The organism is Nocardioides sp. NPDC057577 (assembly GCF_042801335.1).
Classification (GTDB): domain Bacteria; phylum Actinomycetota; class Actinomycetes; order Propionibacteriales; family Nocardioidaceae; genus Nocardioides.
Genome location: NZ_JBHVGB010000006.1, coordinates 1 through 57671 on the forward strand (window position 1 = coordinate 1; position 57671 = coordinate 57671).

Here is a 57671-nt window from a genome sequence, read left to right on the forward strand (position 1 = left end):
TGCCGGGCGGCGTACGTCCTTCTTCTGTTGGTTGATCGGCTACTGGTCGACGCCGACCTCACCCTCGGGGGCGAACGCGTCCTCGTCGAGCCGGGTCGAGCCCGGGCCCTCGCCCGGCTCCGGGGGCAGGCCGGTCGACGGCTTCTGCTCCGGGGCCTCGTCACCGCCGAAGGCGATCGCACCGATGGCGCCACCCAGAAGGAGGCCCAGCAGCAGAGCACCGGCGGCGACGATGATCAGAACCCGCTGGCTGTACGCCCGCGCATCCACCGGCGTTTCGGCCGGCTTCTCGGTCGTGGTCACGCGAGCACCCGGTACTGGATGCCGACCGAGTACTTCCACACGTCGTAGCGCGAGCTCGACTGGAGGCCCGAGACCCACCACAGCGACGGGCAGTACTGCGTCGACCGACGATCGGCGATCAGCCCGTTCGGCGTGGAGACCGATGCCATCGTCTTCCACTGCACGGAGTTGCCGAACTGGTGGCGCTGCGCCAGCGTCCAGTCGCCGGACGTCTGCGGCCTGTAGACGTGGGTCACGAGGTAGACGTTCTTGGTGTAGCCCTTCGGCCGTCCGCCGTAGTGCTTCAGCGAGAGGTTGCGGTAGTTCCCGTCGAACGACCTGGGCAGGCACGTGACGCTGTCGGTGATCACCCGCGACTTGGCGGTGTCGCCGCCTCGACACTTGACGTTGGAGCGGTAGCCGCGCGAGCCCGCCCAGTCGCTGCGCGCCGGCGCCTTGAGGGTCGAGCAGGAGCCGACGTACTTCTGATCCAGCGCATCCTTGGCGGTGACCTTCTTGTAGTAGGTCTTCCAGACCAGCTTCTTCCAGGAGACGACGACCGTGGTCGTCTTCGTGGTCGAGTTACCGACACCGTCCGTCACGGTCGCCTGGATCGTGTAGGTCCCAGCCGGGACTCGCCGGCCCGAGGCGTCCAAACCGTTCCAGTACACCGTCTTCTCGTACTCGACACCCTCGCGCCCGCTCCACTCGAGCTGGCCGGAGCCCATCGTCCTCAGCACTGCGCCGTCATGCCGAAGGACCTTCACGTTGTATCGGGGCGTGTGCGGCGCATAGATCACACGCTCATCGACACCGTAGATCCACACGCTGAAGCGGTCGCGATACCCATCCGTCGCCGGATAGAAGCCGCTGGCACTGCGCTTCCACAAGAACGTGGGCACAGTGTTGTCGAGGGTGAAGAAGGAATGGCCGCCTCCAGTGCCGAGCGCGCCATCCGAAAGGCGCTTCACTGTGACCTTCACGCTGTAGACACCGTCCGGGAGCGACGAGGGAGCCTCGAGAGCGAGGGTGGCCCTGCCCGTCCCGTCGAGCGTCGTCGCGATCGGATCCGACGGTTCACCGAGCGTGACCCGGTCGTAGTAGTCCCACCACTGCCACGACAGCTCCACGGATGCCGACGGGCTCTGGTCCACCTCCACCTCGACCGAGAAGGCATTCCCGGCGCGCATCACGCCGGCGCCGTTCAGGGTGCTTCGCACCGACAGTGTGGGTGCTGGTTCCGGGTCCAGAGCCGGCGTGTCGGTCTCCGTCGGGTCGCTGGTCGGGTCCGTGGGGTCCGTGGGGTCCGCCGGGTCCGTGGGGTCCGCCGGGTCCGTGGGTTGCGGGTCCGCCGCCGGATCGACGGTCGCAGTCGATGTGGGGTCGGGCTGCGGTTCGGTCGTGGCGAACGCCGGCACCGCCGGCACGATCAGGGCGACGGCAGCAGCCGCCACCAGTGCGCGGACGCGCATCTGTGGTTCCTCCGAGTCACTTACCCGAGATGGTCTTGGGGTCGCTTCGCTGCCAGAGAACGCGAGGCGGGCCGAGATGGCTGACGGAACCTATACCCCGGGGGCCACCCTCAGCACAGTTATTTACCGCCGTGTTACCGACCCGGCGACAGCGATGAGACATCTGGGCTAGCCTGATCGTAGGATTGTCTGACAATCAGATGATCCTGCTCAGATCACCGAGAACGCCCCACGAGATGGAGGAGTGCGATGACCCTGCTCAACGAGGCTCAGGCCACCGCTGCGACCAGCCTGACCCCCACCGCCTTCGCGGCCGCCGAGGCGCACTCCGCGCACAACTACCACCCCCTCGAGGTGGTGATCAGCCACGCCGAGGGCGCCTGGGTGACCGACGTCGACGGTCGCCGCTGCCTCGACATGCTGGCCGGCTACAGCGCGTTGAACTTCGGGCACGGCCACCCGGCTCTGCTGTCCGCGGCCCGTGAGCAGCTCGACAAGGTCACCCTGACCTCGCGTGCGTTCGTGCACGACCAGTTCGCCGAGTTCACCGCCCGCCTCGCCGCGATGTGCGGCAAGGACATGGTGCTGCCGATGAACACCGGCGCCGAGGCCGTCGAGACCGCGATCAAGGTCGCCCGCAAGTGGGGCTACGACGTCAAGGGTGTCCCCGCCGACCGAGCCGAGATCATCGTGATGGCCGGCAACTTCCACGGCCGCACCACCACGATCGTCGGCTTCTCCGACGACGCCGACGCGCGCGACGGCTTCGGCCCGTTCGCCCCCGGCTTCGTGATGGTCCCCTACGCCGACCTCGCCGCGATCGAGGCCGCCATCACCCCCAACACGGTGGCCGTCCTGGTCGAGCCGATCCAGGGCGAGTCCGGCGTCGTGATCCCCGGCGACGACTTCCTGATCGGGCTGCGCGAGGTCTGCACCCGCGAGAACGTGCTCTTCGCGGCCGATGAGATCCAGGCCGGCCTCGGCCGCACCGGCTACACCTTCGCCTGCGACCACGCCGGCGTGAAGCCGGACATGTACATCCTCGGCAAGGCGCTCGGCGGCGGCATCGTCCCGGTCTCGGCGGTCGTCGCCGACCGCGATGTGCTCGGCGTGATCGGCCCCGGTCAGCACGGCTCCACCTTCGGTGGCAACCCGCTCGCCTGCGCCGTCGGCACTGCAGTCATCGAGCTGCTCGAGACCGGCGAGTTCCAGGCCCGCGCCGAGGCGCTCGGCCAGGTCCTGCGCGACCGGCTCCTGGCGATGGTCGGCAAGGGCATCGTCGGCTTCCGCTCCCGCGGTCTGTGGGCCGGCGTCGACATCGACCCCGCCATCGGCACCGGTCGCGAGATCTGCGAGCGCCTCCTGGCCCGCGGCGTACTCGCCAAGGACACCCACGGCTCCACCATCCGCCTCGCGCCGCCGCTGGTGATCGCCGAGGACGACCTCCACTGGGCGCTCGACCAGCTCGAGGCCGCTGTCTCCGAGTAGGCCCCGGACTCCATGTAACACGTCGTTCGACGTACTGGTCGCCCTGATGAAACGACCGGAAAGTACGTCGAACGACGTGTTACTCGTCCGCTAGCCGTCGAGCGCGGCGAGGTCGTCGATGAGCTCGTTCGACGCGGCGGCGGACAGCTCCTGCAGCCCGCGGATCAGCTCGGTGCAGGACGCCGTATGTTGGTCCGGCGTCATCGTGACCCGGCTCAGGTTGCCCGTGATCAGGACCTGGTTGACCGCCCGTTGCGCGGGAATCCCGACGGCTCCGTCGGTGGCTGTGTTGATGGTGATCTGGTCGAGGGAGTCGCGCTGAGGTTCCGAGCTCGACGTGTAGAGCGCCGAGAGCGACAGGCGCCACTCAGCCTCGGCCCGAGCAAGCTCGGCGAACTCCTCCTTGCTGAGAGAATCCGCGTCCGCAGCGCCCGCATGCTGCATGGCCTCACGCTTGGCGAGTGCCGTCACCATGATGTTCCGCTGCGTGCCGAGTGTCCGGAAGGCGGGGCCCAGGTGACCGAGCGCCTCGATCTCGTCGTCGATCTCGGCGTCACCGACATACGGCACGAGCGTCGGGATCGCGAGGAGGTCGTTGGAGATTACCGACAAGGCCAGCACTCCCTGCAGCCGAGTCTCCTTCGTACGGGCCATGGATCGCGTCTCCGGTAGGGCGGCCAACGACTGCTGGATCTCGGAGGCGAGCTCAGCGAGCTCCTGGTCCCCGCCGTCGATCTGCTCCGCCTTCGCGGTCCAGGTCGAGATGGCCTCGTCGGTCGCCTCCTGCACCGGCTTCATCACCACGTCAGGGACGCCCGCGAGGATGGCGTCGCGCTCGAAGATCAGGTTGATCGCCAGGTCGAAAGTGCTCGGCAGCACCTGCGCGACCGACTCCGCCCGACCTACGGACGAGGTCGACGTCGCGGTCGGGGACTCCGCCGGATCGGTGGCCCGGTCCTCGACGAGGGGCCGCAGCGCCACCCCGGCGATGCCGATGATCCCGACCGCCAGAACTGTCCCAGCGGTGGCGACGAGGCGAGCTCTGAGCGCGCGGCGGCGGCCGCGGCGTACGTCCCCGGGGAGGTCCGGGCGCGGGACCGGAGCGGCGGCGCCGATGCGGTGGAGGCGATCGGCCAGCAAGGTGTCGTCATCGAAGGTGTTCATCGCCGGCCTCCTCGGGCAGCGTCGGTGGCAGCGTCGGGGGTGGAGCCGGGACGGAGGGCCAGGCGAAGATTGGCCAGAGCGACTGCCGTCTGGCTCTTGACCGTCCCCACGGCGATACCGAGGTCGGCGGCGGTCTCCTCGACCGACAGACCCCAGTAGTGTCGAAGCACCACAACCCTTCGCTGACCTGCCGGAAGGGATCGCAGCGCGGTCCAGAGCTCGTCGAGGTCCTCGGCACCGAGACCGACGGGCGCCGGTCGGTCCGAGACCTCGCCGGCGCGCTCGCGCCGCCACGGGCGGCGACCCTCGTCCAGATGGCTGTTGACCAGCACGCGGCGTACGTAGGCATCGACGCTGTCGGCCTTCCGCACCCGCCGCCACGCCGCGTACACCTTCGACAGCGTCAGCTGCACGATGTCCTCGGCGCGATGCTCGTCACCGCACAGCAGGTAGGCCGCGCGATAAAGGTGTGCGCGTCTCTCCCTGACGTAGGCGGTGAACTCCTCGTCCCTGCTCAACGTCTCTCCTCCTCCGGTTCCAACCCCCGACGCCCTACTGACGTAGTCGGTCGCCGATCGGTTGGGGTCGCGTGGATGTTCGCGGGTCGCCGTCAGAGACGCCTGACACTCAGCCCTGCGGCTGCCACCTTTGGTCGAGTACGAAGTCGATGGCGCGGTCGACCGAGATCGCGCCGTCGCCGTACACGCTGACGGTGTAGACAGGACCCTGGAAGACGACGAGGTTCACCGGATCAGCGGGCTTGCCCATCCAGCGGCGCTTCTTGCCGAGCCCGATGAAGACCTCGTTGCCGTCGACTGTGCGGATGATGCAGCGCTTGAAACTGTGGCGAAGGCACGCCTTGTCCGGCTGGATCGGGCTGATCGTCTCCTCCAACCGCACCTCGGCCACTCCCGGCTCCCCCATGGAGATACCTTCCAACGAGTCCTTCTTGATGTCGGTCAGCACGACGTACGACTCGTGGTCGAAGCGCATCGGCGTGCTGTTGTACGACTTCGCCGGGGTTCCGGGCGGGATCAGCGATTTCAGCGCTGTCCTGCCCAGCTCCTTCGCGTCGACCGCAGGCGGCAGATTCAGCTCCGGGACGACCAGCCGGGGGTCGGCTGCGGCCGCCATGACCTCCTTCTCCCCGAGGTCGACACCGGAGACGGGGATCGTCGAGTTGTTGCCGAACAGTGAGTCGAGCGTGATCGCGACGACCGTCCCATCGGACCGCTCGACGGCATAGGTGCGAGCGCCGTCGTGCGTCGCGATTCTCGCCACCTTCGCCCCTGGGTGGTTGACGTCCTCACAGGCCCAACCAGGGTCGCCGCACGGGAGGCCGACTCCATCCCAACCGGACCCGACGGACAGCTGAACCATCCCGAGACCGTCCTCGCCCTCGACGGTCCACCCCAGCTTCGTACCGATGGAGCGCCCACTGCCGGCGTGACCGCCCTGCATGTTGGAGACAGTCTTCTCGAGATGCTCGCCGCTGGGATCCAGGTGCTCGGCGAGGACGTCTCGGTACTTCTGAAGCACTGGGATGTCGCGAGCCCACGTGACTCCATGGCCGTTGAAGGCCGCCGGCCACAGCCCCGTGGCGTCGTCCCCGGGGGCCTTCACCGGCGCTACCACCCGGTCGGGCACCGGCGACGGCTTCCCCGAGGTCTCCCCTGGACCTGCGATCTGCTTGTCGCCCCTCAGCAACGGCGCTCCCTGGGCGACCACGACGCCACCGACCGCCATGACCCCCACCGCGGCGACAGCAGCGATGGGCACCATCCACTTCTTCGTACGACTCTCCCGGGAGATTGCCTGCATCAGCTCCGCCTCTCGCCGCGCCTTCACATGGGGGCGCAGACTGCGTTCAGGAATTCCGGTCATCACTTCTCCCCCTCATCCATCAGCGCGGCGACCCGCTTGCGTGCACGGGAGAGCCGGCTACGTACGGTCCCGACGGGGATGTCGAGAGCCTGGGCGACCTGCAGATACGTGAGCCCGTCCCAGGCGACGAGCATCAAGATCTGCCGATCCCGACGGCTGAGCCGGTCGACAGCCACGAGGAGCTCGGACATCCGGCTCTCCTCGTCGAGGCGTCGTGCGACTCCGTCCGCGTGGTCCTCAGCGTCGACGAGCCTCACGAGCTGCAGCCTGCCGGCCAGCGCTCGCTGCCGACGGGCGCCACGGGCGGCGTTGCGACAGACGTTCTCGGCGACCGTGTAGAGCCATGGCATCAGCGAGCCGCCGTACGCCACCGCCCGCTCGCGCGCCCGCCAGACCTCCAGGAACACCTGGGACATCACATCCTCGGCGAGATTCCACGAAGCCACACGACGGAAGCAGAAGTTGTAGACCGGGTCCGCATAGCGGCCGAACAGCTCTGCCATCGCCTCGTGGTCGCCCCGACGAAGACGCTCCGCCAGAACGGTGTCGTCCTCGGTCATCACGAGCCCGGAGCTCTGGACCTCACTACCCTTCACGCACCCTCTATGTCCGGTAGGCGGAGAGGAGTTCCCACTCCAAACGTGCCGCCGGAGCATAGCGAACACCTACCCGGGTGCGGACCAGGCTCGTGTAACACGTCGTTCGTAGCACTACTCGCCCTATCGGAACGACCGGATAGTCCTACGAACGACGTGTTACAGCTCCCCCGGGCCCAGCAGCCCCAGCAACTGCGGGAGCGATCCGGCCAACAGCCCCAGCAGGTTCTCGCGGCTCAACCCCGCGGGGTCGGCCTTCCACGAGAGCACCAGCTCCTCGGACATGGCCAGCCACCCCCTGACGATCAGCCGTGCGGCGGGCGTGTCCTCGACGAAGTCGGCGCCGGCGTCGAAGATCCGGAGCCCGAGCGCGCCGAAGGCCTCGTCGTAGATCTCGCGCAGGACCGGGTCGCTCGCGGCGCCGCGGACCATCGAGACGTACCCCTCGTAGTTGGCGTCGACGAAGTCCACATAGGCGGTCATCGACGCCAGCAGGCGCTCGACCGGCTCCCCCTTCGAGGGCGGGGCGGTCTGGGCGACGAGGGCGTCGGCGGCGCGGCGTACGACCGCCTCACGGAAGGCCATCTTGTCGCCGAAGTAGTGGTAGAGCAGCCCGCGCGAGATGCCGGCCTCACGTGCCACCACGTCGATGGAGATCTCGTCGAGGGAGTGGTGTGCGAAGAGGCGAATGCCCAGGTCGAGCAGCTGCTCGCGGCGCTGCTCGGGCGTCAGTCTCGTCCGTCGGCTCATGCCATCCATTCTATTGACACCTGTTCAATAGGCAAGCCATACTCGAAGTATGACCACTGCTGACCTCACCCATGTCGACCACCTGATCGTCGGTGCCGGCTTCGGAGGCCTGTGCGCGGCGATCAAGCTCGAGGAGGACGGCGAGCGCGACTTCGTCGTCATCGAGAAGGGCTCCGGCGTCGGCGGCACCTGGCGCGACAACACCTACCCCGGCGCCGCCTGCGACGTCCCCAGCCAGCTCTACAGCTACTCCTTCGCGCTCAACCCCGACTGGTCGATGAGCTTCTCGCCGCAGCCGGAGATCGAGGCGTACATCAAGAAGGTCGCCGAGAAGTCCGGCACCTTGGACCGCTTCGTCTTCGACACCGCGATGACCGCCGCGACCTGGGACGAGACCCAGCAGCGCTGGCTCGTCGAGACCGAGGGGATCAACGGCAGGAAGACGTACGCTGCGACCACCGTCATCGCCGGCCCCGGCGCGCTCTCCGAGCCCAAGCTCCCGGACATCGCGGGCATCGAAGGCTTCCAGGGCGAGATCTTCCACTCCGCGCAGTGGAACCACGACGTCGACCTCACCGGCAAGCGCGTCGCCGTGATCGGCACCGGTGCCAGCTCGATCCAGATCGTCCCGGAGATCCAGAAGAAGGCCGCTCGCCTCGACGTCTACCAGCGCACCGCGCCCTGGGTCCTCCCCCGCAACGAGCACCGCTACACCAAGCTCGAGAAAGCCGCCTTCCGCCACGTCCCCGGCGTCCAGCGGCTCGCCCGCGCGGCGGTCTACTGGGGCCTCGAGGTCCGCGTGCTCGGCCTCGCCGTGCAGCCCAAGCTCACCCTGGCCCACCAGTTGATGGCGCAGAACAACATCCGTCGCGGCATCAAGGACCCCGAGCTGCGCCGCAAGGTCACCCCGGACTACACGCTCGGCTGCAAGCGCACGCTGATCTCCAACGCCTACTACCCGGCGCTGGCCGCCGACAACGTCGACCTGATCACCGACGGCATCGCCCGGGTGAGCGAGAACGCGATCGTCGCCAAGGACGGCACCAGCCGCGAGATCGACGTCCTCGTCGTGGCGACCGGCTTCTACACCACCGACCTGCCGATCGCCCATGCCATCACGGGCAGCAAGGGCCGCAGCATGGCCGAGCGGTTCGCGGAGGTCGGGATGAGCGCCTACAAGGGCACCACGGTCCCGGAGTTCCCCAACCTCTTCTTCGTGGTCGGCCCGAACACCGGCCTGGGCCACTCCTCGATGGTCTACATGATCGAGTCGCAGGTGGCCTACATCCGCGACGCGATCCGCACCATGCGCACCAACTCCTACGCCACCGTCGAACCCACCGAGGACGCCACCTCCGCCTGGAACGACGACCTGCAGCGCAAGATGGACAACACCGTCTGGTCCGAGGGTGGATGCGCGTCGTGGTATCTCGACGAGCACGGTCGCAACACCACCCTGTGGCCGAGCTTCACGTTCCTTTTCCGCCACCTGACCAGCAAGTTCGACGTCGACAAGTACGCCGTCACCGCCGCCACGGCCCCGACCACGACCCAGGAGAGTGTCCCCGCATGAAGTCCTTCGACGACAAGGTAGTCGTACTCACCGGAGCCGGCTCCGGGATCGGCCGCGCCCTCGCGGTCAACCTCGCCGGCCGTAGCGCCCGGCTCGCGCTCTCCGACGTCAACGAGGCCGGTCTGGCCGAGACCGTCGAGCTCGCCAAGCAGGCCGGAGCCCGTGAGATCAAGTCGGACCTTCTCGACGTCGCCGACCGCGAGGCCTTCAAGACGTACGCCGAGGGCATCATCGCCCACTTCGGTCAGGTCAACCTGGTGATCAACAACGCCGGCGTCGCGCTGTCGGGTCGGGTCAACGACCTCGACTGGGAGGACATCGACTGGATCATGGGCATCGACTGGTGGGGCGTCGTGCACGGCACGAAGTTCTTCCTCCCGGCCCTGATCGAGTCCGGCGACGGGCACATCGTGAACATCTCCTCGCTCTTCGGGCTGGTCTCGATGCCCGACCAGGCCTTCTACAACGCTGCGAAGTACGCCGTGCGCGGCTTCACCGAGGCGCTGCGCGAGGAGATGCTGATCGACGGCCACAACGTCGGCGTCACCTCGGTCCACCCCGGCGGCATCAAGACCGCGGTCGCCCGCAGCGCTCGCGTCTCGGCCAAGGACGACCAGGCCGCGACCGCGAAGTTCTTCGACGAGAAGCTCGCCAAGATGGAGCCGGCGCGCGCCGCCGAGATCATCGTCAAGGGCATCGAGAAGAAGCAGGCCCGCGTGCTGGTCGGCCTCGACGCCCACGTGATCCACAACTTCGGCAAGTTCACCGGCTCGCGCTACCAGGACCTCATCGCGCTGGGGGCCAAGTACGTGATGCCGAAGAAGCAGGGCTGAGGCAGACTGACGCCATGCGCTTCGAGGCCGGTCACCCTGTTCGTGTCGAGTTCACGAAATGGGGTGGCCGGCCTCATTGGTCCTTCGCGGGCCTCTACCTCGGCGAGGACGAGCACGGCGAGTGGATCGGCCACCCGATCGGCACCGAGTTCGCCCGCCCCGGTCATGGCTGGGTCGCCGACTGGGAGTCGGTCAGCCTGGTCCCCCACCACGACGCGGCTCACTTCCCGGCGTTCAACCGGCCTAACGATCGGGTGAGCTCGCAGATATATGTCGACATGTGCACCCCGCCGGTATGGCAGGACTCGACGGTCACCTGCATCGACCTGGACCTCGACGTGGTGAAGAAGTTCGACGGCTCGGTCTACATCGACGACGAGGACGAGTTCGAGCACCACCAGCTCGAGTACGGCTACCCGCCCGAGATCATCTCCATGACCGAGGGCTCCGCCGAGCGCGTCTTCCTCGCGGTCAAGGAGAGCCAGGCGCCGTACGACACGACCCCCGAGCGCTGGTTCGAGGTGCTGGGCGGCCTATGAGTCGGTCTCGACAGCAGGCACCGGGGTGGCCCTGTCGGCCCTGTCCTTCCGCAGCGGACCGACGAGGCGCGGCCCGGACAGGCGCGTCTCGATCCGCCACGACCGGCGACTGAGCGGCTGGGCGATGAACTCGCCCAGGTAGACGCCGGAGGCGAGGGCGAGCGCGACCGACGCCGCGGTGAAGAGGGCGACCAGGCCTACCGAGGTGGTCTCGGGCGTCTCCTGGGCGAGCATCGTGAGACCGCGGTAGATCGAGTAGCCCGGCAGGAACGGCACGACCGACGAGACCACGACGACCAGCGGCGGCACCTTCAGCCGGGTGGCGACCGAGTAGGCGACCAGACCGATGAAGAGGGCCGCCACGGCCACCCGCCACGTACGCCCGACGTCGCCGGGTACGACGATCGAGAGGATCACGGCGATGGCGGCGATGACCGCGATCGGTGCCAGCGTCCGCTTGGGTGCGTACGCCGCGTAGGCGAAGGCGGCGGCGCCGACCGCACCACCGACGCTGGCCAGGGTGATCGACTGCAGCGAGGTGACGCTGCTCGTCACCGCGCCGTGGATCGGCACCCCGACCGCACCTGCGAAGACCAGGCCGCCGGTGACGCCGGCGATGATCCCGGCCGTGGAGACCAGTGCCTCCATGATCCGGGCGCTGGCGGTGACGTGGAACCCGGTCAGGGCGTCCTGGAGGGCACCCATGAAGCTGATCCCGGCCAGCATCACGGTGATGTTGGCGGCGATCGAGGTGGAGACGTCGAGGTCCAGCGGCAGCGCCGCGGCGATGACCGCGAGCAGCGTGGCCAGGCCCGCACCGGCGACCTGCATGTAGAAGAGCGGCAGTCGCCAGCGGCGGTGGAGGAAGTGCTGCAGCTGGTCGATCGCGGCTCCGGAGATGAAGGCGAGGATGATCACGCGGAGCTCACCGCCGACGTAGACGGTGAACGCGGCGGCCATCACCGCCATGCCGAGCGTCACCGCCCAGCGCGGCCGGCGGTGGCCGCCGGAGATGATGCGGCCCAGCGCGATCCGGGCGCCCTGGAGATCCACCTCGTCGCGTACGACCTGGCGGACCAGATGGTCGACGGCGGTGAGGTGGTCGTAGTCGATGGTGCGGTTCTTGACCTGGCGGGTGGTGTGCACCGGGATCGCCTCGGGGTCGGCCTGATAGCTCATCGAGAGACTGGTGTACGTGACGTCGACCTCGGCCTCGCGAAGGCCCAGATGTTGGGCGAGCGACCTCATCGTCGCGGTCACGTCAGCGGCCCCGGCGCCGGTCGAGATCAGCAGCTCACCGACGCGGAGGCAGAAGTCCAGAGTCAGGTTCACCTCACGCGCGTCCACCGGGCAAATGGTGCCATCGGGCTGGTGAACGACAGGCATTCACGATGCTCGACAAACGGGCCCGTGCAAGGAACGCTCAATACATGCGGATCGACTTCCACCCCTCCCCCCGACCGACGCTCGGCGTCGAGTGGGAGCTCGCGCTCGTCGACCGCGAGACCCGGGATCTGGTCAACGTCGCGGACCATCTCTTCGCTCGGGCCAAGCCCCGGGTTCCCCATCCCGGGCGGATCCACAGGGAGCTGCTGCGCAACACCGTCGAGGTCGTCACCGGGATCTGCGGGACGGTCGAGGAGGCCATGGACCAGATCCGTGAGACGACAGTCGGCGTGGTCAGCGCCGGTGACGATCTCGGCGTGGATCTCTTCGGCGCGGGGACCCATCCGTTCGCGTCGTGGACCACTCAGGAGCTGTCCGCGGGGCATCGCTACGAGGAGCTGATCAACCGCACCCAGTGGTGGGGGCGACAGATGCTGATCTGGGGCGTGCACGTACACGTCGGGATGCCGGAGCGGGACCGGCTGCTCCCGGTCCTCAACGGGCTGCTGACCTACTACCCCCACTTCCAGGCACTGTCGGCCTCCTCACCGATCTGGGCTGGCATGGACACCGGCTACGCCTCCAACCGGGCGCTGATGTTCCAGCAGCTGCCGACCGCCGGGCTGCCGTTCCAGTTCGCGACGTGGCAGGAGTTCGAGGCGTACGTCTCGGACCAGACGGTCACCGGCGTGATCGAGGACATCAGCGAGATCCGCTGGGACATCCGGCCCTCGCCCCGGATCGGCACCATCGAGAACCGGATCTGCGACGGGGTCTCCACGGTCCAGGAGCTGGCCGCCATCGCCGCTCTGGCCCACTGTCTCTGTGTCGACCTGGACTCCCGGGTGGCGGCCGGCGAGCCGGTCGTGACGATGCCGCCGTGGCACGTCCAGGAGAACAAGTGGCGCGCCGCCCGCTACGGCCTGGACGCGATCGTGATCCTCAACGACGCCTCCGAGGAGCGACTGGTCACCGAGGACCTCGCCGATCTGCTGGTGCGTCTGGAGCCGGTGGCCGCCCGGCTGGGCTGCGAGAAGGAGCTCGCCGGCGTGCACGACATCATTCACAAGGGTGCCTCCTACCAGCGACAACGCGCCATCGCGGCCTCCACCGAGGGCGATCTGGTCGCGGTCGTCGACTCGGTCGTACGCGACCTGCGCGGGTCGCTCTAGCGGGATGCCGACCGAGGTACCTCGGTCGAGCGTCACTCTCCTCGTGGAGTTCCCCGAGGGGAGTACGCGTTCACCGAGTTACCTCGGTGAGCATTCAGCGTGACGGCAGCGGCGGCAGGGCGTCGGTCGCCTCGAACTGCCCCATCCCGGTGACCCCGAGCAGGTCGACGATGATCGACCTGATCTGGACGAGGATGACCTCGGCGTTGAGCGATTCCGTACGCTCCACCTCGGCCGAGTGCTCGCCGACCGCCAGCAGCACCGACCTGGCCTCCTGGCTCAGTCCGTCCGGGCCGAGGCCGGCGGCGAGCTCGGCCTCGACGACGTCGACGGCATCGGCGAGCCCGAAGGCGAGCTGGTAGTAGCTCTCCGGCACGACGTCGCCGCGGTAGGCGGACACCGCCGCCCGCCGCACCAGTACGCGGGTGCTACGCAGCGCGCGGTCGAGCGGCTCGACGAGCTCGGCCATCCGGTGCACGTGGCTGCGATGTCGGAACCGGAACGGCGAGACGGCCAGCACCGACATGCCCTCGTCGGACGCGTCCTGCAGCTCGCGAATCAGCGGGTCGGTGGCGCGCGCGTCGGCGAGCACCTTGAGCCCGTGGACTGCGTCCGCATCGAGCATCACCTGGCCGGCGGCGCGCAGCAGCGAGGCGATCTTCTTGGCGACCACGGCCGCCTGCTCGCCGGGCCGCCGCAGCGGCGCGGCAGGCACGATCGAGGCGGCCACCAGCGCGACCGCACCACCGATCAGCGCGTCGGTCCAGCGCGTGAACGCCGCGCCGGGCGTCGGCAGCAGGCCCATGACGAAGATCGACTGCACCGCGGCCTGGTTGCGGAAGACCTGACCCGAGGAGATGAAGATCCCGACGGCCATGGCCATCGCGACCACCAGGGTCATCTGCCAGGCACCCTCGCCGATGACCTGCACCACGATGTCGCCCAGGAAGACCCCGAGCGCCACCCCGATGGTCACCTCGGTCACTCGCCGCAGCCGCTGGCCGTAGGAGGTGCCGAGGCTGACCACCGCGGCGATCGGCGCGAAGACGGGTTGCACGTGGCCGAGCAGGGAGGCCGCGATGAACCAGGCCACCCCGGCTGCCGCGGCGGCCTGCAGCACGTGCCAGCGCTTCGACTTCAGCCGCGCCAGCCGGCGACGTACGTCGGACTCCACCTGCTCACGTGTGACTCGCGGAGCAGTGAACGCCATGTCGCAGATCCTAGGCCAGCCGAGTCCTCAGTTGTGGCGGCCGAATCGGTCGTTCTGGCGAATGAGATCGGGATCTCGTACGCCATTTCCACCGATTCGGCCGCCACTTCTGCGGAGTCGGCCGGGGAAGGTCAGCGGGCGAGGGTGACCGAGACGGTCTGGCTGCCGCAGCCGTTGGCGGAGGTGAGGTTGGTGAGCGCCGACTTCTCGGTGCTGTCGACGGAGAGGCCCCAGCGGATCTTCACCGAGACGTACTCCTTCAGGTAGCGGCACTTCTGCAGGTCGGGCATCCACTCGGCGGGGTCGGCGTCGGACTTCTCCTGGTTCTCGTTGTCGGTGACGCCGACGAGGGAGCCGTAGTAGCCGAGGTCGTTGGCGTAGTTCTTGCGCTCGGTCGAGGTCCAGGTGCGGGCTCCGGAGTCCCAGGCCTCCGCGAGCGGGACCATGTGGTCGATGTCGATGTCGCTCGTGGCGGTCCAGGAGACGCCGTCGTAGTAGGAGTACCAGCGGCCGCCCGACAGCGAGCAGCTGGAGCCGACCGTGGGGGCCTCCTCGGCCTCCGCGATCAGCACCTCGTTGCGGGTGTTGCAGCCGTCGCCGTCGGCGTCGATCCAGTGCTGGAAGAGGTCACGGTTGTAGCCGGTGCGGTTCTCGGCCGCGACCGGGAGGTCGCCGATGGCGGTCGAGAGCGACTGGGAGTAGGACTCGGCGTGTGCTGCCGCCGGAATCGTGAGCGGCACGAGGGCGCCGCAGGCAAGGATGAACAGTCCACGGAGGTTCATGGGGGTCTCCCGAGGTGAGGTGTTCGGTCGCCCCCAGACGATGCCGCGTTTTACGCGCCCCATGTAACCCGGTTACCAGATGTTGCAAGAAGTTCACCCAGGATCACGCCGAGATGAACGGCTCCGTCAGGTGCGGCGTCGCCAGGTGCAGCGTGGTCGCGGTGTCGCGGCTGAGCATGCGCTCCCTCGAGTGCCTGGCCGCCTCCGGGTCGATCTCGTGCGAGTAGGCGAGCTCGGGATGGAGCAGCTGGAGCGCGTGTACGAGGAGGTCGCCTGTGACGAGCGCGAGCTCGCGCCCCTCGGCGACCAGCACGCTCTGGTGCCCGGGCGTATGACCGGGCGTGGCGACCGTACGCCCGGCGCGCAGCGGCGTGTCCCCGTCGAGGAGCCGGAGCCGGCCGGCCGCCGCGAGCGGGTCGGTGAGGGTCTCGCGAAGCTGCGGGTTGAGCGCGTCGAGGGCGTCGTACTCGGCCCGTTGGAGCAGGTATTCAGCGTTCGGGAAGTAGGGACGGCGGCCGTTCGCCTCGGTCACGACCGCCCAACCGACGTGGTCGGTGTGCAGGTGCGTGAGCACCACGGTGTCGACATCGGCCGGGTCGATGCCCGCGGCGTCGAGCGACTGCGGAAGCACACCGGGCACGGGCGCCCACGAGGCCGCCGGACCGTCCGCCGGGCCGATCCCGGCGTCCACGACGGTGAGGCCCTTGTCGCTGCGGATCGCGTAGGCGCGGAACTGGAGCCGCCATCGGCCCTCGGAGTCGACCGCGCCCGGATCGAAGCGGTCGACCTCGGCCCACTGAGCGGCCGTCGCCTCGGGGAAGGCGTCGGCGCGCGGGGAGAAGAACGGGCCGTCGCCGTCGGCGAGGGCGATGATCTCGGTCGAACCGATCCGGAGGCGGGGAACACCGATGGCCATGGGCGTTCTACGCTCCCCGGGTCACAGGGTCACCAGATCGCGTACGAAGTTCACCCAGGTCGCGCTCGACCAACCCCTCCGCGCCGCCGTTCCCGTGGGCCGCGACCACGGCCCGCAACCGTGCGCGGGTGACGTCGGAGACGTACGCCATCTCTGCCTTGGCCGCGTTCGACCCCGGTCGGGTCGTCTCGGCGATCTGGACGGACCAGCACGTACGCCGCGCCCCGTCCTCCACGTTGGCGAGCGCGACCGCGTGGCCGGTGGTGCCGGAGCCGGCGAAGAAGTCGAGGACCCTCGCGTCGGTCGGCATCGTGGCCAGGATCCGCCGGATCAGACCGGTCGGCTTCGGCGACTCGAACAGCGGCCCCACCAGGGACTTCAGCTCCGCGACGGCGGAGTCGGTCGAGCCGATCTCCTCGGCCATCCAGATCGTGGTGAGCTTCTTGCGCCTCGCCTCACCGGAGGCGTCGCGGGCGAGCCAGTCGCGCTGGTAGACGTCGACGCGCTCCCCCAGCTTCCCGCGTACGCGACGGCACATCAGGTCGTCGGGACGGGCCGCGATCAGCGGGGCGCTCCATCGCCAGACCGCCGGGCGACCGTCACCGAAGACCGGCCAGATCTCCTGTCCGCCGGCGAACGGCTCGACCGCAACACGTCCGGAGTCCGGATCTCCCCACACCGGGAAGTGGAGCGTCCGGGCGGTCGCCGGGTTGAACTTCTTGTTGGTGTTGCGCAGCGGCAGCCGCCGGTAATGACGCCCGTCGTCGGTGACCAGCGGGAAGTCCTGCTCGTTGACGGCCTCGGGGATGCTCGACTCCAGCGCGCAGGCCCGGGCGTCCTTGGCGTAGACCAGCAGATACTCGTGGGAGGTGGCGAACCCGTTGCCGAGCTGGCGGCCCTTGGGGTTGAGGTTGACCACGATCTGCGCGAGCTGGTTGCGCTCCTCGAAGACCTCGTCCATCAGGACCTTCAGGTGGGCGGCCTCGTTGTCGTCGATCGAGACGTAGATCGCCGCCCGCTCCGACATCACGGTGCGCGCCGCCTGCAGCCGGGGCCTCATCATGGCCACCCAGGCGTCGTGGCGGCCGGCTCGCTTCCCGTCCTCCCCGCGACGGTCGTCGTGGTAGGCGAAGAGGCTGCCGGTGTTGTAGGGCGGGTCGATGTAGATCAGGTCGAACTTCTCCCCCGCCTTCGCGAGCGCCCGGAGCACATCGAGGTTGTCGCCCTCGACGAAGGTGTTCCACGGCTCCCGCACGCGGGGAACGTTAGCCGACTGGCTGATCGACACTCAGCAACGCGACCGATCGCTCGGCCACCAGGCACTGGATCTTGGTGCTCTTCGGCGGGGTGACGTGCAGGACCACGTCGCCGCCGCTCGTCGAGGCCGTGATCGTTGCCGGGTCCGGCGCCTCGCAACCGTCGTAGACCGTCTGGGCGTAGAGCCGCTGGCCCGCCGGGACGTGGGCGAGCAGGGTGGTCGCCTTCGTCGTGAAGGATGCCTGGAGCGAGGTGCCGAGGGTGGCCGCGTACGCCTTGATCGCAGCCTCGTCCGGCAGCGGCGTCGCGGTCTTCTCCAGGTCGCCCTCGGCCGCGCCGCCGGCCGAGACCAGGCCGCGGACGGGCTTCTCCGAGCTCGGCGGGCGCGAGGGCTCGGGCTGGGGCTTCGGCTTCGGAGTTCCGGACGGCGAGGGCGACGACGGGGACGGCGACGGCGAGGCCGGCGAGGAAGAGGCCGAGGGCGACGGGCTCGCGCCGGGGTCGCTCGCGTCCTCGGAGGTGCCGCAGGCCGTGAGCAGGAGCGCCGTCGCAGCGAGTGCGAGTGGGAGAAGACGCGTGGGGTGCATATTCCACATACTCCCCACGGCACCCCGCTGTTGCACCCCCGGCGGCCCGCTCGTTATCCAGATGGAAGGATCGCGCCGTGGCCCGCTTCACCCAGGCCGAGCTCCAGACCTACTACGGCGCCTCGGTCCCCGACCTCCTTCCCGCAGACGACCAACCGCTGCGGCTCCTCTTCGTCGGTATCAACCCCGGCCTGTGGACCGCGGCGACCCAGACCCACTTCGCGCACCCGCTCAACCGCTTCTATCCGGCGATCTTCCGGGCCGGGATCACCACCCGGCCGATCGACGCCTCGGCGGGGATGACGCCGGAGGACCGCGACTACTTCCGGGCTCGGGGCATCGGCTTCACCAACATCGTCCGGCGCGCCACGGCCAAGGCCTCCGAGCTCTCCAACGCCGAGCTCAAGGAGGGCGGCGCCGAGCTGTTCTCCCTGGTCGCACGCCGGAAACCGACCGTCGTCGCGATCGCCGGGATCACCGCCTACCGGACCGCCTTCAACCGCCCCAAGGCCAAGCAGGGACGCCAGCCCGAGCCGCTGGCCGGCGCCGAGCTCTGGGTCGTACCCAACCCGTCGGGCCTCAACGCCCACGAGACCGTCCCCACCCTCGCCGCCGCCTACGCGGATGCCGCCCGCGCCGCCGGCCTGATCTGACCTGCCGAGGCGTCACCCCCGGCGCCCGAAGCGTCACCCCCGTCGGTCGAGTGCGCGCACATCTGCCAACTCGGCCGACGTACGTGACGCCTCGGCGGGAGGGTCAGAAACCGGACGGCGCTTCCGGCAGTGCGGGTACACCGAGCTTCGCCAGCAGCGCCACCGCGTCGTCGGCCGAGACCCGCGAGGCCTGGGAGTGGAGCATGTCGTCGACCGCGAGGTCGACCTCGGCGGTGAGGCAGACGAGCACGTCCTCACCCTCGGCCTCCGCAGGCCCCTGGAAGGCGAGCACGGGCAGATAGGCGAGGTCGAGGGAGGCGGTCTTCTGCAGGAGGCGTACGGCGGCGAGCACATCGGTGCGCGGATCGGCGACCTCCAGCGGGCGGCCGTCGACGGAGGCCGCGCCCGAGGCCGGCACCTCGACCATGCCGGCGGTCGAGGGGATGTCGTGCTGCTCGATGACCGCGACCCCACCCGGGTGCACCACGACCGCCTCGAGCTCTCGCGAGCCGATGCTCACGTTGAGCACGACCAGGGCTGACTCGAGCTGGCCGAGCGCCTGGCGGAGCTTCTCCTCGCCGAAGGTCTCCGGCGCACCGAGATCGAGCATCCAGCCGCCCGCGGCGGTGGCGACCCAGGCGGCAGTCTCCTGCTCCTTGAGCGCCACCAGCTTCTCGGCCTCCTGCCGCAGCCGGTCCCGCTCGAGGGCCGCGTCGTGGGCGCGCCGCCGCTCGTCGTCGAGCTCGGCGCGCAGCATCGCGACCTCGCTCTCGGCCAGCTGCTGCAGCTCCCGGCGCCGCTCCGCCTCCCGGGCACGCTCCTCGGCCCGCTGCTTGTCGGCCCGCAGCCGGGCGACCTCGAAGCGGCGTACGCCCTCTTCGAGCAGCCCGAGGGTGCGGTCGGAGACGGGCACGTCGGCGCCCGACTCGAGCCGGTCCCGCAGCGCACCCCAGTTGACCTCGGGGTGGTCGGTGACCAGCGCGTCCAGCACCTTCAGGAGTACGTCACCCTCGACCCCAGCGCGCGAAGCCAGCGAGGCCTGGTTGAACCGAGCCGGCGCGGGCGCCGCGGTCGAGGCAGGAGCCAGGCTCCACTGCCCCGGCGGCCCCTCGGCGAAGCCGCCCGACTTCAGCACGGCGAGCAGCTCCTCCTCGGTCAGCAGCACCCGTTTGCCCTTCAAAGCGGCGCGCAGGACCTGCAGGCTCAACGGAGCCCGCAGGCGCAGGATCTCGGCGACGGCCGGCATGGAGGAATGAGGCATAGGGGCTGGTTAGGGGGTTGTTCTCGCGGCGCCGCGATCGTACACCGCAGCACCGACATTCGAGCTCCGCCCGAGCGGTTCCGAACGAACGAGCGATGACCCCGGACACTGGCTGTGTCCGGGGCCATCGCTGGAGAGCTAGTCGAGCGGCTTCAGGTCGAAGTCGTAGACAGTCGTCTGACCGGCCACGATCTGCGCCTTCTTGGTCGCCGGGACGAACCCGTCGGCCGCGACGACCACCTGGAGCGGCGCGTTGGACTTCTGCATCCAGTACCCGTAGGTGCCGTCGGCATCGGTCCGCAGCGTCACGTCGTAGGAGATGCCGTCGAGGGCCACGACGGCACCCTCGATCGGCTCACCCGAGCCCGTCACCGTCCCCGTGACCTTGCCCCAACCGGTGGGCGCCTTCACGATCATGGTCGCCGGGACCGGCGCCACGGTGTAGGGGGTGTTGTTCCCGATGGTCACGTTCGCCGTGTAGGTGCCCGGCTGGTCGACCGTGGCTGCGAACGTGGCGATCGCGGTGACCGACTTGCCCGGCGCCAGGGTGAACGACGGCGGCTGGACGTCCAGCCACGCGACGCCACCACCGCTGCCACCGGCCTCACCGGTCACATCGAGGATGATGTTGGAGTCGGGGAACCCGAGCTCCGCGGCATCCGTCGGCTCCGGCGTACCGCAGGCGTCGGAGGCCAGGTAGGTCGGCGAGGTCTCGGCGGCCGGGTTGCCGCCGAAGTAGACCGCGCCACCCGCGACCGCGACGACCAGGATGTCGTCGGGAGCGATCTCCGTCGATGCGGCGATCGGCACCGTGTAGGTCGCCCCGAAGTCGCTGGTCACGGTCGTGGTGCCCGACCCGATCGAGGTCAGGTTGGCGAAGGTGAACGCAGCACCGGCCGGGAGCGTGTAGAGCGTCGCCGTCACCGGCGTGTTCCCGCTGGCCGTCTCCTGGACCGCGAAGCTCACGCTGGTGGGCGTGAAGCCTCCCGAGATCCCGAAGTCACCCGGCGAGTAGGTCCGCAGGATCGTCGTGGTCCCCGAGGGGCACGCGACCGAGCTGGCCTGCACGACCTCGTGCGAGCTCGAGTGGGACAGGGTCGTCTCACCCGCGGGCGTGGGCGCGAGCGCCGTGACCGAGGGCTGGCCCGACGAGCCGAGCTTGCTCCCCGACTTCGACGAGGTCAGACCCGACGCCTTGGAGCCGGCGCCCGGCTTGGTCTCGACCGCCGTGGCCTTCTTGGTGGGGCTCTTGGTGACGCCGGCCGAGGCGGTCTTGTCACCCTGGATGACGACCTCCTCGCCGCTGGCGCCCAGATCGACCTCGGCGGGTGCGGACCCGGTGTTGGTGATCTTCAGGTTGCGGGAGACCGAGCCACCCATCGCGAGGTTGGCGTTCAGCGCCGTCTGGGTGACGGCGAGCTTGCCGGCCTTGAGCTGGGCGTTGGAGGTGAGCGTGGTGTCCTCGGCGACGGTGAGGTTGCGGCTGATCGCCTCGTAGTCGGGCGCGGTGAAGCTCACGCCGTACTTTCCGGTCACCAGGTCGGCGCTGTAGGAGCCGTCGGCGCCGGTCTCGATCGTCTTGACGGACCCACCGGCGGTCGGGGTCAGGGTGACCTCGGCGCCGTCGATGCCCTCCTTGGTGTTGTAGTCCTTGACGACACCGGAGACCGTGCCCATCGGGGCCAGGTCGAAGGTGATCGACTTGTTGTCGCTCAGCGACGCGGTGTTGAGGGAGAACTGGGTGGCGATGGTGCCGGTGGCGTTCTCGATGCCGATCGTGGCCGAGCTGCCCCGGGCGCGGTCGGTGCTGGGCAGGTCCCCGTAGCCGAGCTCGACGCGGCCGTCCTCGAAGAGGGTGACCGAGAAGTCGAGCAGGTCCGTGGAGCTGTTCAGCGGGAAGACGTCACGCCATTCGATGACGAACGCGTCCACGCCGTCGACCGTGGTCGCCCCGGTGTAGACGTCCGCGGCGCCGCGAGCGTCGAGGTCGTCCCAGAACGGGTAGATCGCAGCGTTCGGCACGCCCGTGGACGGGATCGCGACGTTGCTGAAGGCGGTGCTGGAGGCGAGGAAGTTCACGTGACCGTTGGACGCGACGTACGCCTTGGCGTAGTTGCCTCCGTAGAGCGGGAAGCTGAACGGCAGGTCCACCGAGGCGGCCGCGTCGTCACCTTCGAGCCCCAGCGCGGTGGTCCCGGAACGTACGCCGCTCGAGCCCTCCGAGCAGAAGTACCCGAAGTCGTCGTAGGAGAAGACGACCTTCACGTTGTGGGTCTTGTTGCCCGTGACCTCGATCTCGGAGCTCGTCGCCTCGGCACAGCCGGACCCCTCGGTGAAGATCGTGTACGTCCCCTCCGGGACGCCCGCGATCGAGTAGGTCCCGTCGGCACCGGATGTCGCGGACAGGTTGCCCGGTGACAGCTGCACCTCGGCCCCCGCGATCGGGGCGTTGGTGCTGGCGTTGGTGACGGCGCCGCTGACCGTGTGCTTCGGAGCCTCGGCGAGGTCGAAGTCGACGGTCGTGGTGGCGTCCTCGGTGACCGACGCGGTCCCGGTCTCGGTGATGAAGCCGAAGGCCGAGGTGGTCACGTCGTAGTCGCCCACGAACACGTCGGCCGAGAAGTGACCCTCGGCGTCGGTGGTGAGGGTGCGGTCGAGAGCCGAGCCGTCGAGCTCGACGGTCGCCCCCTCGATCGGGCCGCCGCCGCTGGTGACGGTGCCCGCCACCGTGCCGCCCTCGGCCGGAGCCAGGGCGATCAGGCGTGCCAGGTCGAGGTAGCCCTCGCCGTACACGTTGTTGTTCTCGGCGGTGCCACCGCAGGTGGTGTCGTCGACGTCGGTCGCCGCCTCGTTGAGCAGGCGGCGGGTCTCCTCGACGTTACCGATCAGGGTCGGGTTGTAGCTCCACAGCGCCGCGACCGCGCCCGCGAGGTGCGGGGCCGCCATCGAGGTGCCGTTGTAGTTGGCGTACCCACCACCCGGGACGGACGAGCGTACGTTCACGCCCGGTGCCGCGATGTTGGGCTTGACCAGACCGTCCTGACCCGGGCCACGGCCCGAGAACGAGGCGACGGCGCCGGAGGAGTCGACCGCACCCACCGAGTAGGTGAGCGTGTTCGCGCCCGGCGAGGACGTCCCCTGGCACATGGAACCCGGGTTGCCCGAGGCCCACGAGGAGAACTGGCCGGCTGCGTTCCAAGCGGCGTTCACATCGTCGAAGAACGAGTCGATGTAGCCGACGCCGTTCCAGCCCCAGGAGTTGTTGATGACCTGCGGGCGCTTGGAGACGTCCGGGTTCTCCCCGTTGGCGTCGGTCGGCTCGAGGAGCCACCAGCCCGACTCGAGGAGACCGGCGTCGGTGCCACAGCAGCCGTTGGTCTCGATCCACTCGGCGTCGGGCGCGACACCGATCTGGTTGCCGGCGCCGTCGTCGCCGACCATGGTGCCCATCGTGTGGGTGCCGTGGCCGTCGAGGTCACAGGGACCGCTGGTGCAGTCACCGTAGGCGTCGAACCAGTTGTAGTCGTGGGTGAAGGTGCCGTCACCGTTGTTGCCGCGGTACTGGTTCACCAGGGCCGGGTGGGTGTAGTCGGTGCCGGAGTCGACGCTGGAGACGGTGATCCCGGCGCCGGTGGCGCCCTGCTCCCAGGCCTCGGGGGCGTTGATGAAGTCGATGCCCCACTCGGTGCCCTGCGGCGCCTTGGTAGCCGCCTCCTCCTTGACCGGCTCCACGAGCGAGAGCTTGGCCCGCTCGTGGACGGTCTTGATCTCCGGGTCCGCGGCCAGCTGAAGAGCCAGCTTCTCGGAGCCGTCCTTCACCAGGATCGCGTTCGAGATCGCGTACGTCTTGTAGGAGACCTTGGCGGCGTCGAGCTCGGCGACGGCGCCGGCCTGAGATGCCTTCGCCGTCTTCTCCAGCGCGTCGACGACGTACTGACCGCGCTCGGTCCAGTCCTTGATGGACGAAGCGGGCCCGAGGTTGGCCTTGTCGGAGAACCGGAGCCAGAAGTCGGTCGAGTCCGACTTCTCGAACTTCGACTCGAGGGTGGATGAGAGCTTGGCCGCGGGGGCCTTGTCGTCGGCTGTAGGGGTGCCGGCGAATGCGGGTGTAGCGGCAAGCATCGCAGCCGTGGCGGCGAGTATGCCTGTGGCTGCTACGGCCGATCGGCCGAGGCGTGAATATCTCAAGGTGGGTCTCCTTGCGGAAACCGTCGGCAAAGCCCGTGACAGATCGTGCGCGTTTCCCGGGTAATGCGGACGGATCGATTATTGCCAGGGGAAAGCGTTGTCCCGATTTGTTACATCCGCAGTCATTCGGGTCGCTGAAGTGCGGCAGATACCTGCCAATGTCGTAAATGCGTCACGCCTCTAGATAGACTGGCGAGTCAAATATGACACCGGCGCGTCATTGACAGCCGCCCCCGGTATCGGCATCTGCCGAATGCTCCGTCAAAGGCCGGGTCGTTGACGTAGGTCCGCTTTCCGTTCGCTGTAAGTTTTTGTGAAAGGAGGGGCATGTCTGCGATCAAACGCGTGACAAACACGTCCGAGGCCGAGGCCTTGGCGGCGCTGCTCAACGGCAACTCCCGCACGAAGCCGACCGTGGTGGTGACGGTCGCGTCGGGGCACACCGATCCCTACGCCGACGTCGAGCAGATCGCGGCCGAGATCGGCGACCTCGCCGACCTCTACCTGGTCACGACGGGCGGCCACACCTGGGCCTTCTCCAACAAGATGACGCCGGGCACCCAGGTCTACGGCGGCGCCGGGCGGGTCTACCCGGTCGGGCTGGGGTGGAACATCGATCTGAAGCAGGCCCCGCTGCGGTTCGCGTGGAGCAAGTCCGAGGGCCGCAAGCTCACCGGACAGCTCATCGACGACGCCCTCGACATGGCCGCGGCGGCGGGCCTCTTCGACAGCGCCCGCACCGCCTCCACCCGCGAGCGGCGTGCCGGCACGGTCCTCTCGATCATGAGCGAGCGCGCGCTGGTCGACCTCGGCGGTGGCGACATGGCCTCGGTCCCGCCCCAGCTCGCCCAGGCAGGCGTCCCGATCGAGCGCGTCCTGGCACCCGGGATGCACGTCGACGGCGTACTGGAGAAGAAGTCACGCTGGCTCGACATCCGAGAGAGCCGCCCCACCGCCGACGAGGCACTGAAGACGTACGCCGCCGGGGACGTCGTCCCCGCCGAGGTCCGCTCCGTCCTGGCCGGCTCCGCGGACCTGCGCCTGCACCCCGACGTCACCGTCGAGCTCTTCCGTTCGGATGTGACCGGCGACCCCGACGACGACCTCCAGGCGCTCCTCACCCCCGGTGAGGTCGTGCTCGCCCGGGTCGTCGCCACCGGCCCCAAGTGGCGGCTGTCGCTGCGCGAGGTCCGCGAGCACGACACCGTCCGCGAGGCTCTGGCGCTCTATGCCGGGGGCCCGCCGTGGCTCGACCCCAATGCGCCGCCGCCTGCGGTCGTCGAGCATGTCGAGACCGAGCCCGCGCCTCCCGAGGTCGTTGCGGTGCCCGAGCCGGTCGTGACGGTCGAGATGGCTTCCGAGCCCGTTGCCGAGGCTCCTGCCAGGGCGGCGATCCCGAGCCCGGCGATGATGCCGCGGCGCAGAGGAGAGCCGGTCCGCGCCGTCCGGCCGGCGCCTCCGCCCGAGCCCGTGCCCGCGCCGGTGGCTGAGAAGGAGCCCGCGCCGGCGAAGAAGGCCGCGGTGCAGTCGATGTCGCTGCAGGTCACCGCGATCAAGGCCGAGAAGGCCCATCTCGAGGCCGAGCTGACCGAGCTCCGCGACCAGGTCTCGGGGCTGCGCAACGAGCGCGTGCAGTTCGCCAAGGACCTCGCTCGAGCCGCCCGGCAGGTCGAGACCCGCGACGTCGAGCTGGCCCGGATGCGCTCCCAGCTCCGCCGCGCCAAGCAGCGGACCGCGCCGCCCGAGGTCGCCCTGCCGGTCTTCGCCGACCGCGAGCGCGGTTTCCGCCACCTGGTCGAGGCCGCCTGGGCGCGCCGGATCCCGGTCGGCGAGCAGCCCACCCGCCCGCTGCCGGATTTCGCGATCGGCGAGCGGTTCCTCGGCAGCGTCGACGCGCTCGAGGGGATCACCGTCGACAAGATCGCCGACGTGGTCATGGAAGTGCTCACCGGCCTCGCGGAGCAGTCGACCGGCCGCGAGCTGCACCAGCTGCGTACCTCTGCCGGGGGCAACTCCGCGCCACAGTCCCGCCCCGACGGCGCGGTCTGCTACCGGGTCTCCATGCAGATCCACACGCCCAGCGCCCGCCGGCTGCACTTCTGGAAGTGCCCCGACGGCACCATCGAGCTCTCCCGCGTCGTCGTCCACGACGACATGGAGCCCTAGCTCAGCCCCAGCACCAGGTCAGCAGCCCGATGAGTGGGTCCGGGATCGACTCGAGCTCGACGGCCTCGCCGAGGATCGTTCCGTAGCGGATCTTGCGGCCGGACGCGGTGCCGAAGAAGCGGTGCAGCTGGTCGGCGACCTCCTCGCCGCGGTGCTCGGGCTGGTTCTGCAGCGTACGGAACTTGCCGCCTTCCCCGTTGGCCTCGAGGATCTCGACGATCCGCGCGGCGCCGATCGCCCGGATCATCTCGTCCTCGAGGTCGCGGCGACAGGCGAAGAAGCCCTGGCCGGAGAGGTCCTCCCCGACCTGGCGGCCGAGCGCGTTGGTGACGAAGTGCTCCTCGGCCTCGTCGTAGAGGCCGCCGACGCGATGTCCGGCCGCGGTCGTCTCCCGGATGTAACGCCCCGCGTTGCCTGCCCCGTTCATCGAGACGACCTCGATCCCGAGGTCGGCCAGGTCCACCCCGTAGCGCGGCGCCAGCGCCTCCACCAGAGCCTTGTCGGACTCTCCCTCGACAAGCAGCGTGATCGGTCGCGTCATGGCGCACACCTTAGAAGACCGTACGTCGGTGCGCCTGTTCCATATATGCAACATCCCGGACTAGCGTTGCATATATGGAACAGGACGTCGGGCGGCTCGTCGCCGAGTGCATCGAGCACTCGGGCCTCAGTTCTCGCCAGGTGGCCGCGCGCGCCGGCGTGTCCGCCTCGACGGTCCACCGGATCGTCAACGGCGTGGTCAGCCCGTCCGTCGACACGCTCGACAACATCACCACGGCGTGTGGCGTCGGGCTGGCGATGAGCGCGTCTCCGCTGGCGGCGCCGGCAGCCGCGGCGGGGGCGCGAGCAATTCTCGATCCGCTGTATCCCGCCGAGGTGGACTCCGACGTCGAGCGCTGGGCCGGCCGGCTCGACGCCTGGGCCGACGGCGACCCGGTCCAGATCATCGAGGAGGCGGCACGCGCCTCCGGCCTTCTCGACCGTCCGGACGCCGTTCTCCTGGCGGGTGAGGCCACCATCGGCCGGCTCGCCTCTGCCGGCGACGCCTCGGGCGGGCGCTGGGCGCTCTCCGGAGCGGCCGGCCTGGACCTGCCGTCCTTCGACGAGGCCGTACCCCGGATCTCGGTCCTGTGGTGCGAGGACCCGAGCGCGGTCCAGGCCTCTCTCTCCGGTGGCACGCTCCGCCCTGCGTCCGCCGCGCACCGTTCCACAGTGGTCGTCGCCGCCGCCGAACCCGACCTGTTCCTCGGCGCGTTCGAACGTGACCAGGTGGTGTACGCCGCCCCGATCCAGATCGCCATCGACGCCATCTCGGTCGGCGGCGACGCCGCGGACCGCGCCCGCGAGGAGATCCGGACATGGTGACCAAACAGCCCCGCTGGGCGCCGGACCCCGAGACGTACGCCGCCCGCAAGTCGGCCACGGACGACTCCTACCGCGAGGTCGTGGACCGCGACGACCAGGTACGCGACACCGGCGTCTGGTGGACCGAGATCGACACCGCCCGCATGCTCCCGAGCGACACCGAGAGCGCCTGGCGGCGGTTCCGCGCGAACCTGCCCGAGCTGGTCTGGCACGCCGCGAGGCTCGAGGGCAACAGCTTCACCCTTCCCGAGGTCCGCACCCTCCTCGCCGGCGTCACCGTCGGCGACCGCCCGGCTGGGGAGGAGCGGCAGGTGCTGGCGCTCAGCGAGGCGTACGGCGCGCTCCGCGACCTGGTCGGCTACGGCAGGTTCCATATCGACAAATCGACGTCCGACCGTCTCAACCGCATCGTCGCCCGCCACGAGACGCCCGACGCCGGACGGTTCCGCGGCGAGGGCACCCTGCGCCGCGACGGCAGGGAGCTGCTCCGAACCCGCTTCGCCACCCTGCAGGAGCGCCTTGCCGAGACCGACGACCCACGGCTCCAGGCGCTGATCTACTTCTGCTCCGCCGCCCGGACCCGGTTCTACGCCGGCGGCAACAAGCGCACCGCCGTGCTGATGATGACCGGCATCCTGATCTCGAACGGCTTCGACGCCGTCGTCATCCCGCACTCCCGGCGCCTCGAGCTCGACCACGCCCTCGACACCCTCGTCACCACCGACGACGCCACCGAGCTGATGGCCTTCCTCATCGACTGCGCTGCCTCCGAGAGTTGAGCTATCAGAGCACCAGGTCCGCCCGATCCCGCGTCGCCCGCACCAGCGCGGCGTTGCGCAGATCGCTCTCGGCGATCTTCACCTCCGCCTCCTCCCGCGACCTCCCGCCGGCGAGGAACCGCTCGAGCAGCCTCGGCATCAGGATCTCGTCCGGGACATCGACGAACCAGGCCTCATCCAGCAGGCCGCGTACGTCCTTCCACGGCCCCTCGTCCAGCAGCAGGTAGTTGCCCTCGGTGATCACGATCGGCTCGCCGTCGATCACGACCCCTCCAGGCACCGGCTCGTCGATGACCCGGCTGAACGTAGGCCACTCGACTCGCTCCCGGCCCCGCACCTGTCGCAACGCCTCCACATACCCGTCGGCGTCGAAGGTGTCCGGCTCTCCCTTCCGCCCCCGCGCCCCCATCGCGTCCAGCTCCGCGTTGCTCCGATGAAAACCGTCCATCGGCGCCACCACCGCGACGTTCCCGGTCTCGTTGAGTTGGTCTCGAAGCCGCTCGGCCAGCGTCGACTTCCCCGCCCCCGGCGGCCCGACGATCCCCAAGACATGTCGGCCCGCACCCACACGCTCGTGCACCCGCTCAGCGAGCTCAGCGATGCTCATCACTTGTCACGTCCTGAACGCACTGAACCATGTGCTGATCGTGTCGCCGACCGCGTCAGGAGGAACGAATACCGCCAGGTCCGCGGTGGCAAGGCTCTGGATGTGGCCGTCCCCGAGGATCGCCTCCAGGTAGCGCTGACCGAGGCGGACAGCCTCACCGCACTGCGCATCATCACCATGTTCGTCGAACTTCGCGCGGACAGATGCGCCATCGCTCGTCGCCAGCAGTCGCCAGACGTCGACGGCATCCTTCGGGCGTACGCGATCCCGACCGTTCCCGTCGCGCTCTCGGATCCGCTCACCGAGCTTGTAGGCCTTCGCGCAGAGGAGCCCGGCGTATCCGGCCACCCAGGCATCCCTGATCGAGCCGTCGACGAAGTTCTCGATCTTCATCAAGGATCGATCCAAGACAACGAGTTCTAGCCCAGGGGTGTGGCGTGTGGCCTGTTTGCCGTGGCTCTTGAGCGCATGGGCCGACCGACGCCCGCCGCCCGCGATCGAGGTCGGAACCAGGAGATCGACCTCACCGACCGGCTCGCCCGAGGTAGCCATTCCGGTTGCCCACAGACCGGGTTGTGCCTCGTACCGGCGGCGCAGTCGCGGATCGTGCTGACGCGCCTCGCCCTCGAGCTCCGCAAGTGTTCGAAACCCGGCCCCACGCATCACCGCCTCCAGGCGGGGCTCCTCTGCCACCAACGCGGGCGTCAGCGCGAGGTCTCCGTCCTTCGTCGCATCTGCTGCGACGTCCAGGTCGCGGGTGCGCTCGAAGACCGCGTGGGCGCCTGCGACGGTCACGGCATCCCGATGCGGCGCGATGGCGTCCAGCGCAGCACACAAGGCAGCACGACTCGGGGCCATAGCCGCGCCGACGCCCGCGTACACACCCGATGGGGATGCCATCCGCAGCCTTGCCGCACCTTCCACGGCAGGGCTGATGGAACGATGAGGTCCGTCAGGCACTGTGCGCTCTTTCGCTCTCGGAATCAGGCTCCAGCAGCGCCTCCAGGACAGTGTCGGCCTGTTCCGGCACCCGGTCGTTTCCGCCATAGCAGTCGAGGATGATCTGCCAGGGCGCGACGTACCAAAGACCGTCGTCCTGCCAGCGGCCAGCTTCGCTGAAGCCGTCGAACGGAAGCAAGGTGATCGGCTTGCCCCACTCCCGTGGCCCCCTGAAGGCCAGGCCGAGTGCGGCGATGGCGGCGTCAACGTCCTCCACGTAGAACGTCGGCTGACTCTCACTCGCGGAATAGACGAGCCGGTTGGCTGCCCGGTCCCCTGTCCCTGCCCACACCAGATCGGCCCGGTTCAGCCCGTCGGCGACGTCGTCCCAACTGCGGTCCTGACGCACCCTGACTACCTTCGGCCGATGGGCGAGAACCGCCGCACGACCGGCCCGGAAGGCGAAGGTCTGCAGGTCGGGGACAGTGACGTCTCCGACGCCGTCCAGCTTCAGCGTCCCGGTCATAATCCACCGGTTGATCCAGTAGTCGACCTCGGGTGGCTCCTCGCCGACGCCGAGAATCCAGCGCGCCGTGGCCACAGCCAATGGGTCGGAGACCGGGTCGAACCGCTCATCGATCCCGACCGCGTCGAGCAGCTTGAGCACCACGTCGTACGTCGGGTTCATCTTCCCCGACTCGACCCGGGTGACGGTCGACGGGGAGACCCCCGCCAGCGCTGCGACCTGGCGCGCGGACAACGCGTTCATCATCCGCGCGGTGCGCAGCCGCTGAGCGAGGGTCCCTTCCATGCGTATGAAACTACGCTTGGTGTTGCTGATCCGCAACACCATGGCCTCACGCCATGGTGACCTCGAGCTCCACGACCGCCCAGGACAGCGGCGGCAGGCTCAGGTGCACGGCACCGTCCTGAACCCCGAGCCCGCGAAGCGGCACCAGCCCGACGGCGCCGGGAGCGGACTCGACGTTGGACGTGTGCCGATCGCCGCCCTCGGGGATGGTGAGCACCTCGGCATTCACCATCCCCGACACCCCGAGGCCACGCAGATCGACGGTGACCTCAGAGGCCTCCGAGAGCCCCCGGTTGGCGACGAAGAGCGCCACCCGCCCATCCGCCTCCGACCAGGTCGCGGCAGCATCGATGACGTCGACGTCGCCGAACTTCTCAGTGGCGATCTGGTCGGCCGAGACGGCGAGCCGGAGGATCTGCCCGCGGGCCAGAGAAGCCATCCGGGCGAACGGCCAGAAGATCGTCTGCCGCCAGGCCGGCCCGCCCTCCTCCGAGCGGATCGGGGCGATGACGTTGACGAGCTGCGCCTGGTTGGCGATGCGTACGCGGTCGCCATGACGGAGGAGCGAATTGAGCAGCGACCCGACCACTACGGCATCCGTGACCGAGTAGGTGTCCTCGATCAGCCGCGGGTGCTCGCGCCACTCCTTCTTCACCTGATGGATCTGGTCGGCGGAGTCGAGGCCCTCGGCGTACCAGACGTTCCACTCGTCGAAGGAGATGTCGACCTGCTTGGTGTGCTTGCCGGCGGCCTTGGCCGCGTCGATGGTCGCGACGACGCCGTCGATGAACGCGTCCATCCCGACCGCCTCGGCGAGGAACGAGGCGGCGTCGCCGGAGCGCTCCTGGTAGTACTCGTGCATCGAGATGTAGTCGATCTCGTCATACGCATGGGTCAGGACCGTGTGCTCCCAGGTCCCGAAGGTCTCCATGTAGCGGTTCGAGGAGCCCACCGCGACCAGCTCGATCGAGTCGTCGACGAGCTTCATCGCCTTGGCGGTCTCCTGGGCGAGCCGGCCGTACTCGTGCGCCGTCTTGTGGCCGATCTGCCACGGCCCGTCGAGCTCGTTGCCGAGGCACCAGAGCTTGATGTCGAAGGGCTCCTCGGCTCCGTTCTTCCGCCGAAGATCCGACCAGTACGTCCCACCGGGATGGTTCGCGTACTCGACCAGCGCCCGCGCCTCCTCGACCCCATGCGTACCGAGGTTGATCGCCTCCATCACCTCGACGTCGGCCTCCCGGGCCCAGCCCATGAACTCGTGCAGCCCGAACTCGTTGGTCTCGATCGTGTGCCAGGCACCGTCGATACGCCGCGGCCGATCCGCAAGAGGCCCGACACCGTCCTCCCAGCGATAGCCGGAGACGTAGTTGCCGCCGGGGTAGCGCACCACCGTCGGCCCCAACTCCCGGACGAGCTCGAGCACGTCCTTGCGGTAGCCACGGTCGTCGGCCGTCGGGTGGCCGGGCTCGTAGATGCCGGTGTAGACGCACCTCCCCATGTGCTCGACGAACGAGCCGAAGAGACGACGGGGTACGTCGGCGATGGTGAAGTCGCGGTCGATGGTGATCCGTGCGCGGGTCATAGGTCTCCTAACGTTGCGCACACGATTACATCGTTGTAATGCGGTTGGCAAGGGTCTCCTTCTCCCCTATTCGGTGGATCCCTTTCGACGCGCATCGATCACGCCGCGATCGCGAGGGCCAATGGAAACCATGACGTCCCGAAAGCCACTCTCCCGATGAGCACGACGCTCCTCATCGGTGCGGGAATCGGCTACCTGCTGGGCATCCTCGTCGGCGCGTGGATCGCACGCGGCCGCCGGACCGCCCACTAGCTACCGCGTAGTGCTCGCCCGGACGACCAGCTCGTGCGGGATCGCCACCGCGCGCGGCGGGGACGTACGGTCATCGATCCTGGTCAGCAGCAGATCGACCGCCGCCTCGGCGAACGCGCGTCGGTCCAGCGCAACGGTGGTCAGCGACGGGTTCATGAACCGGGCGTGCTCGACGTCGTCGAACCCGGTGACCAGGACGTCCCCGGGCACCTCGAGCCCGTGCTCCTGGAGCACGTGCGTCGCGCCGAACGCGATCGAGTCGGTGAACGCCATGATCGCGTCGAACTCGACGCCGCGGCCCAGCAGCTCTTCGGCCGCCTCGGCGCCGCCCCTCATGGACCACTCCTCGACGTCGATCTCGAGGCTCGCGTCAGGTTCGACGGCGTACTCGCGGAGCGCCCGGTGGTAGCCCTCGAGCCGCTGGACGCTGGTGGCCGTGGCGTCGCTTGCGCCGGTCTCGCCGCCCAGGACGGCAATTCTTCGCGCTCCCCGGTCCAGGAGATGTGCCGCCACCTCGTACCCCGCCTGCCGGCTGTCGATCAGCACCCGGTCGACCTTGTGCTGCTCGACCTCCCCGATCAGCACCACCGGCGGCAGATGGTCGTCGTGGGCGATGATGCTGTCCTGGAGCCGGATCGGGTTGAGGATCAGCCCGTCGACCTGGTGCTCCCGCGCACGCGAGACAAGATCGTGCTCCCGCTTCGGCTCCGCGGCCGTCTCCTCGATCTGCACCGCCAACCCCCGCTCGTGCGCCGCCTGCACCACCCGATGCACCAGGTCCGCCGAGAACGCCGTCGCCAGATCCGGCAGCGCCAGCGCGATCACCCCCGACCGCCCGCTCCGCAGGCTCCGCGCACTCAGGTTCGGTACGAAGTCCAGCTCCGCGACCGCCGCCAGCACTTTCTCGCGGGTGTCGGGACGTACGAACACGGTCTCGTTCATCACGTTCGACACCGTCTTTGGTGACACCCCCGCCAGCGCCGCGACATCCTTCACCGTCGCCCGCCGCGGCCCCCTGGTCATGCGGTCAGCGTAGTTGAGCACAGTCGGCACGACGTCCACAGCGCCAACATCGCACGGGAGGCGGCCAACGATCCCATTACCTGAGACCAGCCGCACGCTGTATCCGCAGCCGAAGACGGCCAACGCCGATCACCCAGCGAAATCAAGGCACACGGAATCCATAGGATGTTCGAGAAACCGTTCCCACGGATCAACCGGTTACCTGCGGCAACCCGAACGATCGGCGTCAGATTACCTACATAACCTTCTTTGTGGTCGGCAGAAGCGGTGCTGGCTCTAGTGACGGTTCGTCGTCCCGGGCTACCCGCCAATGACGACCGTCTAGCCCGATCGTCCACGGCTCGTCGGGGCTTGCCGGCACGACACGAATGCTAACCACTTCGCCAGGACCAGGGACCTCGATGCCCAGCCCCATCGCCACACGGCGATGAGCCTCGTAGTCACCGCCCGGAATGAGATACCCCTCCGCACCGAGGGCTGTTCGCGCCCCGCCATTCCCTCGAACACGCTTCATGTAGTCGTCCTGCTGCGCAACCGTGGCGATGGTGTTCCGTCCGATGCGGGTGTTCGTCAGCCTGCGAAGCAACTCGTTCAACCTTCCCTGCCCGCTTTTCGGAGCGAGCACCGCGGCCAGGGTGGCCTCGTCGAGTCGGAGCAGGGCATTCGGCAGAAGTCGGGCATCTCGATGCAGCCATGCAACCTGCTCACGCCCCCGTGAGTTGAGCCCGGTCTTGCCATCACGGTTTTGGCTTGGGCGTCGGTTTTCTTCGGAGGCACGGACGACGCCCAGGCTCCAGGTGCCCTTTTCATCGTTTGCCGTAGCGACCAACAGAAGGTGCCCGAAGCACTCCGGAGGCAGCATCCAACCTCCCATCGACTGCGAGTACTTGCAATCGATGTCCACGCCGCTCACCCGGTAGTCGAGCAGGACACCATCGTCGATTACGTCATCAAACTCACGGCGCAGGTTGATTTCCAAGAGAGTCCCAAAGTGGGTCTTCTCCGTCTTGAACAACTGTTGCCATCGAAACCGGCCGGTGTGCTGGCCGTCGTACAACTGGTCAAAGGTATCTCTGATGACCTTGGCGGATCGATGACCAGTGGGGTCGGCGTTGAAGAACCGCCAGTACACCTCGTCACGCACTGGGTCCGGATCGAGTCCAGTGAATGCCAGTCCCCGTATCGGATCATCGCTCACGGTCGTAAACCTAGCGTCGAGCACCGACAACGCGCGTCGGTTTAGCGCGAGACAGAGCGCAGATCCCGAGGATCAGGCAGCTACCTCATCACCGCTGGTACGCGTTCCCGCTGTGAGCGTAGGCTCAAGGGCCTCGCGGATCGCCGCCCCCATCGCGTGTGCGACTGGCGGAGGAAACGCGTTACCCATGGTCTTGTACGCGTTCGTCTTGCGCAGGACTTCGTCGATCTTCCAAGTGTCCGGGAATCCCTGAATCCGCGCAGCCATGCGGACGTTGAGCTTGAACAGCTGATTGACATCGTCATCAGCAGCGGGGGCGACTCCGTGATTCGCGAGACCCAGGCCGTCCACACCAAGGCGACGCCACTGCGCCTTTGCGCGCGTCGGGCCAAGGTCAGCTCCGCCGTGCTTCTCCGAGCCACCGACCAGGGTCGGGCCGATCGTGGTGGCAACCTCAGAAGCCCAGCGGTCGGCCCCTTCCCAGCCGTTAGCCGCAACGAGGTCCTTCAGCGCTTCACCGACACTTGCCCGCGCCCCTTCTGGGGTCTCCGCGTCAGGCCACCGGAAGCGCTCACGGTCTTCAGCGTCCCGGAATGCCACCAGCACAGATCGCGGCCTCAACTGCGGCACTCCGTGGTCAGCCGCATAGACCATGTCCCAGACGGCGTCCTCGTATCCAAGCTGCGCAAGCGCTTCGAGCGTCTCGTTTCGCCAGCCTTCAAACTTAGAGTCCATAAGACCTCGGACGTTCTCGAACATCGCCGCACGCGGTCGGACCTCGTCGACCATTCGAATGGCCTCCGGCCAGAGGTTCCGTTCGTCAGATGCCCCCAACTGCTTCCCTGCGGTCGATGCCGGGGTGCACGGAACGCCGCCAGCAACCAAGTCGATGTTGGCATCGCGGTACGGCCGAAAGTCGACGTCGCGAACGTCCGCCTCGACGACGTTCCATGCAGGGCGGTTGGCGCGAAGAATCTGAACAGCCGGTGCCCAGTACTCCACGAGTAGTTCGTGCTCAAACCCCGCCTGCTCCAGCCCAAGCGCCTGGCCACCAGCGCCGGCACAGATCTCAATCGAGGTCAGCGTCGAGGAGGTCATGAGGCATAGCGTACGGGGCATCGACCCAACTCACGGAAGGCGCGCCGTCGAACACGCGTTCCCGTGACTGTCATCACACGCGGCGCCCGTCCGGCAGCATCCGAGCCTAGCCCCACACTGATCGGTTCAGCCAGGTCAGCACAGTACGCAACAGGGGACGGCATCAAGTGCTGCTTCACCCGCGCGAACCGGACGCGTCGGGGCGTTTGACGGGGCGCCGATGCGGTTGGGCAATCACGAGATTTCCTCTGAATCGCCGGCTTGACTACGCACCGTGCATGAGAAGTACAAGACGGACGGGCCCCAGACTCTCGACGGCGTGAACTGGTGGCATGTGACCGTCACCCCAGGGACAAAGAAGGGCAAGTTCGGCGGGGAGAAGCGACTCTCCGCCTACCTGAATTTCAACGTCGAAGTGGGCGAGTCGTTCACAATGCGTGATCTCCGAGGGGCCATAGGCGGCGATGGCATCGCGGACACTGCTGAGCATCTCAATCGAAGGCTGCGAGAACTCCGGCCCGACGACTGGGTGATCTCTAGCTACAAGGACGACCGGGGTCTGCCGCCCGACGTCTACCGCCTGGATGCTATCGGTACCCGAGTCTGGCTTGGCGAGCGCAACAAGCGCGACAAGCCCTCGGCCAAGGTTCGTCGCCTCGTCTTCGAGCGGGACCTTTCCACCTGCCAGGTATGCGGCGTCGCCCGAGGCGAGGAATACATTGAGTACCCCGGCCGAATCGCCCGGGTAACACTCGGACACCTCGTTCCAGGCGAGCGCCTCGGTGGCGCTTCAGTGGACGAACTCCAGACCGAGTGCGCCATGTGCAACGAGGCCTTACGTGACTTGATCCCAAACCCGGAGTTGTACGAAGAGGTTCTCCCCTCGGTCCGAAGCATGACCAGAAAGCAGCTTGTTGAGTTGCTAAAATGGATCCAGGCCGGTAAGCGCGGACGCACCCCAGCAGAGCTGGCGTACGGTCGCATCCGCCGCCTTGGCTCTGCCGATCGAGAGAAGATGGCACAGAAGATCTTTGACATGATCGGAGAAAGGGTATAGCCGTCTCCAATGAGAAGTCCGAGACCTCCTGGGCATTGAACCCCGGGAGGCGCCGGAACATGCAGGCCATACGTCGGCGCGACACTAAGCCAGAACTAAGGCTACGGTCGATTCTTCACGCGAGAGGGCTCCGTTATCGCGTGGACTTCAGCCCGCTACCGTCTACTCGCTGGAAGGCCGACGTTGTGTTTACCCGGGCGAAGGTTGCCGTGTTCATCGATGGGTGCTACTGGCACCAGTGTCCTGATCATTCCAAGCCGCCGTCTCGGAATGTCGATTACTGGCTTCCAAAACTGGAACGAAACGTGTCCCGTGATAGGGAGTTCGACAAACGACTCAGAGAAAGCGGATGGACCGTTATAAGGGCATGGGAACACGAGGACCCCGCATCCATCGCAAATCTAGTCGAGGCCGCAGTTCGGACCGCGTAACGCGACCATCGGTCGCGTGATTATATCGAACGAGTCGGCGCGCCACGACATGGCAACGTTGGCGGATCCCTTCCAGGCTTCCCTAATGGCATTGGCCATGCGCCGAGCTTTTCAAGTCACGAAGCACTCAGGGATCTAAGGGCTCTTAACAATCCGGGGTGTAGTGCAACTACGTCGTGGTCAAGTCCCAGAAGTTTGGCGGCGAGAAGCGTATCGCGGCGTACCTGAAGTTCAACGTGCCGTTGGGGGCGACGTTCACGATGCGGGATCTGAGAACTGCGATCGCTCCGGCAAAGGGAAGGGCCGAGGATGCTGAACAGTTGAACCGGAGGCTCCGAAACCTACGTCCAGACGGCTGGGTGATCACCAGCTACAAGGATGACCGGTCACTTCCCGCCAACACCTACCGGCTCGACGCGGTCGGCACTCGCGTTTGGCTCAGCGAGCGTATGGAACGAGATGCCATCTCCGCCAAGGTCCGGCGGCAGGTGCTGGAGCGGACAGCCACGCTTGCCAGGTATGTGGGATCGCCCAAGGCGAAGAGTATGACGAATACCCGGGTCGCTCCGCGCGAATGACCATCGGCCACCGAGTACCCGGGGCAGCGGCTCGGCGGCGCGTCCGTCAACGAGCTCCAGACCGAGTGCTCCATCTGCAATGAGCCGATCCGTGACGAGCTTCCCGACCCAGAAACCTACGACGAGGTCCTTCCGGAAGTCCGCGGAATGGGGAAGAACGAGCTCAAGATCTTGAGGAAGTGGATCGCTGCGGGCAGGCGCGAGCGAAGTCGCACCGAACGCGTGTACGGACGCATCCGTCGCCTCGGCGCCGCCGACCGTCAGAGGATGGCCGACAAGATCACTTCCATCATCGGCGACTGAGCAGAGTTCGCCAGCCATGCACTTCCGAGTCAAAAGGTGAGGTCAGAGAGGTACCCCAGCTTGGCTCGTCAGACGCACAGACCACGAGTCCACGGTCAAGGAAACGATTGAATTCCTCGCAGTTCATCTCTGACAGCAAGACGCAGCCATGACACGCTGCGAGGTTGCACGAGTCCGTGCGGTCTACGCATTCCGGCGAAACTTTCGGTGGGCTGCCGTATGGTCTTGCCGTGCCAAGCTCCACGGATCTGCTCGCGCCAGAGTACGCCCGCTGGCAAGCCAGACTCGCGCACGAGTTCTTGGACGGACATGCGGGCCAGCCTGTTGTCGTGTTCGTTGACTATGACGAACTGCAGCGGCTTGCTGACGACTCCGAGGACGGTCCGCGCTCGCTTGCGGCGGCGGTGCGCAGCCTGGTCAACATCCGGCGGCGCGGCGCCATGTTTCAGCCGGCCCGTCTGGCTGAAAGGCTTTGGCGCCAAGGGCCACGGACCAGCCCGCCCCCGACGCTCCCCATCCTGGCGCTGAGCGTCTTTGCCGCGTCAGAGATGCGAGCCGACGCATCTGGAGCACGTCACAACTACTACACCAGGCTCGCCCGGGCCATTCTTCCGGACGGCGCCGACCACGAGGTCGAAGAACTGCGGCTCGTCCTGCGCCAGCAAGGATCGCTCGATCTCGCCACGCTCTGGCAGGGCTTCGACGCCTGGTTGTCTGAGCAGGCCGGGGCCTTCGGTACTTCGACGATTCGCGAGGATCCTGACCTATCGCGGATCGGTTACCCGCTTTCGCAGGCTCTTGTTCGCCGCAGCGACCGTGCTGTCCTCACACGGTTCTTCGATCGGATGAATATCGCCCGTGCTGGCGTGCCTGGTCCCGACGCACTCTTGAGCCTCCTCAAGGTCTGGACGCACCGTCGCTCACACGGGTTCAGCGAGCGCTTCGTCGAGGCGCTCGACGAGCCCGCGATGCACGTGTATCTGAAGCCCCTCATCCACGGGCTGGCTGTCGCGTGGGACGGCAAGGTGGTTACCGCTGAGGGTCTGCGGCGACTGGAGATCCGCCTCGCCATGGATCTTGACAAAGGTGAGGCGTGGTGGGTCGTCCCGGCGGTCTCCGACCTGCCTGGCGACATCGTCGAGGGCCGTGTCGACGGCACGCCGTTCACAGCTCTCCTCACTCCTGATGATCATTCATCGTTGTATGCGGCTGATGGCCTTCCTCCGGTCATGCCCATCGCGCTCCAACACGGTTTCTCAGCGCGAGGCAGTTCATGCGTTGCGGAGTACCAGCCGAGCAAGTTTCTCGCATTCATCGAGAGTGCCCACGCCGGCGGCTGGATGTCGGTCGACGCGCTGGAGGCGTACGAGGAGCATGTCGTCGCAGTCACCACCGATTTCGCGTCCGCCGTCGAACAAGCCCTCGGCACGGCGGCTGACACCGGTTGGCGGAGGGTCGCCGACGCGATCGCGAACGACATCCTGAGCGGCTATGCCATCTACTTCCGGGTGACATTCTCAGATCAGGACGCGCTCACAGCCGCAATCCGGAGGTTGCCCGGTGCGGCGGTCGGTCAGATCCGTCTCGGAACGACGGTCCGGCCGCGGCTCATCAACGGCCTCCCGCTGTTCAAGAGGGTGAGTCGCAACACCTACTTGGCCGGTGGAGAACCCGATCTGGAACTGCCTGTCGGCACTGAGCCACGAACCGTTGACGTCGTACTGGATGGGTCACCACCCCAGGGCATTCCCGCCTCGATGTTTCCATTCCCGTTCGCACGACTCGGTCCGTACGAGCCTGGGACACACGCCATCGAGGCCGACGGGGAAACGCTCCCCTTCTACGTCAGCCCGGGACCGGACGCCGACTGGAATCCCCCGGGTCTCGGCAGCTTGGCCTGGGTCGACGACCAGCTCCGCGAGGCGACCGGCGGCGCCGATGTTTGCGGGGCAATGACCGCCGCCACCGACTCCTCGAACAAGACGGTACTGGCGCGACGAGGCGCACTTGAGAACTGGCTCGTCGATCACCGCGGCCACGTCACAGAGCTAGCAGAGCCGCCTGCCCCGACATGCCTGGAACACGCGTCGTTCATGTTCTTCGACGTGTCGCCCAACCGCGGCGCGTGGCTGCTGCAACGACGAACGACCGGCTGGCAGGCGGTCCGCCTGCGCGTTGCCGAGCCCGCCTTCCGCGAGCTGACGGACGTGGACCGTCGCGTCGGTCTGGCCGCCGCTCACAACGTTCGGCTGGATGACCCGATCTGGAAACTCTACGTCGCTTCCTGGGAGCGCCACCAGTGAAGTCCGGCCTACTCCTGACCTGGATGAGCGAAACTGGCTCTGGCGACATCCGTGACATGCGTCAGCGGATTGCATGGGCGGCGCGCTCGGCCGACCTGAACCCTAAACCGTACGAGACCGGCCGCTGGCTGCGTGACATGTCGGCCCTTGGCCACGCCGAGATCGATTGGCAGAACGGACGATGGGCCGTCGCGCCAGCGGCCGCGGTCCTCATTCCGCAGTCGGGTGGTACGGCCGTATTGGCCGGAGCCCGCCGGACCGGACTCGTCGACCGGATCGAAGGCTGCGACGACCTTGCGGTTCACGTGGAAGAACGGCCGTCTGCGTTCGGGCAGCCATTGCCACCACCGCCATCCATCTACGTCCAGGCCGAGTCGCTTCCTCAGCTCAACGCGGCGCTCGAGGCCCTCGGCATCAACTATGCAGGGGCAGCTGCCGGACGCATCGCGCGGGGCCTACGGCGCATCGATCTAGATACGCCCGCGGCCCCACCCGCTTGGAGCGATGATGTCGAACATCTGCTCCCCCACAGCGATGACCTCCGCTTCGTGACCGGCCTGCCGCACGGTGATGGGCTGTGTCGTACGACTGTCCAAGGACGCCCCAGCTACAGCTACCGCCGCGGTGACAGCTGGTTCCGCACGGACCACGCCACCGGGATCTTGTACGCCCTCGCAGCCCAGAAGATCGGCGTCATCCGTTGGCGGCGTGACCGCGTTAGCGACGGCGAAGAGATCGGGACCGTCTTCGTCGACCAGGGCGCTCCACTGCCGCCGCTTCAGTCCCGTGCACTCGTGCTCTGCAGTGGCTTGCCAACGAAGTTCGGTCAGACCGCCAGAACAGCCATTTATTCGAATGTGCCACTAGATGTGGCCAAACTGGTGGGAGAATCCGTGCGCCAGAAAGTGACCCAGATCGCATGAATCGGCTTGGAGGTATGAGTGGTTGCAACTGAAGTCGAGGGTCGCGGCCTCGATGTCATCGGCACCTTCAATCGGCTCCGTCAGGCGTATTTCCGCTACTACAACACACCATTCGGCCTGGATGACAGGCGCCTACAAGACGAACGCCGCGATTTGTTGGACATCGACAAGGGTACGTACCGCCTGCCACTGGTCGAACTTCGTCCCGAGTACGCTGCTGCACCGCGCAGCCTGGCCGAGTCCGTGGCCGAATGCGGCGCCCCTCCCGAGTTGGCCGACTTTGCGGCCTGCGGCCTCATCCCGCCCAACCGTCCGCTCTATCTCCACCAGGAGCACGCGCTCAAGGCCGGAATGACCGCCGGCACGAACATGATCGTGACGGCCGGCACCGGGTCCGGCAAGACGGAGTCTTTCCTGCTGCCAGTGCTTGGCTCGCTCCTTGAGGAGTCGAAGTCGTGGACTGGCGGACCGGCAGGCTTCGACCCCTGGTGGCGCCAGTCGGGCGCACCGTTCGCATCGCAGCGTGCGGGTGAGTCGGGTAGGCCCGCCGCGGTCCGCGCACTGGTTCTCTACCCCATGAACGCCCTTGTCGATGACCAGCTCATGCGCATGCGCCACGCGCTCGACAGCGATGCTGCCCACGACTGGCTGAAGGCCAATCGGCGCGGCCACCGGTTCTACTTTGGCCGCTACACGGGCGCGACGCCGGTCACCGGTAGCCGCGAAACCGACTCGGCCGTCGCGCGACTGCGCGCCGAGCTGTCGGCTACCGAACAGCGTGGCAAGCGCGCAATCGAAGTCGCGCAGCAGACCGGCCGGGACGACGTCCAGTACTTTGTTCCACGCCTCGATGGCGCCGAGATGCGGTCGCGCTGGGACATGGCCGATGCGCCGCCCGACGTCCTCGTTACCAACTACTCGATGCTCAACGTCATGCTCCTTCGCGAGCGCGATGGACACTACTTCGATTCGACGCGCACCTGGCTCAAGGCGAACCCGGAACATCGCTTTACGCTTGTCGTCGACGAGCTGCACATGTACCGCGGTACGGCAGGCACCGAGGTCGCCTACCTGCTCCGCAACCTCAAGCAGCGCTTGGGCCTTGATGAACACCCGGAGCAGCTGCGGATCCTCGCCGCATCAGCCTCGATCGACGCCGAGCGCGACCAGCGGTACCTCGAAGAGTTCTTCGGCGTGGACGCCAGCTCGTTCGAGTTCGTTGACGGCGTCCTGAACATGCCCACGTCGGCGCCGACCGCGACCGCCGAACACGCCAAGGCCATCCTGGCGTCAGATCTCACGGAAACCGCTCAGTACGTTCGCGACCAGAACCTCACAGACACGCTTCGCCGTGGCTTTATCGAAGAGCGCGATGATGGCACAGAGCCCACGATCGCGAAGACCCTGGCAGACCTGGCATCCGCGGTGTTCGCAGACACGGAAGCCGAAGACCGAGAACCTGCGCTTCAGCAGATGCTGTCTGCGATCGCAGCCGATTCGGTAGACACCGACCCGAAGCTCCGAGCCCACTACTTCTTCCGGAACGTCCCCGGGGTCTGGGCCTGTACCGATCCCGACTGCACGGCTGCTCCGCGCGTCGATGACGAGCCACGGCCGGTCGGTCGCCTATACCGGGAGCCGGTTACACGATGTGAGTGCCGCGCGCGGGTCTTGGAGCTGCTCTACTGCCAGAACTGTGGCGATGTCATGCTCGGCGGCTTCACCCCCGAGGGCGCGACGCAGAGGAATCGAGTCGACACACTCCTCCTGGCGGACGTCCCCGAGCTGGCCAAACTGCCCGACCAGGTGCAGTTGCAACGCACCGCTGCCAATTACCTCGTCTATTGGCCGAACGCGGCGGCCAACCTCGACGCTATCGAGAAGTCCAGCTGGACTCGTGACCACGAGCGCGTCAAGTACGAGTTTCGGCGGAGCACGCTGAACCCGGCAACAGGTGGGCTAAAGAACTCGAGGCCGGGTGGCGGGCATACAGGCTGGTCGTTCCATGCGGTCGTTCCGAGGGCCAAGCAGGAGAAGCGGAAGCCGACGACCGTCGGTCCGTTCCCGACCCAATGCCCCAGCTGCGGTGATGACTGGGAGATCCAGTACGGCAAGGGTGGCAAGCGCCTGCCGCACACGGATCCTGCAACGCAGCGTTCGCCTATCCGTGGGATGCGTACCGGTTTCGAGAAGATCAATCAGGTTCTCACTACCGAACTGGCGACCGATCTGTACGGCGAGGACCGCAAAGTCATCATGTTCACCGACAGCCGGCAGGACGCCGCCAAGCTGTCGTCCGGCCTGGGTCTCCGCCATTATCAGGACCTTCTGCGCCTACTGCTCCACGAGCAAATGGACGCACACGGCGACGCTATCCCCGATGTCGCGCTTGCCCGAGCACACTATGTTGACAACGAGAAGACCGATGACTCGTGGGCGGCGATCGAGCGACTCGAACAGCGTGACGCGAATGCCTTCCAGCAGCTCCACCGGATCTGGGAGGGCCGCCCAGGCACCAGCAAGGCCGACGAGCCCGGCCTGGTGGCGCGTCTCGGCAAGGGTCCGACGATCGAGGCCTCCACCGGTGTCATCGCAGCGAGGCTCCTGAGCCTAGGACTCAACCCCGGCGGACCGCACGCAAGCCTCGAAGAAACCTCCAATGAGCGGAAGTGGACAAGCCTCTACGACTGGGGCACCACACCGCCGAGCCTGCGCGCCAATCTCTCCACCGAGCAGCAGGCCCTACTGGCGGACATCAACAACTCACTCCTGCAGGAGATCCTCGAGGGCCTGTTCTCGGGTGCCGGGCGTGACTTCGAGTCGCTCGGCTTGGGTTGGCTGGCGCTCGACGACGATGACAACTCGATCGACATCCCCGTGACGAAGGATCTCGCCTACGTGCGGGCAAGTCTGCGCGTTCTCGCCGACGCCCGTCGCTTCGACCGGCTGCGCGCCCGTCGCGACGACCCGCCTCGACAGCTGCGCAACTTCTGGCGGGCGATCGAGAAGGCCGGCGGACCGGGCGAGCAGGAGCTAGCAACGATGTTTGCCGCCCGCTGCGGCACCGCGGTCAAGGACTTCCTGATCGACCCATCGCGAGTCGTGCTGCGAAAGGACGGCGGGGCCGGATGGGTGTGTGACACCTGCGGACGGCAGCACCTCAACCGCGGCTGCGGATACTGCACGCGCTGCTATCGAACCTTGCCGGAGACTGGCGTCCCACTCGATCTTGAAAACGACTATTACGGCTGGAAAGCGACACGGCAGGCGGGCCGTTTCCGGCTCAACTGTGAAGAGCTGACGGGCCAGACTGACCGTATCGATGCGCAGGCAAGACAGGCGCGCTTCCAGGGTGTCTTCCTCGACTCAGGACCGAACGCCGAAATTGAGGTCGCCGACGGTATCGACCTGCTGAGCGTCACCACCACGATGGAAGCCGGCGTCGACATCGGAGCGCTGTCGGCCGTCGTATTGGGCAACATGCCGCCGACGAGGTTCAACTACCAGCAGCGCGTCGGCCGGGCCGGCCGCCGCGGCAATCCGGTCGCTGTCGCGCTAACCGTCTGCCGCGGACGGAGCCACGACGAGTACTACTTCGACGAGCCCGAGCGCATCACCAACGACCCAACGCCAGAGCCATACCTCGCCGTCGACCGGCGCGAGATCTTCGAACGCTCGGTGCGGGCTGAGGTGCTGCGGCTCGCCATGCCCGTCGTGGCGGAAAAGATCATCAGTGCAGGTGGCGAGTTCTACCCTACGAACAACGTCCACGGCGCGTTCGGACTGGTGAATGACTGGGCGGCCGCCAAGCCGCACCTGGTCGACTGGCTCGCCCACAACCAGCAAACGGTTAAGCGGGTGGCGGTCGCGCTGTCCAACCGCACGCCGCTCGCATCGGATGCCATCACGCTGGCAGCGACGTGCTCTGCGGAACTCCCCGGGCGCATAGATGCTGCTACCGCCGAGGGCGCCGTCGGCCATGAGGAACTCAGTCAGCGACTGGCCGAGTTCGGCGTCCTGCCAATGTTCGGGTTCCCGACGAGCGTCCGCTACCTGTACCTGGAGCGGCCGTACCGGTCGTACCCCTGGCCGCCCGCAAACGTCATCGACCGCGACCTAGCGATGGCGGTCAGTCAGTTCGCACCGATGAGCGAACTGGTCCGCGACCGCCGGGTCCACACGGCAATCGGTATCGCGGCGTTCGAGCCCTACGGGCGGCCACCGCGTCACCCATCCACCGACGCACTCGGACACGACCGGACTATCTACCTCTGCCGCTCGTGCTCATATCTGTCGGATGAGGACCTCGGCGACATCGAACTCTGCCCGCAGTGCGGCAACGGTCCTGACGGCTTCTCAAAGATGCCGCTCCGCGAGCCGCTGGGCTTCCGCGCCGCTCTGCCGCGTGACTTTGACGGGAACTTCTCGTGGTCGCCGCGGTCGATTACCGCTCGAGCGCTCGCCGATCTAGGATCCCTCCAATTGGCTGATCTCGATGCCGCCAGGGCTTTCTCTGGGCCGGGTAAGCGGTTCGTCATCAACGACAACGCAGGCAAGCTGTTCCAGTTCAAGGCGGCTGCACCTGGGGGACCCGATTGGGGCGGCTACGTCGCGGTAGAGGCGGTCGAGAAGGAACTCCTCCCAGCCAATGCCGTCACGGGAGACCCCTTCGACGTCGCTCTGGGGGCTATCCAACCGACTGACTTCCTTTTCCTTGGCCCGAAGAAGGCGGTAATCGCAGAGCAGGGCTTGCGACTGAACTTCACAACGGCGTTCCAGCCGTACGGCGCACCCGATGTCAACGACGGCCGTCGCGCCGCGTGGTACTCGCTTGCCTTCCTGATTCGCAAGGTCGCCTCCTCCAAGCTCGATATCGAGCCGCTGGAGCTGGTTGCCGGGATCTTCGCTGGTCTGGCCGACGGCGATCCAGCGCCATACGCGTTCATCGCCGACACACTGGAGAACGGCGCCGGGTTCTCGACCCACCTTGGACGCGACGAGGTACTACCGACGCTGCTCGACGACGCCACGAAGTACCTCACGCACCTGGCCGACCCGGATCACGCCGATGAGTGCTTGGCCTCGTGTTACCGCTGCCTGCGTGACTACGGGAACATGTCGTACCACGCACTTCTCGACTGGCGACTGGCAAGAGACCTGCTCCAGGTACTCCAGGAGGGTCAGCTAGCTGTCGATGTCGGCCTACTGCACAGCGCTGCCGAAGCGTGGGCGAACGGATACACCGCCGAACCCATTTCCGGCATCCCTGGCGCGGTGAAGTTCCGGCATCCCCAGCTCGGCGACCACATTCTGATCGTCCGTCACCCGCTGGAAGCCTCGGAGGCGAACTTCACTGCCGAACGGTTGGCGGAAGCGACAGCGCATGCGGAGATCGCGGTGCCGAACGCGCCTGTCATCTACGTCGACGGCCTGACTCTGGACCGCGACCCCGGCCGTGTTTTCCAGCTGTGCGAGACGGTCCTCCCGCCATCGTGACTGACGTCGAGCACGTTCCGAAGGAGTGGCTCTCACCGACCCGCGCCTGGCGCATGATCCGTTGCCCGGCGTCGGTCCGTCCGCTCGTTGGTGGAGCCACACGTCCGACCGAACTGGCCGACACATCTGACGTGAACGCAGGGTCTCTTGCGCACCGAGCCCTGGAGAGATGGATTCGCAGCGGCGGGTACCACGACACCGACCCGGTTGGCGCACTGAAGCACGCCGTCAGCACGTGCGTGGCCGAGTTGCGGGGCGATCTCCCATCCGGCTGGACGCTGGCACGGGCACGTCTGATCGCACGCGGGCCTGCGGTCGTTGAATTGATCGGCACACGTGCGCCTGAGCAGATCGTCTCCGAGGCGGAACTCTGGGAACCGCACCTCCGGCTACGCGGCAAGCCAGACCTCATCCTGCTTGGTGAAGAAGTCGTTCTGCTCGATCTCAAGACACAGACGTTCCTAGGCGATGACCTTCCCGAATCGATCAGGTTCCAGCTCGCCGTCTACGCCCACCTCGTCGAGCACACCTTCGGCTCGCGCCCGGCTCGTACCGAGGTCTTCTCGCTGAGTCGAGGCAGGGTCCCGGTGCCGATCACCGACGCGGAGATTGACGCCGCACTGACCGCGGTCGAGACCGCCCGACAACTAGACCGCGAGATCGCTCACCCAAGTCTTGAGGTATGCCGCTACTGCGATCGTCGCTGCGAATGTGAGCCCCACTGGCACGCAGCTGCTGAATGGCCAGACGCAGACTGTCTTGAGGGGATCGCCGAGCGCATCGAGGTTGCAACCAATGGAGTTGCTGCTGTCCGCGTACTCACCGAGCAGGGACCGACCTGGGTCAGCAAGATCCCGGCCGACCTGCTGACAGGCCAGCCGGGCGAGGCGATACGACTCATGCGCATTCGCCCTATCAAGACCGGGGACAATGAGGCCCCTACTGGATGGCGGTTCGGACCCGCTGGCGCGCTGCAGACCACGTCCGCGAGCTCGCGCCACTGAGCCGGCCGTGCATTGTCGTGGTCATTGTGGATCGCAGTCTATGACCTGTCTGCGCAAGAAGTCCCCGACCGCGTTGCCGACACTGTCACACGAGAGGTCCTACCTGGTCACCAGCCTGTCCCGCGAACAAGCCGGTGTCGACCAGTTAGCCCCGTACTCCCGTGTCGCTTGCGACCGATCAGTAGCATGCAATGGTGGCGGAACGCTGGGTGCCGACTGATGCAAGCCCGAGTCTGTCGGGGTCAAGTCCCAGGTAGTGGTGTAGCGCTGCGTTCTCCTCGATGAGGGTTAGGCGGTTAGTGCGGGCAGGTCATCAGCTCCGATCTCGGGTTCGGTGGTGGGCACGATGTACATGCGGGAGCGGGCCAGGATGTCGAGTCCGAGGTAGCGGCGGCCTTCGGCCCACTCGTCGGTCTGTTCGGCCAGGACGGCGCCGACCAGGCGCACGATCGCGTTGCGGTTGGGGAAGATCCCGACGGCGTCGGTGCGGCGGCGGATCTCTTTGTTGAGGCGTTCGGTGGGGTTGTTGAACCAGATCTGGGTCCAGATCTCCTTCGGGAACGTGGTGAAGGCCAGGAGGTCGGCGCGGGCTCGGTCGAGGTGCTCGAAGACAGCGGGGAGCTTGGCTTCGACGTAGTCGAGCAGCCGGTCGAACTGGGCTTCGACAGCGGCCGCGTCGGGCTGGTCGTAGACCGAGTGCAGCATCGCCTTCACCGCTGGCCACATGTTCTTCTGGGTCACGCCCATCAGGTTGAAGGCGTAGTGGGTGCGGCAGCGTTGCCAGGTCGCGCCGGGCAGGTTCGCTGCGATCGCCTCGCGTAGCCCGGCGTGGGCGTCGCTGGTGACGAGCCGGACCCCGGACAGGCCGCGGGCGACGAGGTCGGCGAAGAACTCGTTCCACGCGGCACCGGTTTCGGCGGTGGCCACGCGCATGCCGAGGACCTCGCGGTGGCCGTCGTTGTTCACCCTGGTTGCGAGAAGACGACCGCGTTGATGACGCGGCCGCCTTCGCGGACCTTCATCGTGAGCGCGTCGGCGGTGACGAAGCTGAACGGTCCGGCATCGCCCAAGGGCCGGTGCCGGAACTCCTCGACGACCTGGTCCAGATCAGTGGCCATCCGAGAGACCTGCGAACTGGCCGACCAAGCGCGCCGCGGTGAGAGCGGCGGCCCAGACCTGTTCTTCTGGTACGTCACAGATGCGCAGCGCGGAGGCTGCGATGGCGTGGCGTTTGGTGTCGGTGAATGTGTCGCCGGCACGGCGAATGCTGATGACGACTTCGACGAGTTGGAGCAGCACGTTGCCCAGGCGCAGATCGCGGTGGTGACGGTTGTTGGTAAGGCGTGACGCGATGCGGTCATAGGCGTCGATGAGTTCGCAGCGGACAGCCTTGGACCGCTCGAAGAGCGGCTGGCTGGTGACGTCGGGCAGCCGAGGGAGCATGCCGGCGTTGTGGGGAGCGATGGCAAGGGTGTGCACGTCGACGAGGACGAGGATGTACAACACGGTTGCCCAGTCGTGCTCGGCTGCGAGCTGTTCGATCTCCTCGACTTTGTCGATCGTCGGGCGGATTGTCTGCTCGAGCAGTTCGCTGAGGATCTCGCCTTTGTCGGCGAAGTGGTAGTAGAGCGAGGACTGTCGAATGCCGACGGCCTCGGCGATGTCTCGGGTGGAGGTGCCTGCGTAACCGCGACTTGTGAACAGACGCGCGGCGTGGTCGAGGATGTCCACGCGCACCGATCCTGTCGCGATCTGGCCGGTGTGGCGAGGACGTCCAGGCCCTCCGGGCCTGCCGGTGCGGGTCATGGTTGCTGACATCTCGATCTCCGAGTTCTGGCGCGGCATGAGTACCGCGGCTTGACCTGACCAGCGTGCTGGAGCAAGCCGGTCAGGCTCCCACGCGGAACGGCAACTTTCTGGTCCGCGGCCCAACAGGCGTTTGACCTGCATATCTGGGTGTTGATGAGTCGAGATCTTGTATCTGGATGCAAGTTCCTGCGCCGCGGTCACGCATCGCTGGCTGCGGGGTGGGTGCGCGGATACGATCGCGGCAGATAAGGACCGCAGACGGCGATCGGGCGAGGTATTCGACGTGGCACGTAGCGAGAGGGCAGCGCGCGAGCAGTTGCGCCTGCGCTTGGTCGCCGAGGATCGCTCGGTGGCCCAGATCGCTGCGCAGATGCAACAAGCTTTCGGTGACCGTCCGCGGCGTGCCTGGCGAGCAGCGCTCGGGTGGACGCAGTGGAAAGCGGTCCAGCAGTACCGGACGGTCAACCCGGATGCTCCGATCGATGACTCTCGACTGTCGCGGTGGGAGAACTGGCCACACGGGGGTTCGCGTCCCGCGCTGGAGGACCTCGCGCGTCTGGCTCGTGCCTTCGGCAACGGTTGCACAGTCCTCGACCTTCTCGACGACATCGATCACGAGCACCTGCCACTGGCCCAACAGGATCTGCTTCGGCAGCTGCGGACCCCAGCGGCCACTGCCGCTCGGCCGGACCGGGACAATGGCGCCGTGGACCTGACTCGACGTGAGGCACTCGGTGCAGCCGCGGTAACCATGGTGTCGTGGGGCTCCCCGCCGACAGCGGGACGACGCTACGGCACCACCGATGTCGCGCGGGTCTACTCCACCGCGGCTGGGTTCGCTCGAGCCGACCAGAAACATGGCGGCGGGAGCGCGCTCGCTCAGGTCACGGCCTACCTCATGGACGATGTCCAGCGCATGGTCATCGGGGTCTTCCCGAACGAGTCGGTCAGGGCAGCAATGTTCGCCGCCGCCTCCGAGGTCGCCTACGTCGCAGGATGGATGGCTTTCGACGACGCCCGCCACAGCCAGGCACGTCGTCTCCTGACCACTTCGGTCAAGCTCGCCGAAGAGGCCAGCGATCCGGCACTCGCGGGTCACGCACTTCGGGCACTCGCGCATCAGGCGATCGAGGTCGAGAAGCCCAACGACGCCCTCGCGCTCGCGGAGGCCTCCGTGGACGGCGACCGATACCGCACGGCATGCCCGCGTGAGCGTGCGCTGATCGGCGTCGTCCATGCTCGCGCGCTCGCCACCGCCGGCCTGGGCGGCGCCTCCGCTGCAGCGCTTCTACGGGCGGAGAACGACCTCGCGGCCGCGAGCAGTCGCGATGAAGAGCCCAGCCGGGTGTTCTTCTTCTCCCAGGCATCACTCGCACATGAGACCGGCCGCACGCTCTACGCCAGCGGCGACCTCAACGGTGCCGAGACCGCCTTGAGTCGTAGCGTCGAACTACGCGGCAAGGAGTTCATACGTACCCACGCGGTCACCCTCGGTTATCTCGGCGAGATCCAGGCCGCCCGCGGCCACCTCGACCGTGCCGGCGCGACCTGGTCGACGGCGCTGGACGCGACCAGCGGCGTACGGTCCGGCCGCGTCCGCGACATGGCCGCCACCGTGCGTCAGGTTCTCCAGCCGGTCCGTGCCACCAGCGAGTTCGCAGACCTCGATCAGCGCGCCGCCGCCTACCTCGCCACAGCCTGACCCGAACCCCCACCGCCTAGGAGCATCCGTGGAACCCATCCCCATGACCCCGATCGCCCAAGTAGTCGGCGGTCGCACCGAGCCGACCGACGACTACTGGGGCGGCACCCAGGCGATCATCCGCCTCGACCCCGACCTGTACCCGGTGGAGGCCACTCAAGGTCTGGAGGAGTTCTCCCACCTCGAGGTCGTCTTCTTCTTCCACCTCACAGACCAGACCGACCTCAACCTCGGCCCACGCCGCGCTCGCGAGAACCCGGCCTGGCCCGAGGTCGGCAACATCGGCCATCGCAACATGCGCCGCCGCAACTGGCTCGGCATCTCCCGCTGCAAGCTCATCAAGGTCGACGGCCTCGACCTCTACGTCGAAGACCTCGACGCCGTCGACGGCACTCCCGTTCTCGACGTGAAGCCCTGGTTCGCAGAGTTCGGCACTCGCGGAGAGACGCACCAGCCGGCCTGGGTCACCGAGATGCTCGGCGACTACTTCGCCCCCTCGGCCAAGGCCTAGCGACACAACACCGGCCATCGGGAACCGGCCGGGCCGGCGCTGCTCGCGCTCTGCGTGCGCCAGCGAGATTCTTTGCTTGATTCGGTTTAGATGTCGGTGCTCCCGGGTAGAACACTTCACGTGAAGGCTGCTCGGGCGGCATCGAGAGAGTTGGCAGGCAGGCGGGCGTTCGGCCGCCTGCTGGCGTTGACAACCCTCCTGCTCGCGTTGCTGACCGCACTCCCGGCCGCAGCGATCGACGTGCCGTTCGACCCGTTGCCGATCCCGGGCGAGGACGCGTGCAACAACCTCGATGCTCCGATTCCGGCTTCACCTCATGGGTTCGGATCGTTCGTCGTCAAGCTGGATATCGATCGGGCGGGGCGGTCGGCAGATCCGTTTGCTGCTCAGCACCCGGCGTCCATCGAATCGGTCTACGGGACCTCACCGCAATGGTTCACCTATGACAACGGCTGCACTGGGCAGTTCGTCGCCGAAGCCGGGACAGCGCTCAGCAACATCCTGCTCGAGCTCTCAGGTCTGCTGCCGAACTGGTCGCACGCTCTGCTCCACTCGGTGCTCGCCCCCACCTCATGGCTCATCGCACTCGAAGAACCCGTCGTGGATGCCACGACCGCGACCGCACAGGGAGTGTGGTCGCCGTGGCTGCCGATCGTCCTGCTTCTCGTCGTCGTGATCATCATCTTGCGGGCTCGAACCGGTCGGTTCGCAGGCTCTGCGACCGCAGCGGCATGGGCTCTTCTCGTACTCGGCATCTCGTCCTGGTTGATGAATTACCCGCTCGAGGCAGTCCACCTCGTCGATGACGGGGTGCGTGGAGCGACCGAGCTGATCGCCACGTCGTTCAACGACGACACGGCTCTCCCGGAAGACACCAAAGACCTCGGCGACGAGTCGGCGGTCGTCGCGGTCGACGTTCAGTTCGACCACATCGTCCGAACCACGCAGTACCGCACGTGGGCCACCGGAGTCTTCGGCAATCCCGACTCCGCGACCGCCGAAGAGTACGGGCCGAAGGTCTTCGCCGCTACGCACTTCTCCTGGGAGGAGTACGAGACCTACCGTGACGATCCTGACGGCGCCGGGGCGAAGATCGTCGAGAAGAAGGCCGACGACTTCAAGACGTACGCCGAGCAGATCAAAGAGGCCGATGCCCTCGCGTACGACTATTTCAAGGGCGGCCACTGGTCGCAGCGAGTCACCACCTCGCTCGTGAACCTCGCCATGATCCTGGTGACCTGCGGTTTCTTGCTTCTCGCCGCCCTCGCCACGCTGCTTGCATACGCCCTGGTTCGGCTCATCGTCCCCTTCTCCCCCGCGCTGGGTGTGCTGTTCATGATCGATCGCACCCGCGACACGGCGATCGCGATGCTCAAGCGTGTCGCGGGGCCGCTGGTGATGGGTCCGATCTGCTTCCTCGTGGGGCTCCTGCTGCTGCGATTCTTCGCGGCCATCCTTGCGACCGACACCATCTGGTTCGTCCTCAAGCTCGGCCTGATCGGCGTGCTGACGTACGTTGCCTGGAAGCTGGTCCGGCCGCAGGCCTACACCATTGGGCCCGTCCTGAATCGCGCCTTCGCGCCGCTGAGAGCAGCGTTGGCGGCTCGAATGGGCACCTCCACGGCCAATGTCGGAATCAACCCAGCGAGTGGGCCCGAGGTGGCGGCGACACAGGTCTCTGGGACGTCATCCAGTTTCCTTCTCCCATACATGCCGCCGACGGGAGCGGCTTGGACTGATCCAGATGCATCGACCTTCGTGCCGTACGTACCCCGACATCTAGAGGCCTCAGCGGCGGGTGCGGTCGCGGCCGACGAGGCTGCGATGCAAACAGACCGACGTGTGCAGCGCACGCTCGAACTCTCATCGTCCGACCCGGCGCACCGAAAGAGGTTGGCGAAACCGCCGCCTGACTCGACGGTGCTGGTTGACGATCGATTCCTTTACAGGACCGACGACGTGAGTCGGGTTTGGCAGGCAGAGGCGACCTTGAGTGAGTACGACCCCGAACACCCGCGCAACGTGGCGGCACAGCGCAATCTCGAGGACAAGATCAAGAACGTTGACCACGCTGGTCACCTGTTTGCCAGGATCTTCAAAGGCCCTGGCGATTTGATCAACCTGGTCCCGATGCATGGCAGCAAGGTGAATCAGGGGCAATACCGTCGGCTTGAGAATCTTTGGTCAGACCAGATTCAGCAGGGGAAGACGGTCGAAGTGACGATCGATCTCGACTACGACGGATCCAGCCGAAGACCAACCGACATCGTCGTCACGCACGTGGTCGACGGCGTCGAAGCGACTACATTTATCGAGAACGAAGAGCCCGATCCAGGAGGCACAGATGCTTGACACCAGTAACGAGTTGCTGGAGTCCATCGGGCACGTCGCCCTGGACGCGGCTCCAGCCGACTGGCAGCGCATCACGATCACGTTGTCGGGTATGGCCAACTCCACGACTGTTCGGGCCGAAGTCTCGACCCCGCAGGGCAGCCAGAGCCTTTCGCTGGGCGCGACGGGAGCTCGCAACGCGCACAAGCTCCGAAAGTCCATGTACACCGACGATGCGGGCACTTGGTATCGCGCAACCATGACTATCGACGCACAGCGGCACCTCGAGGCCGACTTCGACTACTACGGCAAGCCCTACGACGAGTCCGAAGAGGGCAAGGACTTCATTCGCGATCTCCTCGTGCAGGATCAGGCCAAGTACCCGCGAAGCCCCGATCTCTTGCCTGAGTGGCATCCGTCGAAGCAGGTTGCGTAAGACGTCTGCCGCGACTCACGCCTCCCGGCGCCAGCGGTCGGGGGTGGTGCCGTAGCGGGACTTGAAGCGGCGTACTAGGTAGCCGGGGTCGGTGAGGCCGGTGCGGGTGGAGATGACCGAGAGCGGGAGGTCGGTTTCGCGGAGGAGGCGGCGGGCTTCGGTGAGGCGGCGCTCGGTGAGCCAGTCGAGAAGGGTGCGGCCAGTGCGCTGGCGGACGACGGTGGTGAGGTGGCCGGGGGTGTAGCCCAAGGAGCGGGCCAGGTCGCCGGCGGAGACCTTGGTGGCGTACGTCCTCTCGATCTCGTCGAAGACGCGGCTGACCAGCGGGTCGGGGGCGATGGGGGCACTGGGGGCCAACCTCGCCGACGCCACCAGGAGGTTCGTGAGGAGCGCGGTGACGGCGTCGTGGGCGCCGAGGCGGGCGGGGTGGCGTAGCTCGTCGGCGAGATCGGCCAGCATCGCCTGCCAGCGTGGGCGCTCGGCCTCCGGTACGAGCGCGCGGCGGCCGTCGGCGGCGAAGAGCGCGAGCAGCGGGTGGTGGGCCCAGGTGAGCGGGGAGATGGAGGCGAGGGAGGGGATGGCGTCGGGGGTGAACGCCACCGACCAGGCACGGGCGTGGTTGAGCTCGGCGAGCGACTCGGCGGCCACGACCTCGCCGGGAGCGACCGCGTGGACCTCGCCGTCGCGCAGCGCCACCTGCTTGCCGTCGAGGCCGACGGCGCCTCCGCCGCGCTCGACATAGGCCAGCACCCAGAAGTCGTGGGCGTGGCGGTTGTCGGGAGGCAGGTGCTCGCCGTCGCAGTCGGGATCGAGCGGGACGACTCTGACCGGAGGCGCGCCGACGCCCTGGTCCCAGGCATAGACCGGAGTGCCGTCGGCACGCACGGTGCGTACGGCACGCGCGCGATCCTGCACCGAATCCGAAGAACGTCCCATGGTGACCGACTTCCCTCCCACCGCTGATCCGCAGAATGTCCCATCGTAGAGATATGACCACGATACAGATCATCGACGGCCGCGCCGAGAGCGATCGGGGCCGCGACTTCCTCCCCGGCATGGGCCGCGCATGGCTCCTCCCCCTCTACGACCTCTTCACCCGGTTCGCCCGCGTGCGCGCCCTCCACGAACGGACCGTCGAGCTCGCCGGCATCGAGCCCGGCCAGAGCGTGCTCGACGTCGGCTGCGGCACCGCCAACCTCTCCTTCGCGGTGCTCCGCGCCGTCCCCGGGGCGGTCGTCACCGGGCACGACCCCGACGACGGCGCGCTGCGGATCGCCGCCCGGAAGGCGGGTCGGCGGGGCGTACGTCTCTCGCTGGTGCAGGGGTACGCCGACCGGCTGCTGCCGAAGGACGGCAGCGTCGACCACGTCGTCTCCTCGCTCGCGCTGCACCACGTCGACGACGCCGGACGTGCGGGGTTCGGGCGCGAGGCCCATCGGATCCTGCGGCCCGGCGGGAAGGTGACCATCGTCGACTTCGGAGCACCCGACCACGGCCCCGGCGGACACGACCACGGGAACCACGAGGGTCACCGACACCACAAGATGAACGCCTTCACCGAGCGCAACCTTGACAACGCGATCGTCAGCCTCCTGACCGACGCCGGGTTCACCGACGCCCGCGAGATCGACCACATCGAGCACAGGTTCGGGCCGATCACGATCGTGCAGGCGACTCGCTGACGACGCCCCGGGGTTAGACCCCCGCCGCGCGGACCGGCAGTCTGACCCCATGTACTTCATCGGAGTCGACCTCGCCTGGGGCGTGCGCAGGCCGACCGGCCTGGCCGTCCTGGACGAGGACGGCCGCCTCGTCCACGTCTCGGCCGCCACGACCGACGACGAGATCGTCGCAGCCCTGGAGCCGTACGTCGCCGACGACTGCCTGGTCGCGATCGATGCTCCCCTGATCGTCACCAACCCCACCGGGAACCGGCCGGCCGAGGCAGCGCTCAACAAGGACTTCGCCCGCTTCGACGCGGGCGCGCACCCCACCAACACCAGCAAGCCCGAGTTCAGCGAGCAGCCTCGAGGCGCCCGGATCGCGGCGCGGCTCGGGCTCGACATGAACCCGCGGTCGGGCCGCCGGCGGCGGGCGATCGAGGTCTATCCCCACCCCGCGACGGTGGCCCTCTTCCGCCTGGGCCGGACGCTGAAGTACAAGCACAAGTCGGGGCGTGACATCGACCAGCTCCGCGCCGAGCTGGTCGTGCTGCTCGGCCTGCTCGAGGGTCTCACCAGCGCCGACCCGCCGCTGCTGCTCGACGACCCGTCCTGGCTCGCCCTCCGGACCGCCGCCGAGAGTGCCGTACGCAAGAGCGAGCTGCGCGCGGTCGAGGACCAGGTCGACGCCGTGCTGTGCGCGTACATCGGTCTGTTCGCGACCCGCGCACCGGAGCGCACCACCACCTACGGGGACTTCGCCACCGGCTACATCGTCACGCCGACGCTGCCCGACGACCTCCGCCCGACACCCCGCGGGCGAGCCGGGGCGAAGATCCACGACACCGCGTCCGCGGTCCGTGAGTACGCCGCGATCCAGCCGACGCTGCAGGAAGCAGCCGACCAGTACGTAGAGCTGGTGACCTCGATCCTCGATGATGCGGGCATCAACTACCTGACCGTGACCTCCCGCGCGAAGTCGGTCGCGTCGTTCGCGGCCAAGGCGGCTCGGACCGTCGACGGACGGCAGGTCTTCACCGACCCGCTGCGCCAGATCACCGACCAGATCGGGCTCCGGGTGATCACCTACGTCCGCAGCGACGTCCAGGCCGTCGCCGACCTCCTCGACGATCAGGTGGTGGTCCTCGACGACCGTGACATGGGTGAGGAGACCGCGAGCGAGGGCCGGTTCGGGTACGCCAGCCGCCACCTGCTGGTCAGCCTCGACGCCGCGCGCGAGGGCCAGGAGGCGTACGCGCTGTTGCGGGGCCGCCAGGCGCAGATCCAGATCCGCACCGTGCTGCAGCACGCCT

At 67.5% G+C, this 57671-nt stretch carries 47 protein-coding genes and 1 pseudogene (1 of these 48 running past the window's edge); 22 read left to right on the plus strand and 26 right to left on the minus strand.

From position 1 onward, the window contains the following. Window positions 1-39: 39 nt before the first annotated feature. On the minus strand, window positions 40-303 hold the full coding sequence (locus ACFU7D_RS02090) for a hypothetical protein (RefSeq protein ID WP_378726265.1): 264 nt from the start codon (window positions 301-303) through the stop codon (window positions 40-42). Continuing rightward, window positions 300-1754: a hypothetical protein gene (locus tag ACFU7D_RS02095; protein WP_378862684.1), complete on the minus strand. Its 1455-nt coding sequence runs from the start codon at window positions 1752-1754 to the stop codon at window positions 300-302. Before ACFU7D_RS02095 ends, ACFU7D_RS02090 begins: the two co-directional genes overlap by 4 nt. A gap of 249 nt (window positions 1755-2003) precedes the next feature. Between ACFU7D_RS02095 and rocD the strand changes: the two genes are divergently transcribed. Then, on the plus strand, window positions 2004-3242 hold the full coding sequence (gene rocD / locus ACFU7D_RS02100) for an ornithine--oxo-acid transaminase (RefSeq protein WP_378862687.1): 1239 nt from the start codon (window positions 2004-2006) through the stop codon (window positions 3240-3242). A gap of 90 nt (window positions 3243-3332) precedes the next feature. On the opposite strand, the gene ACFU7D_RS02105 is transcribed toward rocD, so the two are convergent. From ACFU7D_RS02105 to ACFU7D_RS02125, 5 genes are all read right to left on the minus strand, one after another. Further along, the gene (locus ACFU7D_RS02105) at window positions 3333-4406 is read right to left on the minus strand and encodes a nitrate- and nitrite sensing domain-containing protein (protein ID WP_378862690.1); all 1074 of its coding nucleotides are present in this window, start codon (window positions 4404-4406) and stop codon (window positions 3333-3335) included. Further along, a complete protein-coding gene (locus ACFU7D_RS02110) occupies window positions 4403-4924 on the minus strand; it encodes a SigE family RNA polymerase sigma factor (protein ID WP_378862693.1) in 522 nt (173 codons plus the stop codon). Before ACFU7D_RS02110 ends, ACFU7D_RS02105 begins: the two co-directional genes overlap by 4 nt. Window positions 4925-5033: 109 nt before the next feature. After that, entirely contained in the window at window positions 5034-6227 is a 1194-nt protein-coding gene (locus ACFU7D_RS02115; protein ID WP_378862696.1) for a hypothetical protein, read from the minus strand. 62 nt (window positions 6228-6289) lie between these two features. Then, window positions 6290-6886, minus strand: a complete 597-nt coding sequence (locus ACFU7D_RS02120) for an RNA polymerase sigma factor (RefSeq protein ID WP_378862700.1) — start codon at window positions 6884-6886, stop codon at window positions 6290-6292. Between the two features lie 159 nt (window positions 6887-7045). After that, complete coding sequence (locus ACFU7D_RS02125) at window positions 7046-7636, minus strand: TetR/AcrR family transcriptional regulator (RefSeq protein WP_378862703.1); 591 nt, start codon at window positions 7634-7636, stop codon at window positions 7046-7048. A gap of 49 nt (window positions 7637-7685) precedes the next feature. On the opposite strand from ACFU7D_RS02125, the gene ACFU7D_RS02130 reads away from it, so the two are divergent. Genes ACFU7D_RS02130 through ACFU7D_RS02140 form a run of 3 tightly spaced genes read left to right on the plus strand, consistent with a single transcriptional unit; the run spans window position 7686 to window position 10581 of the window. Beyond that, a complete protein-coding gene (locus tag ACFU7D_RS02130; protein ID WP_378862706.1) occupies window positions 7686-9209 on the plus strand; it encodes a flavin-containing monooxygenase in 1524 nt (507 codons plus the stop codon). Continuing rightward, on the plus strand, window positions 9206-10042 hold the full coding sequence (locus ACFU7D_RS02135) for an SDR family NAD(P)-dependent oxidoreductase (RefSeq protein ID WP_378862708.1): 837 nt from the start codon (window positions 9206-9208) through the stop codon (window positions 10040-10042). Before ACFU7D_RS02130 ends, ACFU7D_RS02135 begins: the two co-directional genes overlap by 4 nt. A gap of 14 nt (window positions 10043-10056) precedes the next feature. Beyond that, the gene (locus tag ACFU7D_RS02140; RefSeq protein ID WP_378726245.1) at window positions 10057-10581 is read left to right on the plus strand and encodes a DUF402 domain-containing protein; all 525 of its coding nucleotides are present in this window, start codon (window positions 10057-10059) and stop codon (window positions 10579-10581) included. Here the strand turns inward: ACFU7D_RS02140 and ACFU7D_RS02145 are convergent. Continuing rightward, complete coding sequence (locus tag ACFU7D_RS02145) at window positions 10576-11928, minus strand: threonine/serine exporter family protein (protein ID WP_378726243.1); 1353 nt, start codon at window positions 11926-11928, stop codon at window positions 10576-10578. The two genes, ACFU7D_RS02140 and ACFU7D_RS02145, sit on opposite strands and share 6 nt — an antisense overlap. An 83-nt stretch (window positions 11929-12011) precedes the next feature. Here ACFU7D_RS02145 and ACFU7D_RS02150 point away from each other — a divergent pair, with 83 nt between their 5' ends. Continuing rightward, window positions 12012-13139 (plus strand): glutamate--cysteine ligase, encoded by a 1128-nt coding sequence (locus ACFU7D_RS02150; RefSeq protein WP_378726241.1) that lies wholly within the window; start codon window positions 12012-12014, stop codon window positions 13137-13139. Between the two features lie 94 nt (window positions 13140-13233). On the opposite strand, the gene ACFU7D_RS02155 is transcribed toward ACFU7D_RS02150, so the two are convergent. The 5 genes from ACFU7D_RS02155 to ACFU7D_RS02175 all read right to left on the minus strand — a co-directional run bounded on the left by ACFU7D_RS02155 (window position 13234) and on the right by ACFU7D_RS02175 (window position 17891). Then, a complete protein-coding gene (locus ACFU7D_RS02155; RefSeq protein WP_378862712.1) occupies window positions 13234-14349 on the minus strand; it encodes an aromatic acid exporter family protein in 1116 nt (371 codons plus the stop codon). Between the two features lie 131 nt (window positions 14350-14480). Continuing rightward, window positions 14481-15131 carry an HNH endonuclease family protein gene (locus tag ACFU7D_RS02160; protein ID WP_378862715.1) on the minus strand — a complete coding sequence of 217 codons (651 nt, stop codon included), beginning with the start codon at window positions 15129-15131 and terminating at the stop codon, window positions 14481-14483. Window positions 15132-15234: 103 nt separating this feature from the next. After that, a complete protein-coding gene (locus ACFU7D_RS02165) occupies window positions 15235-16047 on the minus strand; it encodes an MBL fold metallo-hydrolase (RefSeq protein WP_378862718.1) in 813 nt (270 codons plus the stop codon). Between the two features lie 7 nt (window positions 16048-16054). Beyond that, window positions 16055-17302, minus strand: coding sequence for a site-specific DNA-methyltransferase (locus ACFU7D_RS02170; RefSeq protein WP_378862721.1), 1248 nt, complete (start codon window positions 17300-17302; stop codon window positions 16055-16057). Between the two features lie 10 nt (window positions 17303-17312). Then, entirely contained in the window at window positions 17313-17891 is a 579-nt protein-coding gene (locus ACFU7D_RS02175; protein WP_378726231.1) for a hypothetical protein, read from the minus strand. A gap of 77 nt (window positions 17892-17968) precedes the next feature. On the opposite strand from ACFU7D_RS02175, the gene ACFU7D_RS02180 reads away from it, so the two are divergent. After that, entirely contained in the window at window positions 17969-18544 is a 576-nt protein-coding gene (locus ACFU7D_RS02180) for a mismatch-specific DNA-glycosylase (protein WP_378726229.1), read from the plus strand. A 103-nt stretch (window positions 18545-18647) separates the two neighbouring features. On the opposite strand, the gene ACFU7D_RS02185 is transcribed toward ACFU7D_RS02180, so the two are convergent. Both ACFU7D_RS02185 and ACFU7D_RS02190 read right to left on the minus strand, forming a co-directional pair. Then, the gene (locus tag ACFU7D_RS02185; RefSeq protein WP_378862724.1) at window positions 18648-19805 is read right to left on the minus strand and encodes a hypothetical protein; all 1158 of its coding nucleotides are present in this window, start codon (window positions 19803-19805) and stop codon (window positions 18648-18650) included. A 138-nt stretch (window positions 19806-19943) separates the two neighbouring features. After that, on the minus strand, window positions 19944-23927 hold the full coding sequence (locus ACFU7D_RS02190) for a carboxypeptidase regulatory-like domain-containing protein (RefSeq protein ID WP_378862727.1): 3984 nt from the start codon (window positions 23925-23927) through the stop codon (window positions 19944-19946). Between the two features lie 411 nt (window positions 23928-24338). Here ACFU7D_RS02190 and ACFU7D_RS02195 point away from each other — a divergent pair, with 411 nt between their 5' ends. Beyond that, a complete protein-coding gene (locus ACFU7D_RS02195) occupies window positions 24339-26159 on the plus strand; it encodes a hypothetical protein (protein WP_378862729.1) in 1821 nt (606 codons plus the stop codon). A 1-nt stretch (window position 26160) separates the two neighbouring features. On the opposite strand, the gene ACFU7D_RS02200 is transcribed toward ACFU7D_RS02195, so the two are convergent. Further along, window positions 26161-26700 (minus strand): TOPRIM nucleotidyl transferase/hydrolase domain-containing protein, encoded by a 540-nt coding sequence (locus tag ACFU7D_RS02200; protein WP_378726217.1) that lies wholly within the window; start codon window positions 26698-26700, stop codon window positions 26161-26163. A gap of 74 nt (window positions 26701-26774) precedes the next feature. Here ACFU7D_RS02200 and ACFU7D_RS02205 point away from each other — a divergent pair, with 74 nt between their 5' ends. Further along, window positions 26775-27524: a helix-turn-helix domain-containing protein gene (locus tag ACFU7D_RS02205; RefSeq protein WP_378862732.1), complete on the plus strand. Its 750-nt coding sequence runs from the start codon at window positions 26775-26777 to the stop codon at window positions 27522-27524. After that, the gene (locus ACFU7D_RS02210; protein ID WP_378862735.1) at window positions 27518-28303 is read left to right on the plus strand and encodes a hypothetical protein; all 786 of its coding nucleotides are present in this window, start codon (window positions 27518-27520) and stop codon (window positions 28301-28303) included. The genes ACFU7D_RS02205 and ACFU7D_RS02210 overlap by 7 nt, the downstream gene beginning before the upstream one ends. Window positions 28304-28307: 4 nt before the next feature. Here ACFU7D_RS02210 and ACFU7D_RS02215 read toward each other — a convergent pair whose 3' ends face one another. The 7 genes from ACFU7D_RS02215 to ACFU7D_RS02245 form a co-directional block, all read right to left on the minus strand. Continuing rightward, window positions 28308-28910 (minus strand): nucleoside/nucleotide kinase family protein, encoded by a 603-nt coding sequence (locus ACFU7D_RS02215; protein ID WP_378862738.1) that lies wholly within the window; start codon window positions 28908-28910, stop codon window positions 28308-28310. Between the two features lie 6 nt (window positions 28911-28916). Continuing rightward, entirely contained in the window at window positions 28917-29810 is an 894-nt protein-coding gene (locus ACFU7D_RS02220) for a hypothetical protein (RefSeq protein WP_378862741.1), read from the minus strand. Window positions 29811-29862: 52 nt separating this feature from the next. Beyond that, entirely contained in the window at window positions 29863-30702 is an 840-nt protein-coding gene (locus ACFU7D_RS02225) for a helix-turn-helix domain-containing protein (protein WP_378862744.1), read from the minus strand. Between the two features lie 4 nt (window positions 30703-30706). Then, window positions 30707-32242 (minus strand): alpha-N-arabinofuranosidase, encoded by a 1536-nt coding sequence (locus ACFU7D_RS02230; protein WP_378862747.1) that lies wholly within the window; start codon window positions 32240-32242, stop codon window positions 30707-30709. A gap of 252 nt (window positions 32243-32494) precedes the next feature. Next, window positions 32495-33517, minus strand: a complete 1023-nt coding sequence (locus ACFU7D_RS02235) for a LacI family DNA-binding transcriptional regulator (RefSeq protein ID WP_378862750.1) — start codon at window positions 33515-33517, stop codon at window positions 32495-32497. 235 nt (window positions 33518-33752) lie between these two features. Continuing rightward, window positions 33753-34715: a NaeI family type II restriction endonuclease gene (locus ACFU7D_RS02240; RefSeq protein ID WP_378862753.1), complete on the minus strand. Its 963-nt coding sequence runs from the start codon at window positions 34713-34715 to the stop codon at window positions 33753-33755. Between the two features lie 72 nt (window positions 34716-34787). Beyond that, entirely contained in the window at window positions 34788-35813 is a 1026-nt protein-coding gene (locus tag ACFU7D_RS02245) for a DNA cytosine methyltransferase (RefSeq protein WP_378862756.1), read from the minus strand. A 274-nt stretch (window positions 35814-36087) separates the two neighbouring features. Here ACFU7D_RS02245 and ACFU7D_RS02250 point away from each other — a divergent pair, with 274 nt between their 5' ends. The 7 genes from ACFU7D_RS02250 (at window position 36088) to ACFU7D_RS02280 (ending at window position 47908) form a co-directional block, all read left to right on the plus strand. Further along, the gene (locus ACFU7D_RS02250; RefSeq protein ID WP_378862759.1) at window positions 36088-36870 is read left to right on the plus strand and encodes an HNH endonuclease; all 783 of its coding nucleotides are present in this window, start codon (window positions 36088-36090) and stop codon (window positions 36868-36870) included. 35 nt (window positions 36871-36905) lie between these two features. Next, window positions 36906-37301: a very short patch repair endonuclease gene (locus ACFU7D_RS02255; RefSeq protein WP_378862762.1), complete on the plus strand. Its 396-nt coding sequence runs from the start codon at window positions 36906-36908 to the stop codon at window positions 37299-37301. A gap of 176 nt (window positions 37302-37477) precedes the next feature. Beyond that, the gene (locus tag ACFU7D_RS02260) at window positions 37478-37879 is read left to right on the plus strand and encodes a hypothetical protein (RefSeq protein ID WP_378862765.1); all 402 of its coding nucleotides are present in this window, start codon (window positions 37478-37480) and stop codon (window positions 37877-37879) included. 533 nt (window positions 37880-38412) lie between these two features. Beyond that, window positions 38413-40485 carry a hypothetical protein gene (locus ACFU7D_RS02265; protein WP_378862768.1) on the plus strand — a complete coding sequence of 691 codons (2073 nt, stop codon included), beginning with the start codon at window positions 38413-38415 and terminating at the stop codon, window positions 40483-40485. A gap of 23 nt (window positions 40486-40508) precedes the next feature. After that, window positions 40509-41408 carry a hypothetical protein gene (locus ACFU7D_RS02270; protein WP_378862771.1) on the plus strand — a complete coding sequence of 300 codons (900 nt, stop codon included), beginning with the start codon at window positions 40509-40511 and terminating at the stop codon, window positions 41406-41408. 18 nt (window positions 41409-41426) lie between these two features. Next, window positions 41427-46904: a DEAD/DEAH box helicase gene (locus ACFU7D_RS02275; RefSeq protein WP_378862774.1), complete on the plus strand. Its 5478-nt coding sequence runs from the start codon at window positions 41427-41429 to the stop codon at window positions 46902-46904. Further along, on the plus strand, window positions 46901-47908 hold the full coding sequence (locus ACFU7D_RS02280) for a RecB family exonuclease (RefSeq protein WP_378862777.1): 1008 nt from the start codon (window positions 46901-46903) through the stop codon (window positions 47906-47908). Before ACFU7D_RS02275 ends, ACFU7D_RS02280 begins: the two co-directional genes overlap by 4 nt. 288 nt (window positions 47909-48196) lie before the next feature. Here the strand turns inward: ACFU7D_RS02280 and ACFU7D_RS02285 are convergent. Beyond that, a pseudogene (locus ACFU7D_RS02285) lies at window positions 48197-49047 on the minus strand (IS256 family transposase); the annotation flags it as partial. Next, window positions 49016-49639, minus strand: coding sequence for a TetR/AcrR family transcriptional regulator (locus ACFU7D_RS02290; protein ID WP_378862780.1), 624 nt, complete (start codon window positions 49637-49639; stop codon window positions 49016-49018). The gene ACFU7D_RS02290 and the pseudogene ACFU7D_RS02285, both read right to left, overlap by 32 nt. A 244-nt stretch (window positions 49640-49883) precedes the next feature. On the opposite strand from ACFU7D_RS02290, the gene ACFU7D_RS02295 reads away from it, so the two are divergent. The 4 genes from ACFU7D_RS02295 to ACFU7D_RS02310 all read left to right on the plus strand — a co-directional run bounded on the left by ACFU7D_RS02295 (window position 49884) and on the right by ACFU7D_RS02310 (window position 54697). Beyond that, a complete protein-coding gene (locus ACFU7D_RS02295; protein ID WP_378862783.1) occupies window positions 49884-51419 on the plus strand; it encodes a hypothetical protein in 1536 nt (511 codons plus the stop codon). 28 nt (window positions 51420-51447) lie between these two features. After that, window positions 51448-51930, plus strand: coding sequence for a TrmO family methyltransferase (locus ACFU7D_RS02300; protein ID WP_378862786.1), 483 nt, complete (start codon window positions 51448-51450; stop codon window positions 51928-51930). 120 nt (window positions 51931-52050) lie between these two features. Further along, entirely contained in the window at window positions 52051-54282 is a 2232-nt protein-coding gene (locus ACFU7D_RS02305) for a DNA/RNA non-specific endonuclease (RefSeq protein WP_378862789.1), read from the plus strand. Next, the gene (locus tag ACFU7D_RS02310; protein WP_378862792.1) at window positions 54275-54697 is read left to right on the plus strand and encodes a hypothetical protein; all 423 of its coding nucleotides are present in this window, start codon (window positions 54275-54277) and stop codon (window positions 54695-54697) included. Before ACFU7D_RS02305 ends, ACFU7D_RS02310 begins: the two co-directional genes overlap by 8 nt. Before the next feature lie 15 nt (window positions 54698-54712). On the opposite strand, the gene ACFU7D_RS02315 is transcribed toward ACFU7D_RS02310, so the two are convergent. Continuing rightward, window positions 54713-55612 (minus strand): AraC family transcriptional regulator, encoded by a 900-nt coding sequence (locus ACFU7D_RS02315; protein WP_378862795.1) that lies wholly within the window; start codon window positions 55610-55612, stop codon window positions 54713-54715. Window positions 55613-55686: 74 nt separating this feature from the next. Between ACFU7D_RS02315 and ACFU7D_RS02320 the strand changes: the two genes are divergently transcribed. Then, window positions 55687-56379: a class I SAM-dependent methyltransferase gene (locus ACFU7D_RS02320; RefSeq protein WP_378862798.1), complete on the plus strand. Its 693-nt coding sequence runs from the start codon at window positions 55687-55689 to the stop codon at window positions 56377-56379. 49 nt (window positions 56380-56428) lie between these two features. Next, on the plus strand, window positions 56429-57671 hold the 5' portion of the coding sequence (locus tag ACFU7D_RS02325) for a DUF429 domain-containing protein (RefSeq protein WP_378862801.1). Its footprint extends 515 nt past the window's final position; the window shows 1243 of its 1758 coding nt (coding positions 1-1243); it begins with the start codon at window positions 56429-56431; its stop codon lies beyond the right edge, outside the window.

Bases quoted from the DNA above. Each gene is read 5' to 3' on its own strand.
- ACFU7D_RS02095 (WP_378862684.1), bottom strand. From the start codon at position 1,754: ATGCGCGTCCGCGCACTGGTGGCGGCTGCTGCCGTCGCCCTGATCGTG.
- rocD (WP_378862687.1), top strand. From the start codon at position 2,004: ATGACCCTGCTCAACGAGGCTCAGGCCACCGCTGCGACCAGCCTGACC.
- ACFU7D_RS02105 (WP_378862690.1), bottom strand. From the start codon at position 4,406: ATGAACACCTTCGATGACGACACCTTGCTGGCCGATCGCCTCCACCGC.
- ACFU7D_RS02115 (WP_378862696.1), bottom strand. From the start codon at position 6,227: ATGCAGGCAATCTCCCGGGAGAGTCGTACGAAGAAGTGGATGGTGCCC.
- ACFU7D_RS02125 (WP_378862703.1), bottom strand. From the start codon at position 7,636: ATGAGCCGACGGACGAGACTGACGCCCGAGCAGCGCCGCGAGCAGCTG.
- ACFU7D_RS02130 (WP_378862706.1), top strand. From the start codon at position 7,686: ATGACCACTGCTGACCTCACCCATGTCGACCACCTGATCGTCGGTGCC.
- ACFU7D_RS02135 (WP_378862708.1), top strand. From the start codon at position 9,206: ATGAAGTCCTTCGACGACAAGGTAGTCGTACTCACCGGAGCCGGCTCC.
- ACFU7D_RS02140 (WP_378726245.1), top strand. From the start codon at position 10,057: ATGCGCTTCGAGGCCGGTCACCCTGTTCGTGTCGAGTTCACGAAATGG.
- ACFU7D_RS02150 (WP_378726241.1), top strand. From the start codon at position 12,012: ATGCGGATCGACTTCCACCCCTCCCCCCGACCGACGCTCGGCGTCGAG.
- ACFU7D_RS02155 (WP_378862712.1), bottom strand. From the start codon at position 14,349: ATGGCGTTCACTGCTCCGCGAGTCACACGTGAGCAGGTGGAGTCCGAC.
- ACFU7D_RS02160 (WP_378862715.1), bottom strand. From the start codon at position 15,131: ATGAACCTCCGTGGACTGTTCATCCTTGCCTGCGGCGCCCTCGTGCCG.
- ACFU7D_RS02165 (WP_378862718.1), bottom strand. From the start codon at position 16,047: ATGGCCATCGGTGTTCCCCGCCTCCGGATCGGTTCGACCGAGATCATC.
- ACFU7D_RS02175 (WP_378726231.1), bottom strand. From the start codon at position 17,891: ATGCACCCCACGCGTCTTCTCCCACTCGCACTCGCTGCGACGGCGCTC.
- ACFU7D_RS02185 (WP_378862724.1), bottom strand. From the start codon at position 19,805: ATGCCTCATTCCTCCATGCCGGCCGTCGCCGAGATCCTGCGCCTGCGG.
- ACFU7D_RS02190 (WP_378862727.1), bottom strand. From the start codon at position 23,927: ATGCTTGCCGCTACACCCGCATTCGCCGGCACCCCTACAGCCGACGAC.
- ACFU7D_RS02200 (WP_378726217.1), bottom strand. From the start codon at position 26,700: ATGACGCGACCGATCACGCTGCTTGTCGAGGGAGAGTCCGACAAGGCT.
- ACFU7D_RS02205 (WP_378862732.1), top strand. From the start codon at position 26,775: ATGGAACAGGACGTCGGGCGGCTCGTCGCCGAGTGCATCGAGCACTCG.
- ACFU7D_RS02210 (WP_378862735.1), top strand. From the start codon at position 27,518: ATGGTGACCAAACAGCCCCGCTGGGCGCCGGACCCCGAGACGTACGCC.
- ACFU7D_RS02215 (WP_378862738.1), bottom strand. From the start codon at position 28,910: ATGAGCATCGCTGAGCTCGCTGAGCGGGTGCACGAGCGTGTGGGTGCG.
- ACFU7D_RS02220 (WP_378862741.1), bottom strand. From the start codon at position 29,810: ATGGCATCCCCATCGGGTGTGTACGCGGGCGTCGGCGCGGCTATGGCC.
- ACFU7D_RS02225 (WP_378862744.1), bottom strand. From the start codon at position 30,702: ATGGTGTTGCGGATCAGCAACACCAAGCGTAGTTTCATACGCATGGAA.
- ACFU7D_RS02230 (WP_378862747.1), bottom strand. From the start codon at position 32,242: ATGACCCGCGCACGGATCACCATCGACCGCGACTTCACCATCGCCGAC.
- ACFU7D_RS02235 (WP_378862750.1), bottom strand. From the start codon at position 33,517: ATGACCAGGGGGCCGCGGCGGGCGACGGTGAAGGATGTCGCGGCGCTG.
- ACFU7D_RS02245 (WP_378862756.1), bottom strand. From the start codon at position 35,813: ATGACCTCCTCGACGCTGACCTCGATTGAGATCTGTGCCGGCGCTGGT.
- ACFU7D_RS02270 (WP_378862771.1), top strand. From the start codon at position 40,509: ATGAGCGAAACTGGCTCTGGCGACATCCGTGACATGCGTCAGCGGATT.
- ACFU7D_RS02310 (WP_378862792.1), top strand. From the start codon at position 54,275: ATGCTTGACACCAGTAACGAGTTGCTGGAGTCCATCGGGCACGTCGCC.
- ACFU7D_RS02320 (WP_378862798.1), top strand. From the start codon at position 55,687: ATGACCACGATACAGATCATCGACGGCCGCGCCGAGAGCGATCGGGGC.